52 protein-coding genes and 2 pseudogenes (2 of these 54 cut by a window edge) are annotated in these 56,553 nt (G+C 69.0%); 12 read left to right on the top strand and 42 right to left on the bottom strand.

Annotated elements, in window-relative coordinates:
• On the top strand, positions 1-490 hold the 3' portion of the coding sequence (locus ACH492_RS34090; protein WP_398992372.1) for a Uma2 family endonuclease. 119 nt of this gene lie to the left of the window's left edge; only the last 490 of its 609 coding nucleotides appear in the window; its start codon lies beyond the left edge, outside the window; its stop codon occupies positions 488-490.
• 338 nt (positions 491-828) lie between these two features.
• Here the strand turns inward: ACH492_RS34090 and nuoN are convergent, their stop codons facing one another.
• The 14 genes from nuoN to ACH492_RS34020 all read right to left on the bottom strand — a co-directional run bounded on the left by nuoN (position 829) and on the right by ACH492_RS34020 (position 17,012).
• Entirely contained in the window at positions 829-2,478 is a 1,650-nt protein-coding gene (gene nuoN, locus ACH492_RS34085) for an NADH-quinone oxidoreductase subunit NuoN (protein WP_398992370.1), read from the bottom strand.
• Positions 2,475-4,046, bottom strand: a complete 1,572-nt coding sequence (locus ACH492_RS34080; RefSeq protein ID WP_356224125.1) for an NADH-quinone oxidoreductase subunit M — start codon at positions 4,044-4,046, stop codon at positions 2,475-2,477. Before ACH492_RS34080 ends, nuoN begins: the two co-directional genes overlap by 4 nt.
• 5 nt (positions 4,047-4,051) lie before the next feature.
• On the bottom strand, positions 4,052-5,992 hold the full coding sequence (gene nuoL, locus ACH492_RS34075; protein ID WP_398992368.1) for an NADH-quinone oxidoreductase subunit L: 1,941 nt from the start codon (positions 5,990-5,992) through the stop codon (positions 4,052-4,054).
• A gap of 14 nt (positions 5,993-6,006) precedes the next feature.
• The gene (gene nuoK, locus ACH492_RS34070) at positions 6,007-6,306 is read right to left on the bottom strand and encodes an NADH-quinone oxidoreductase subunit NuoK (protein ID WP_307661754.1); all 300 of its coding nucleotides are present in this window, start codon (positions 6,304-6,306) and stop codon (positions 6,007-6,009) included.
• Positions 6,303-7,178, bottom strand: coding sequence for an NADH-quinone oxidoreductase subunit J (locus tag ACH492_RS34065; RefSeq protein WP_398992366.1), 876 nt, complete (start codon positions 7,176-7,178; stop codon positions 6,303-6,305). The genes nuoK and ACH492_RS34065 overlap by 4 nt, the downstream gene beginning before the upstream one ends.
• Complete coding sequence (nuoI, locus tag ACH492_RS34060) at positions 7,175-7,762, bottom strand: NADH-quinone oxidoreductase subunit NuoI (RefSeq protein ID WP_398992364.1); 588 nt, start codon at positions 7,760-7,762, stop codon at positions 7,175-7,177. The genes ACH492_RS34065 and nuoI overlap by 4 nt, the downstream gene beginning before the upstream one ends.
• A complete protein-coding gene (gene nuoH, locus ACH492_RS34055; protein WP_398992425.1) occupies positions 7,755-9,128 on the bottom strand; it encodes an NADH-quinone oxidoreductase subunit NuoH in 1,374 nt (457 codons plus the stop codon). The genes nuoI and nuoH overlap by 8 nt, the downstream gene beginning before the upstream one ends.
• Before the next feature lie 62 nt (positions 9,129-9,190).
• Entirely contained in the window at positions 9,191-11,701 is a 2,511-nt protein-coding gene (locus ACH492_RS34050; RefSeq protein ID WP_398992362.1) for an NADH-quinone oxidoreductase subunit G, read from the bottom strand.
• 97 nt (positions 11,702-11,798) lie between these two features.
• Positions 11,799-13,175 (bottom strand): NADH-quinone oxidoreductase subunit NuoF, encoded by a 1,377-nt coding sequence (gene nuoF, locus ACH492_RS34045; RefSeq protein ID WP_398992360.1) that lies wholly within the window; start codon positions 13,173-13,175, stop codon positions 11,799-11,801.
• Positions 13,175-13,990: an NADH-quinone oxidoreductase subunit NuoE gene (gene nuoE / locus ACH492_RS34040; protein WP_398992358.1), complete on the bottom strand. Its 816-nt coding sequence runs from the start codon at positions 13,988-13,990 to the stop codon at positions 13,175-13,177. Before nuoE ends, nuoF begins: the two co-directional genes overlap by 1 nt.
• A gap of 35 nt (positions 13,991-14,025) precedes the next feature.
• Positions 14,026-15,348 (bottom strand): NADH-quinone oxidoreductase subunit D, encoded by a 1,323-nt coding sequence (locus ACH492_RS34035; protein WP_398992356.1) that lies wholly within the window; start codon positions 15,346-15,348, stop codon positions 14,026-14,028.
• Entirely contained in the window at positions 15,348-16,082 is a 735-nt protein-coding gene (locus ACH492_RS34030) for an NADH-quinone oxidoreductase subunit C (RefSeq protein ID WP_307661761.1), read from the bottom strand. Before ACH492_RS34030 ends, ACH492_RS34035 begins: the two co-directional genes overlap by 1 nt.
• Positions 16,079-16,633, bottom strand: coding sequence for an NADH-quinone oxidoreductase subunit B family protein (locus tag ACH492_RS34025; protein ID WP_266533888.1), 555 nt, complete (start codon positions 16,631-16,633; stop codon positions 16,079-16,081). Before ACH492_RS34025 ends, ACH492_RS34030 begins: the two co-directional genes overlap by 4 nt.
• A gap of 19 nt (positions 16,634-16,652) precedes the next feature.
• Complete coding sequence (locus tag ACH492_RS34020; protein ID WP_307661762.1) at positions 16,653-17,012, bottom strand: NADH-quinone oxidoreductase subunit A; 360 nt, start codon at positions 17,010-17,012, stop codon at positions 16,653-16,655.
• 693 nt (positions 17,013-17,705) lie between these two features.
• Here ACH492_RS34020 and ACH492_RS34015 point away from each other — a divergent pair.
• On the top strand, positions 17,706-18,494 hold the full coding sequence (locus tag ACH492_RS34015; RefSeq protein WP_398992352.1) for a C40 family peptidase: 789 nt from the start codon (positions 17,706-17,708) through the stop codon (positions 18,492-18,494).
• Between the two features lie 135 nt (positions 18,495-18,629).
• On the opposite strand, the gene ACH492_RS34010 is transcribed toward ACH492_RS34015, so the two are convergent.
• The gene (locus ACH492_RS34010) at positions 18,630-19,916 is read right to left on the bottom strand and encodes a geranylgeranyl reductase family protein (RefSeq protein ID WP_307661764.1); all 1,287 of its coding nucleotides are present in this window, start codon (positions 19,914-19,916) and stop codon (positions 18,630-18,632) included.
• Between the two features lie 99 nt (positions 19,917-20,015).
• On the opposite strand from ACH492_RS34010, the gene ACH492_RS34005 reads away from it, so the two are divergent.
• Entirely contained in the window at positions 20,016-20,534 is a 519-nt protein-coding gene (locus ACH492_RS34005) for a GNAT family N-acetyltransferase (protein WP_398992349.1), read from the top strand.
• On the opposite strand, the gene ACH492_RS34000 is transcribed toward ACH492_RS34005, so the two are convergent.
• The 8 genes and pseudogenes from ACH492_RS34000 to ACH492_RS33965 all read right to left on the bottom strand — a co-directional run bounded on the left by ACH492_RS34000 (position 20,521) and on the right by ACH492_RS33965 (position 29,061).
• Positions 20,521-22,716 (bottom strand): hypothetical protein, encoded by a 2,196-nt coding sequence (locus ACH492_RS34000; RefSeq protein ID WP_398992423.1) that lies wholly within the window; start codon positions 22,714-22,716, stop codon positions 20,521-20,523. The two genes, ACH492_RS34005 and ACH492_RS34000, sit on opposite strands and share 14 nt — an antisense overlap.
• 120 nt (positions 22,717-22,836) lie before the next feature.
• Positions 22,837-22,905 (bottom strand): annotated as a pseudogene (locus ACH492_RS33995) (zinc-ribbon domain-containing protein); the annotation flags it as partial.
• 175 nt (positions 22,906-23,080) lie between these two features.
• Positions 23,081-23,992, bottom strand: a complete 912-nt coding sequence (locus ACH492_RS33990) for a glutaminase (protein ID WP_398992347.1) — start codon at positions 23,990-23,992, stop codon at positions 23,081-23,083.
• A gap of 11 nt (positions 23,993-24,003) precedes the next feature.
• Positions 24,004-24,699 carry a demethylmenaquinone methyltransferase gene (locus ACH492_RS33985; protein ID WP_398992345.1) on the bottom strand — a complete coding sequence of 232 codons (696 nt, stop codon included), beginning with the start codon at positions 24,697-24,699 and terminating at the stop codon, positions 24,004-24,006.
• A 48-nt stretch (positions 24,700-24,747) separates the two neighbouring features.
• Positions 24,748-25,359, bottom strand: a complete 612-nt coding sequence (locus ACH492_RS33980; RefSeq protein WP_398992343.1) for a hypothetical protein — start codon at positions 25,357-25,359, stop codon at positions 24,748-24,750.
• A gap of 49 nt (positions 25,360-25,408) precedes the next feature.
• Positions 25,409-26,083 (bottom strand): hypothetical protein, encoded by a 675-nt coding sequence (locus tag ACH492_RS33975; RefSeq protein ID WP_398992341.1) that lies wholly within the window; start codon positions 26,081-26,083, stop codon positions 25,409-25,411.
• 18 nt (positions 26,084-26,101) lie between these two features.
• Positions 26,102-27,301, bottom strand: a complete 1,200-nt coding sequence (gene mqnC / locus ACH492_RS33970) for a cyclic dehypoxanthinyl futalosine synthase (protein ID WP_398992340.1) — start codon at positions 27,299-27,301, stop codon at positions 26,102-26,104.
• Positions 27,302-27,423: 122 nt separating this feature from the next.
• The gene (locus ACH492_RS33965; RefSeq protein WP_398992338.1) at positions 27,424-29,061 is read right to left on the bottom strand and encodes a serine/threonine-protein kinase; all 1,638 of its coding nucleotides are present in this window, start codon (positions 29,059-29,061) and stop codon (positions 27,424-27,426) included.
• A 205-nt stretch (positions 29,062-29,266) separates the two neighbouring features.
• Here ACH492_RS33965 and ACH492_RS33960 point away from each other — a divergent pair, with 205 nt between their 5' ends.
• Positions 29,267-30,316 carry an alpha/beta hydrolase gene (locus ACH492_RS33960; RefSeq protein ID WP_398992336.1) on the top strand — a complete coding sequence of 350 codons (1,050 nt, stop codon included), beginning with the start codon at positions 29,267-29,269 and terminating at the stop codon, positions 30,314-30,316.
• A 15-nt stretch (positions 30,317-30,331) separates the two neighbouring features.
• Here ACH492_RS33960 and ACH492_RS33955 read toward each other — a convergent pair whose 3' ends face one another.
• On the bottom strand, positions 30,332-31,216 hold the full coding sequence (locus ACH492_RS33955; protein WP_307661773.1) for a menaquinone biosynthetic enzyme MqnA/MqnD family protein: 885 nt from the start codon (positions 31,214-31,216) through the stop codon (positions 30,332-30,334).
• 342 nt (positions 31,217-31,558) lie between these two features.
• Here ACH492_RS33955 and ACH492_RS33950 point away from each other — a divergent pair, with 342 nt between their 5' ends.
• A complete protein-coding gene (locus tag ACH492_RS33950) occupies positions 31,559-31,762 on the top strand; it encodes a cold-shock protein (protein ID WP_017948713.1) in 204 nt (67 codons plus the stop codon).
• 179 nt (positions 31,763-31,941) lie between these two features.
• Positions 31,942-32,346 (top strand): DUF1992 domain-containing protein, encoded by a 405-nt coding sequence (locus ACH492_RS33945; RefSeq protein ID WP_398992333.1) that lies wholly within the window; start codon positions 31,942-31,944, stop codon positions 32,344-32,346.
• A 12-nt stretch (positions 32,347-32,358) separates the two neighbouring features.
• On the opposite strand, the gene ACH492_RS33940 is transcribed toward ACH492_RS33945, so the two are convergent.
• Both ACH492_RS33940 and ACH492_RS33935 read right to left on the bottom strand, forming a co-directional pair.
• A complete protein-coding gene (locus ACH492_RS33940) occupies positions 32,359-33,666 on the bottom strand; it encodes a M1 family metallopeptidase (protein WP_398992331.1) in 1,308 nt (435 codons plus the stop codon).
• Positions 33,667-33,721: 55 nt separating this feature from the next.
• Positions 33,722-37,735 (bottom strand): Pls/PosA family non-ribosomal peptide synthetase, encoded by a 4,014-nt coding sequence (locus ACH492_RS33935; RefSeq protein WP_398992329.1) that lies wholly within the window; start codon positions 37,733-37,735, stop codon positions 33,722-33,724.
• A 527-nt stretch (positions 37,736-38,262) separates the two neighbouring features.
• On the opposite strand from ACH492_RS33935, the gene ACH492_RS33930 reads away from it, so the two are divergent.
• A complete protein-coding gene (locus tag ACH492_RS33930) occupies positions 38,263-39,120 on the top strand; it encodes a MaoC family dehydratase (RefSeq protein ID WP_398992327.1) in 858 nt (285 codons plus the stop codon).
• On the opposite strand, the gene ACH492_RS33925 is transcribed toward ACH492_RS33930, so the two are convergent.
• Both ACH492_RS33925 and ACH492_RS33920 read right to left on the bottom strand, forming a co-directional pair.
• Positions 39,056-39,703 carry a TetR/AcrR family transcriptional regulator gene (locus ACH492_RS33925; RefSeq protein ID WP_398992325.1) on the bottom strand — a complete coding sequence of 216 codons (648 nt, stop codon included), beginning with the start codon at positions 39,701-39,703 and terminating at the stop codon, positions 39,056-39,058. The two genes, ACH492_RS33930 and ACH492_RS33925, sit on opposite strands and share 65 nt — an antisense overlap.
• 181 nt (positions 39,704-39,884) lie before the next feature.
• Complete coding sequence (locus ACH492_RS33920) at positions 39,885-40,643, bottom strand: hypothetical protein (RefSeq protein ID WP_398992324.1); 759 nt, start codon at positions 40,641-40,643, stop codon at positions 39,885-39,887.
• A gap of 263 nt (positions 40,644-40,906) precedes the next feature.
• On the opposite strand from ACH492_RS33920, the gene ACH492_RS33915 reads away from it, so the two are divergent.
• Complete coding sequence (locus ACH492_RS33915) at positions 40,907-42,037, top strand: glycosyltransferase (protein WP_398992322.1); 1,131 nt, start codon at positions 40,907-40,909, stop codon at positions 42,035-42,037.
• An 86-nt stretch (positions 42,038-42,123) separates the two neighbouring features.
• On the opposite strand, the gene ACH492_RS33910 is transcribed toward ACH492_RS33915, so the two are convergent.
• The 5 genes from ACH492_RS33910 to ACH492_RS33890 form a co-directional block, all read right to left on the bottom strand.
• Positions 42,124-43,647, bottom strand: a complete 1,524-nt coding sequence (locus ACH492_RS33910) for a glycosyltransferase family 39 protein (RefSeq protein ID WP_398992320.1) — start codon at positions 43,645-43,647, stop codon at positions 42,124-42,126.
• A gap of 233 nt (positions 43,648-43,880) precedes the next feature.
• The gene (locus tag ACH492_RS33905; protein ID WP_398992318.1) at positions 43,881-44,177 is read right to left on the bottom strand and encodes a DUF4229 domain-containing protein; all 297 of its coding nucleotides are present in this window, start codon (positions 44,175-44,177) and stop codon (positions 43,881-43,883) included.
• A gap of 78 nt (positions 44,178-44,255) precedes the next feature.
• Positions 44,256-44,780: a GNAT family N-acetyltransferase gene (locus ACH492_RS33900; protein ID WP_398992316.1), complete on the bottom strand. Its 525-nt coding sequence runs from the start codon at positions 44,778-44,780 to the stop codon at positions 44,256-44,258.
• A gap of 8 nt (positions 44,781-44,788) precedes the next feature.
• Positions 44,789-45,952 carry an aminofutalosine synthase MqnE gene (gene mqnE, locus ACH492_RS33895; protein ID WP_398992314.1) on the bottom strand — a complete coding sequence of 388 codons (1,164 nt, stop codon included), beginning with the start codon at positions 45,950-45,952 and terminating at the stop codon, positions 44,789-44,791.
• A gap of 49 nt (positions 45,953-46,001) precedes the next feature.
• Positions 46,002-46,457, bottom strand: a complete 456-nt coding sequence (locus ACH492_RS33890) for an Lrp/AsnC family transcriptional regulator (protein WP_356224055.1) — start codon at positions 46,455-46,457, stop codon at positions 46,002-46,004.
• Between the two features lie 114 nt (positions 46,458-46,571).
• Here ACH492_RS33890 and ACH492_RS33885 point away from each other — a divergent pair, with 114 nt between their 5' ends.
• Positions 46,572-46,718, top strand: coding sequence for a hypothetical protein (locus ACH492_RS33885; RefSeq protein ID WP_356224052.1), 147 nt, complete (start codon positions 46,572-46,574; stop codon positions 46,716-46,718).
• A 5-nt stretch (positions 46,719-46,723) separates the two neighbouring features.
• Here the strand turns inward: ACH492_RS33885 and ACH492_RS33880 are convergent, their stop codons facing one another.
• From ACH492_RS33880 to ACH492_RS33870, 3 genes are all read right to left on the bottom strand, one after another.
• Positions 46,724-47,383: a UbiX family flavin prenyltransferase gene (locus ACH492_RS33880; protein WP_398992421.1), complete on the bottom strand. Its 660-nt coding sequence runs from the start codon at positions 47,381-47,383 to the stop codon at positions 46,724-46,726.
• Positions 47,384-47,477: 94 nt separating this feature from the next.
• Positions 47,478-48,380, bottom strand: a complete 903-nt coding sequence (mqnP, locus tag ACH492_RS33875; RefSeq protein WP_398992312.1) for a menaquinone biosynthesis prenyltransferase MqnP — start codon at positions 48,378-48,380, stop codon at positions 47,478-47,480.
• Positions 48,381-48,459: 79 nt separating this feature from the next.
• Positions 48,460-49,911, bottom strand: coding sequence for a menaquinone biosynthesis decarboxylase (locus ACH492_RS33870; RefSeq protein ID WP_398992310.1), 1,452 nt, complete (start codon positions 49,909-49,911; stop codon positions 48,460-48,462).
• A 90-nt stretch (positions 49,912-50,001) separates the two neighbouring features.
• Between ACH492_RS33870 and ACH492_RS33865 the strand changes: the two genes are divergently transcribed.
• Positions 50,002-50,325, top strand: a complete 324-nt coding sequence (locus ACH492_RS33865; RefSeq protein WP_398992308.1) for a PLD nuclease N-terminal domain-containing protein — start codon at positions 50,002-50,004, stop codon at positions 50,323-50,325.
• Between the two features lie 33 nt (positions 50,326-50,358).
• On the opposite strand, the pseudogene ACH492_RS33860 reads toward ACH492_RS33865, so the two are convergent.
• A pseudogene (locus ACH492_RS33860) lies at positions 50,359-50,622 on the bottom strand (EamA family transporter); the annotation flags it as partial.
• Between the two features lie 107 nt (positions 50,623-50,729).
• On the opposite strand from ACH492_RS33860, the gene ACH492_RS33855 reads away from it, so the two are divergent.
• Positions 50,730-51,170 carry a nucleoside deaminase gene (locus tag ACH492_RS33855; protein ID WP_398992306.1) on the top strand — a complete coding sequence of 147 codons (441 nt, stop codon included), beginning with the start codon at positions 50,730-50,732 and terminating at the stop codon, positions 51,168-51,170.
• The gene (locus ACH492_RS33850; protein ID WP_398992304.1) at positions 51,163-52,104 is read left to right on the top strand and encodes an isopenicillin N synthase family dioxygenase; all 942 of its coding nucleotides are present in this window, start codon (positions 51,163-51,165) and stop codon (positions 52,102-52,104) included. The genes ACH492_RS33855 and ACH492_RS33850 overlap by 8 nt, the downstream gene beginning before the upstream one ends.
• Here ACH492_RS33850 and ACH492_RS33845 read toward each other — a convergent pair.
• The 5 genes in view from ACH492_RS33845 to ACH492_RS33825 are tightly spaced (at most 37 nt apart) and all read right to left on the bottom strand, a layout consistent with a single transcriptional unit that may run on beyond the window.
• The gene (locus tag ACH492_RS33845) at positions 52,091-52,627 is read right to left on the bottom strand and encodes an SRPBCC domain-containing protein (protein WP_398992302.1); all 537 of its coding nucleotides are present in this window, start codon (positions 52,625-52,627) and stop codon (positions 52,091-52,093) included. The genes ACH492_RS33850 and ACH492_RS33845 overlap by 14 nt on opposite strands.
• A 37-nt stretch (positions 52,628-52,664) precedes the next feature.
• Positions 52,665-53,753 carry a c-type cytochrome biogenesis protein CcsB gene (ccsB, locus tag ACH492_RS33840; protein WP_398992300.1) on the bottom strand — a complete coding sequence of 363 codons (1,089 nt, stop codon included), beginning with the start codon at positions 53,751-53,753 and terminating at the stop codon, positions 52,665-52,667.
• Positions 53,750-55,465 carry a cytochrome c biogenesis protein ResB gene (locus ACH492_RS33835; protein WP_398992298.1) on the bottom strand — a complete coding sequence of 572 codons (1,716 nt, stop codon included), beginning with the start codon at positions 55,463-55,465 and terminating at the stop codon, positions 53,750-53,752. The genes ccsB and ACH492_RS33835 overlap by 4 nt, the downstream gene beginning before the upstream one ends.
• A 4-nt stretch (positions 55,466-55,469) precedes the next feature.
• Positions 55,470-56,213 carry a cytochrome c biogenesis CcdA family protein gene (locus tag ACH492_RS33830; RefSeq protein ID WP_398992419.1) on the bottom strand — a complete coding sequence of 248 codons (744 nt, stop codon included), beginning with the start codon at positions 56,211-56,213 and terminating at the stop codon, positions 55,470-55,472.
• Positions 56,214-56,231: 18 nt separating this feature from the next.
• Positions 56,232-56,553, bottom strand: partial view of a TlpA family protein disulfide reductase gene (locus tag ACH492_RS33825; RefSeq protein WP_398992296.1) — the 3' portion only. Its footprint extends 284 nt past the window's final position; 322 of the gene's 606 nt are visible here — the last part of the coding sequence; its start codon lies beyond the right edge, outside the window; it ends in the stop codon at positions 56,232-56,234.

Below are 56,553 nucleotides of genomic sequence, written 5' to 3'. Positions count from 1 at the left end.
GAGCCTTGTCTTCGTGAGTCCGCAAACCGTCTTCCACATGCGCGCGGTCAGCTTCTTCGAGTGGCAGCTGCAGTCGGTCGTTCCGCAGGACCTCGAGGTCTGCCGGGAATTCACCATCGACATCGACCGGCAGAACAGGCCGGAGCCCGATGTGTTCGTCGTGCGCGGAGAGGCCATCGAGGAATCGGACCAGACCCGGTTCCCGGCCGAGTCCGTCATGCTGGCCATCGAGGTCGTCTCCACCGACTCCGTGACCCGGGATCGCGAGACGAAGCCGGTGAAGTACGCACGGGCCAAGATCCCGCACTACTGGCGGGTGGAGGACAATGAGGGCCAGGCCGTCGTCTACGTCTTCGAACTGGAGCCGACCACGGGCGCGTACACCAGCACCGGCATCTTCCACGACCGGATGAAGGTCTCCGTCCCCTTCGCCGTCGACCTCGACCTCACCCAGATCAAGTCCCGCCGAAACAGGACCGCCGAAGAGTAGCCGGTCGGTCGCGTACGAAGGCCAGGCACCTCACCGAGGCCCCGGGCCCGAGACGACGGGGCAACATCGAGGGCGGCGACTCCGTACCGACCCTGCCGCTGCTGACGCGCCTGGCCAAGGCCCTGGACGCTCGCTGACGATCGACCTGGACGGCGACACCTCGACGTTTGCCTTCACCGCGCACGAACGCCACCAGCTTGATGATGCATCGCCGGGGGGCGTTCCTCGGCGGCTTGACGCGGCTCCGCCACACGCGGCGCACTCCTCGCGGCATAAAAAAGCGCTCGCCGCGGCGTCGTCGAAGACACCACGGCGAGCGCTCAGAAGCCGGGGCCGGGCTACCGCACGAACACGCTCGCCTGGCTTGCCAGGTCCAGGAAGTACTGCGGGGCCACGCCCAGCACCAGCGTCACCGCCAAACCCACCGCGATCGTCGTCATCGTCAGCGGCGAAGGCACCGCCACCGTGGGGCCCTCCGCCTTCGGCTCGCTGAAGAACATCAGCACGATGACCCGGATGTAGAAGAACGCGGCGATCGCCGACGAGATCACACCGACCACGACCAGCGCGCCCGCGCCGCCCTCCGCCGCCGCCTTGAAGACCGCGAACTTCCCTGAGAAGCCCGACGTCAGCGGAATGCCTGCAAAGGCCAGCAGGAACACCGCGAAGACCGCCGCCACCAGCGGCGAACGCCGCCCGAGCCCCGCCCACTTGGACAGATGCGTCGCCTCGCCGCCCGCGTCCCGCACCAGCGTGACCACCGCGAACGCGCCGATCGTCACAAAGGAGTACGCCGCAAGGTAGAAGAGGACGGACGAGATGCCGTCGGGCGTCGTCGCGATGACACCGGCCAGGATGAATCCGGCGTGCGCGATCGAGGAGTACGCAAGGAGCCGCTTGATGTCGGTCTGCGTGATCGCGACGATCGCACCGCCCAGCATGGTGACGATCGCGATCGCCCACATGACCGGCCGCCAGTCCCAGCGCAGCCCCGGCAGCACGACGTACAGAAGGCGCAGCAGCGCGCCGAACGCGGCCACCTTCGTCGCCGCCGCCATGAAGCCGGTGACCGGAGTCGGCGCGCCCTGGTAGACGTCCGGCGTCCACATGTGGAACGGCACCGCGCCGACCTTGAACAGCAGCCCCATCAGGATCATCGCGCCGCCGATCAGCAGCAGCGCGTCGTTCCCCATGGTGTCGGCGAGAGCCGGGTCGATGGTACGCACGCTGCCGTCGACGACGTCCGCAATCCTCGCGTACGACACCGAGCCCGCGTACCCGTACAGCAGGGCGATCCCGAACAGCAGGAACGCCGACGAGAAGGCTCCCAGCAGGAAGTACTTCACCGCCGCCTCCTGCGACATCAGCCGCTTGCGGCGGGCGACGGCGCACAGGAGGTAGAGCGGGAGCGAGAAGACTTCCAGCGCGATGAAGAGCGTCAGGAGATCGTTGGCGGCCGGGAAGACCAGCATGCCGGTGATCGCGAAGAGCACCAGCGGGAAGACCTCGGTGGTGGTGAACCCGGCCTTGACCGCGGCCTTTTCGCTGTCGCTGCCGGGTACGGACGCGGCCTGCGCGGCAAACGAGTCGACTCGGTTGCCGTGCACCTCCGGGTCGAGGCGGCGCTCGGCGAAGGTGAAGACCGCGACCAGCGAGGCCAGCAGGATGGTGCCCTGCAGGAAGAGCGCCGGGCCGTCGACCGCGATCGCGCCCATCGCCGCGATCTTCGCCTTGGTGGTGCCGTATCCCCCGGCCGCGAGAGCGACGACCGCCGCAAAGGCGGCCACGAGGGCGACAACGGTCAGGAACACCTGGACGTGGTAACGGACCTTGCGTGGAACGAATGCCTCCACGAGCACACCCACGATGGCGGCGCCGACGACGATCAGCGCCGGTGCCAGCTGGGCGTACTCGACAGTCGGAGCCGGGATCTTGTCGATCGGCTCGGCTGCCGTTGTCCACAGGCTGTGGACAGCTGTAGCGCTCACTTGGCCGCCTCCACCTCGGGCTGGGGGTCCTTCTTCTGTACGTCGGACATCGTGTGCTCCACCGCCGGGTTGACGATGTCTGTCAGCGGCTTCGGGAAGACGCCGAGGAAGAGCAGCAGCGCGATCAGCGGAGCGACCACGGCCAGCTCACGGACCTTGAGGTCTGGCATCTCCCGCACCTCGGTCTTCACCGGGCCCGTCATCGTCCGCTGGTAGAGGACGAGGGTGTAGAGCGCGGCGAGCACAATGCCGAAGGTGGCGATGATTCCGGCCACCGGATAGCGCGAGTATGTGCCGACCAGGACCAGGAATTCGCTCACGAAGGGCGCGAGGCCCGGTAGCGAGAGCGTGGCCAGACCGCCGATCAGGAAGGTGCCGGCGAGTACCGGGGCGACCTTCTGCACCCCGCCGTAGTCCGCGATGAGCCGCGAGCCGCGCCGGGAGATCAGGAACCCGGCCACCAGCATCAGCGCGGCCGTCGAGATCCCGTGGTTGACCATGTAGAGCGTCGCGCCCGACTGTCCCTGGGACGTCATCGCGAAGATGCCCAGGATGATGAAGCCGAAGTGCGAGATCGAGGCGTACGCGACAAGGCGCTTGATGTCGCGCTGGCCGACCGCGAGCAGCGCGCCGTAGACGATGCTGATCAGCGCAAGCACCAGGATCACGGGCGTGGCCCACTTGGAGGCGTCCGGGAAGAGCTGGAGGCAGAAGCGCAGCATCGCGAACGTGCCGACCTTGTCGACGACCGCGGTGATCAGCACGGCGACCGGCGCGGTCGCCTCACCCATGGCGTTGGGCAGCCAGGTGTGCAGCGGCCACAGCGGCGCCTTCACCGCGAAGGCGAAGAAGAAGCCGAGGAACAGCAGCCGCTCGGTGTTGGTCGCCATGTCGAGCGTCCCGGACGCCCGGGCCTCGGCGATCTCGTTGAGCGAGAAGCTGCCCGCGACGACATAGAGCCCGATGACCGCGGCCAGCATGATCAGGCCGCCGACCAGGTTGTAGAGCAGGAACTTCACGGCCGCGTACGAGCGTTGGGCCGCGGCGTTCTCGTCGCTGCCCGCGTGGGCACGGTCCCCGAAGCCGCCGATGAGGAAGTACATCGGGATGAGCATGGCTTCGAACAGGATGTAGAAGAGGAAGACGTCGGTGGCCTCGAAGGAGAGGATCACCATCGCCTCGACGGCCAGGATCAGGGCGAAGAAGCCCTGCGTCGGCCGCCACCGCGACGACTTCGTCTCCAGAGGGTCGGCGTCGTGCCAGCCCGCCAGGATCACGAACGGGATCAGCAGCGCGGTCAGCGCCAGCAGCGCCACCCCGATGCCGTCCACGCCCAGTTCGTACCGGACGCCGAAGTCCTTGATCCAGGCGTGCGACTCGGTCAGCTGATAGCGGTCGCCGCCGGGCTCGAACCGCACGAGCACGATCGCGGCCAGCACCAGTGTGCCGAGCGAAACCAGCAGCGCCAGCCACTTGGCGGCGGTGCGCCGCGCGGCCGGGACGGCGGCGGTGGCGATCGCGCCGACCGCCGGGAGTGCCGCCGTCACCGTAAGGAGAGGGAACGACATAACAGTTACACCGCCCTCATCAGCAGGGTCGCGGCGATCAGCACTGCCGTACCTCCGAACATCGAGACCGCGTAGGTGCGGGCGTAGCCGTTCTGCAGCTTGCGCAGCCGGCCGGAGAGCCCGCCGAACGAGGCGGCCGTGCCGTTGACCACGCCGTCTACCAGGGTGTGGTCGACGTAGACCAGGGAGCGGGTGAGGTGCTCGCCGCCGCGGACCAGAACCACATGGTTGAAGTCGTCCTGGAGGAGATCGCGGCGGGCGGCCCGGGTGAGCAGACTCCCTCGCGGGGCGACCACGGGAACCGGGCGCCGCCCGTACTGGGCGTAGGCGATGCCCAGGCCGATGACGAGAGCGACGACCGTTGCCGAAGTCACCGCTGTCGCGCTGATGGGCGGATGCCCGTGCTCGAAGTTCGTGACGGGCTTCAGCCAGTTCACGAACGCGTCGTTGAGACTGAACAGGCCTCCGGCGAAGACGGACCCGAAGGCGAGCACCACCATGGGGATGGTCATCGACTTCGGCGACTCGTGCGGATGCGGCATCTCGCCGACGTGCACCTCGATGCCGGGCTCGACGCTCGGTGCCGTGTCCGGGTCGGGGGCGGGCTGCCAGCGCTTCTCACCGAAGAACGTCAGCAGCATCACGCGCGTCATGTAGTACGCGGTGATCGCGGCGCCCAGCAGTGCCGTACCGCCGAGGATCCAGCCCTCCGTACCGCCCTTGGCGAAGGCCGCCTCGATGATCTTGTCCTTGGAGAAGAAGCCGGACAGACCGGGGAAGCCGATGATCGCCAGATAGCCGAGCCCGAAGGTGACGAAGGTGATCGGCATGTACTTCCGCAGGCCGCCGTACTTGCGCATGTCGACCTCGTCGTTCATGCCGTGCATCACCGAGCCCGCGCCGAGGAACAGCCCGGCCTTGAAAAAGCCGTGCGTCACCAGGTGCATGATCGCGAAGGCGTATCCGATCGGGCCGAGGCCGGCCGCGAGGATCATGTAGCCGATCTGCGACATCGTCGAACCGGCCAGCGCCTTCTTGATGTCGTCCTTCGCGCAACCGACGATGGCACCGAAGATCAGCGTCACCGCGCCGACGACCGCGACCGCCAACTGCGCGTCCGGGGCCGCGTTGAAGATCGCCCCGGACCGGGTGATGAGGTAGACGCCTGCGGTCACCATGGTCGCCGCGTGGATCAGGGCCGAGACCGGAGTCGGGCCCTCCATCGCGTCCCCGAGCCAGGACTGCAGCGGCACCTGTGCGGACTTGCCGCACGCCGCGAGCAGCAGCATCAGCCCGATGGCCGTCAGCATGCCCTCGCTCGTCTCACCGGTCGCCTCCAGCACAGGCCCGAAGGCGAACGTCCCGAAGGTGGTGAACATCAGCATGATCGCGATCGACAGACCCATGTCGCCGACGCGGTTGACCAGGAAGGCTTTCTTCGCCGCCGTCGCCGCGCTGGGCTTGTGCTGCCAGAAGCCGATCAGGAGGTACGAGGCGAGGCCGACGCCCTCCCAGCCGACGTACAGCAGGAGGTAGTTGTCTGCGAGGACCAGCAGCAGCATCGCCGCGAGGAAGAGGTTCAGATAGCCGAAGAAGCGGCGGCGGCGCTCGTCGTGCTCCATGTACCCGATCGAGTACACATGGATCAGCGAGCCGACGCCCGTGATCAGCAGGACGAACGTCATCGACAGCTGATCCAGCTGGAAGGCCACGTCAGCCTGGAAGCCCTCGACGGGAATCCAGCTGAACAGCGTCTGGGAGAGGGCGCGTTCATCCGCGCCCTTGCCCAGCATGTCCACGAACAGCACCGCGCCGACCACGAAGGACGCGGCCGCGAACAGCGTGCCGATCCAGTGGCCGCTGCGGTCGAGCCGCCGCCCGCCGCACAGCAGGACCGCCGCTCCGAGCAAAGGCGCCGCGACAAGCAGCGCAATCAGGTTCTCCACGATTCAGCGACCCCTTACAGCTTCATCAGGCTGGCGTCGTCGACCGAGGCCGAGTGGCGGGAACGGAACAGCGACACGATGATCGCTAGCCCGACCACGACTTCAGCGGCGGCGACGACCATCGTGAAGAAGGCGATGATCTGGCCGTCGAGATTGCCGTGCATACGGGAGAAGGCGACGAACGCGAGGTTGCAGGCGTTGAGCATCAGCTCGATGCACATGAAGAGCACGATCGCGTTCCGCCTGATCAGCACCCCGGCCGCGCCGATGGTGAACAACAGCGCCGCGAGATACAGATAGTTGACGGGGTTCACTTCGCGACCTCCTCGTCGTGCGAGTCGTGCGAGTCGTGCGAGTTGTTTCGGTCGCGCGACTCGCGCGACTCGGTCTCACGGCCGAGCCGCTCCTCCGCGCGCTGCTCCAGCGCCCGCAGGTCGTTCAGCGCCTCGCTCGACACATCGCGGATCTGGCCGCGCGCCCGCAGCGTCTTGTTGACGGTGAGCTCGGACGGCGTGCCGTCCGGCAGCAGACCGGCGATGTCCACGGCGTTGTGCCGGGCGTAGACACCGGGCGCGGGCAGCGGCGGAAGGTGCTTGCCTTCCCGTACGCGCTGCTCGGCCAGCTCGCGCTGGGTCTTGGCCCGCTCGGTGCGCTCCCGGTGGGTGAGCACCATCGCGCCGACGGCCGCCGTGATCAGCAGCGCGCTGGTGATCTCGAAGGCGAAGACGTACTTGCTGAAGAGGAGTTGGGCCAGGCCCTCGACATTGCCGCCGTGCGCGGAGTTGGCCGCGCCCAGGCCGTTGAACGTCTTGAGCGAGGCATTGCCGATGCCGGCGATCAGCAGCATGCCGAAGCCCAGACCGCAGGCCGCGGCCAGCCAGCGCTGCCCCTTCAGCGTCTCCCTGAGCGAGTCGGCGGCGGTGACGCCGACCAGCATGACGACGAAGAGGAACAGCATCATGATCGCACCGGTGTAGACGATGATCTGGACGACACCGAGGAAGTACGCGCCGTTGGCGAGGTAGAAGACGGCCAGGACGATCATGGTCCCTGCGAGACAGAGCGCACTGTGCACGGCCCGCCGCATCAGGATCGTGCCGAGCGCCCCGGCGACGGCGATGGTGCCGAGCACCCAGAACTGGACGGCCTCGCCCATGGAAGTGGTGGAGGCGGCGAGGGTGTTCATACGTCCACCTCCTCGTCCTTCTCCCCCTTGGAGACGGCGACCTGCTGGACCGTGCCGGGAGCGGCCTCGCTGACCAGCCCGCGGTAGTAGTCCTGCTCGTCCATGCCCGGGAAGATCGAGTGCGGGGAGTCGACCATGCCCTCCTCGAGACCGGCGAGCAGTTGCTCCTTCGTATAGATGAGGCTCTCGCGGGAGCTGTCGGCCAGTTCGAACTCGTTCGTCATGGTCAGCGCCCGCGTCGGACAGGCCTCGATGCACAGCCCGCACAGAATGCAGCGGGCGTAGTTGATCTGGTAGACCCGGCCGTACCGCTCCCCCGGGGAGTAGCGCTCCTCCTCGGTGTTGTCCGCGCCCTCCACATAGATCGCGTCCGCCGGGCAGGCCCACGCGCACAGCTCGCACCCGATGCACTTCTCGAGCCCGTCCGGATGACGGTTGAGCTGGTGCCTGCCGTGGAAGCGCGGCGCCGTGACCTTCTGCTGTTCCGGGTACTGCTCGGTCAGCCGCTTCCTGAACATGGCCTTGAAGGTCACGCCGAAGCCGGCGACCGGGTTCTGGAACTTGTTCTCGGATTCCTCAGACACCGTCAGCCTCCTTTCCGTCACTAGGACCGTCACTCGCCCCGGGGGTTCGGGGGTCGCCGCCCCCGGAAATGTCGCTGCCGGGGCCACCACTGACAATCAACTCGCGCTCGTGGCGCGGCCGCCTGCGCGGCACCGGCGGCAGGGTCTGCCCCGGCAGCGGCGGTACGGGGAATCCGCCCGCCATCGGGTCGAAGGCGGGCTCCGTCTCCGCGGCCTCCGCCTCCGCCTCCTTCTCCTTCTTGCCGCGGAAGATGTCGGCGACGAAGGAGAGCAGCAGCACCGCGATGACCGCGCCACCGACGTACAGCACGATCTGCTGGAAGTCGTAGTTCTCGTTCCGCAGCGCCCGTACGGTCGCCACCAGCATCAGCCAGACCACCGATACCGGGATCAGCACCTTCCAGCCGAGCTTCATCAGCTGGTCGTAGCGGACGCGGGGCAGCGTGCCGCGCAGCCAGATGAAGAAGAACAGCAGCAGCTGGACCTTGATGACGAACCAGAGCATCGGCCACCAGCCGTGGTTCGCGCCCTCCCAGAAGGTCGAGATGGGGTACGGGGCCCGCCAGCCGCCCAGGAAGAGGGTGGCCGAGACGGCGGAGACGGTGACCATGTTGACGTACTCGGCCAGCATGAACATCGCGAACTTGATCGAGCTGTACTCGGTGTTGAAGCCGCCGACCAGGTCGCCCTCGGACTCCGGCATGTCGAACGGAGCACGGTTCGTCTCGCCGACCATCGTGACGACGTAGATGATGAAGGAGACCGGCAGCAGGATGATGAACCAGCGGTCCGCCTGCGCCTCGACGATCGCCGAGGTCGACATCGACCCGGAGTAGAGGAAGACGGAGGCGAAGGCCGCGCCCATCGCGATCTCGTACGAGATCATCTGCGCGCACGACCTCAAGCCGCCCAGCAGCGGATACGTCGATCCCGACGACCAGCCGGCCAGCACGATGCCGTAGATCCCGACCGAGGCGACCGCGAGGATGTAGAGCATCGCGATCGGAAGGTCGGTGAGCTGCATCGAGGTGCGGTGACCGAAGATCGAGACCTCGTTGCCGGCCGGCCCGAAGGGGATCACGGCGATCGCCATGAAGGCCGGGATCGCGGCGATGACCGGCGCGAGGACATAGACGACCTTGTCCGCACGCTTGACGATCAAGTCTTCCTTCAGCATCAGCTTGATGCCGTCGGCGAGCGACTGGAGCATGCCCCAGGGGCCGTGCCGGTTGGGGCCGATGCGCAGCTGCATCCAGGCGACGACCTTGCGCTCCCACACGATGGAGAAGAGCACGGTGATCATCAGGAAGGCGAAGCAGAACACGGCCTTGATGACGACGAGCCACCAGGGGTCGCGTCCGAACATCGAAAGATCCTCAGCCGCGAGCACGCTCCGCTGGGCCTCCGCGATATTTGCGAGGGTCGGGTTCACGCTCGCACCTCCGGTACGTCAGGGGTGGCGGTCTCTGCCGCCGCCGGGCCGATGCGGACCAGCTGCCCGGGGATCGCACCGGTGTCCGAAGTGACGCCGCCGCCGGCCGAGTTCAGCGGGAGCCACACCACCCGGTCGGGCATCTCGCTCACCTGGAGCGGGAACCTGACCGAGCCGGCGGGGCCGGTGACGGCGAGGACGTCGCCGTCCTTCACACCCGTCTCGGCCGCCGTCGCCGCGGAGAGCCGGGCGACCGCCGCGTGGCGGGTGCCCGCCAGCGCCTCGTCGCCCTGCTGAAGCAGGCCCTGGTCGAGCAGCAGCCGGTGGCCGGCGAGGACCGCCTCGCCCTCGCCCGGGCGGGGCAGGGACTGTGCGGACTCATTGGGCTCGGTGGCCCGCGGTCCGTCCCACGTGCCCAGCCGGTCCAGCTCGTTGCGTACGGACTTGAGGTCCGGCAGCCCGAAGCTGACGTCGAGCGCGTCCGCCAGCATGTGCAGCACCCGCGCATCGGCCGGCGCCAGGCGGCGCGTCATGTGCTCGGGCTTCAGCGCGGCCTCGAACAGCCTCGCCCTGCCCTCCCAGTTGAGGAACGTGCCCGGCTTCTCGGCGACGGCCGCGACCGGGAAGACCACGTCCGCCCGCTCGGTGACCTCGCTGGGCCGCAGCTCCAGGGAGACCAGGAAGCCGACCGCGTCGAGTGCCTCACGTGCGCGCTGCGGATCGGGCAGGTCCGCGACCTCGACGCCCGCCACCAGCAGCGCGCCCAGTTCGCCGGTGGCCGCGGCCTCGACGATCTGGCCGGTGTCGCGGCCGTAACGGAGCGGGAGTTCGCGTACGCGCCAGGCCACCGCGGTCTCCTCGCGGGCCCGCGGGTCGGTGGCCGGGCGGCCGCCGGGCAGCAGCGAGGGGATCGCGCCCGCCTCGAGCGCGCCGCGCTCGCCCGCCCTGCGCGGGATCCACACCAGCTGCGCGCCGGTCGCGGTCGCGGCCCGTACCGCGGCGGTCGGTCCGCCGGGCACGGCAGCGAGCCGCTCGCCGACGACGATCACCGCGCCGTCGGAGCGCAGCGCCTCGGCCGCCTTCGCGCCGTCGCCGTCCAGGCCCGCGCCGCCGCTCAACGCGTCCAGCCACTCGGTCTCGGTGCCGGGGGCGGCGGGGAGCAGTGTGCCGCCCGCCTTCGTCAAGCCGCGGGTGGCGTGCGTGGCCAGCGCGAAGGTGCGCTGCCCGTGCTTGCGGTTGGCCTTGCGCAGCCGCAGGAAGACACCGGGGGCCTCCTCCTCGGACTCGATCCCGACCAGCAGGACCGCCGGGGCCTTCTCCAGGGAGGTGTAGGTGACCCCGCTGCCGTCCAGGTCCCGGCCGCGCCCCGCGACGCGGGCGGCCAGGAAGTCGGCCTCCTCGCTGCTGTGCACGCGTGCGCGGAAGTCGACGTCGTTGGTGTCCAGGGCGACTCGGGCGAACTTGGCGTACGCGTACGAGTCCTCGACGGTCAGCCGGCCGCCCACCAGGACACCGGCCCGGCCGCGGGCCGCGCTCAGTCCGCGGGCCGCCGCCTCCAGCGCCTCCGGCCAGCTCGCCGGCTCCAGTTCACCCTGCTCGTTGCGTACAAGAGGAGTCGTGAGCCGGTCCGGCTTCTGCGCGTAGCGGAAGCCGAAGCGCCCCTTGTCGCACATCCACTCCTCGTTGACCTCGGGGTCCTCGGCCGCGAGCCGCCGCATGACCTTGCCGCGCCGGTGGTCCGTACGCGTCGCGCAGCCGCCCGCGCAGTGCTCGCACACCGAAGGCGACGACACCAGGTCGAAGGGGCGGGAGCGGAAGCGGTACGCGGCCGACGTCAGCGCGCCCACCGGGCAGATCTGGATGGTGTTCCCGGAGAAGTACGACTCGAACGGGTCGCCCTCTCCGGTGCCGACCTGCTGGAGCGCACCGCGCTCGAGCAGCTCGATCATCGGGTCGCCCGCGACCTGGTTGGAGAACCGGGTGCACCGGGCGCACAGCACGCACCGCTCGCGGTCGAGCAGCACCTGTGTGGAGATCGGGACGGGCTTCTCGAACGTCCGCTTCTTGCCCTCGAAGCGGGTGTCCGGGTCGCCGACCTGCATCGCCTGGTTCTGCAGGGGGCACTCGCCGCCCTTGTCGCAGACCGGGCAGTCCAGCGGGTGGTTGATGAGGAGCAGCTCCATCACACCGCGCTGGGCCTTCTCGGCGACCGGCGAGGTGAGCTGCGACTTGACGACCATGCCGTCGGTGCAGGTGATGGTGCAGGACGCCATCGGCTTGCGCTGGCCCTCGACCTCGACGATGCACTGGCGGCAGGCGCCGGCCGGGTCGAGGAGGGGGTGGTCGCAGAACCGCGGGATCTCGATGCCGAGCATTTCGGCGGCCCGGATGACCAGAGTGCCCTTGGGCACGCTGATCTCGATGCCGTCGATCGTCAGCGACACGAGATCTTCCGGCGGAACGGCCGCGTTGCCGCCTCCGGCGGGGTTGGACGTCGTGACGGTCATGCCCGTACCTCCGCACGAGGTGAGTCGGACTGCGGTGCTTCGCCCGCAGGACGGTGGGCGGCGAAGCCGCGGCCGGGGCTCGGCGCATACGCCTCAGTCATGCGGTCACCTCCAGGTGCTTGTCGGCCCAGGCGGTCGACCTCGCGGGGTCGAAGGGGCAGCCCTTGCCGGTGATGTGCTGCTCGTACTCCTCGCGGAAGTACTTGAGCGAGGAGAAGATCGGGGACGCGGCTCCGTCGCCCAGTGCGCAGAAGGACTTGCCGTTGATGTTGTCGGCGATGTCGTTCAGCTTGTCGAGGTCGGACATGACGCCCTTGCCGGCCTCGATGTCGCGCAGCAACTGCACCAGCCAGTACGTGCCTTCGCGGCACGGCGTGCACTTGCCGCAGGACTCATGGGCGTAGAACTCGGTCCACCGCGTCACGGCCCGCACCACGCAGGTCGTCTCGTCGAAGCACTGCAGCGCCTTGGTGCCGAGCATCGAACCGGCGGCGCCCACGCCCTCGTAGTCCAGCGGCACATCGAGGTGCTCGTCGGTGAACATCGGGGTCGAGGAGCCGCCCGGAGTCCAGAACTTGAGGCTGTGGCCCTTGCGCATGCCGCCGCTCATGTCGAGCAGCTGGCGCAGTGTGATGCCGAGCGGGGCCTCGTACTGGCCGGGGTTGGTGACATGGCCGCTGAGCGAGTACAGCGTGAAGCCCGGGGACTTCTCGCTGCCCATCGACTTGAACCAGTCCTTGCCTCGATGAAGGATCGCGGGAACGGACGCGATGGACTCGACGTTGTTCACCACAGTGGGACACGCGTACAGACCGGCGACCGCGGGGAAGGGGGGACGCAGCCGGGGCTGACCGCGACGTCCTTCCAGGGAGTCCAGCAGCGCGGTCTCCTCACCGCAGATGTACGCGCCCGCGCCCGCGTGCACGGTGACTTCGAGGTCGAGTCCGGACCCCAGGATGTCCTTGCCGAGGAAGCCCGCCTCGTATGCCTCGCGTACGGCTTCGTGCAGCCGCCGCAGTACGGGGACGACTTCACCGCGCAGATAGATGAACGCGTGATTCGACCGGATCGCGTAGCAGGCGATCACGATTCCCTCGATGAGGGAGTGCGGGTTGGCGAACAGGAGCGGGATGTCCTTGCAGGTCCCGGGCTCCGATTCGTCGGCGTTGACAACGAGGTAGTGCGGCTTGCCGTCGCCCTGCGGAATGAACTGCCACTTCATCCCGGTGGGGAAGCCCGCGCCGCCGCGGCCGCGCAGTCCGGAGTCCTTGACGTACGCGATGAGGTCGTCCGGCGACATGGCCAGCGCCTTGCGCAGCCCCTCGTACCCCTCGTGCCGCCGGTAGGTGTCCAGCGTCCAGGACTCCGCCTCGTCCCAGAAGGCGGAGAGGACGGGCACGAGAAGCTTCTCGGGACTCGTCTCTCCCCCGGCCTCCGGTCCGGCGGTGCCCCCAAACTCGGTGGACAAGGTCATCACTCCCCCTCCTCGGCTGCGGGTCCGGCCGGGTGGTCAGGGTCGGAGGCCGAGGTCTGCTGCGGTGCGTCGTGCGAGCTGAGGTGCTCGGAACCGGGCTGGGGCGGTGCGTCGTGCGCTGCCTCGCCGCGCGGGGAGACCACTCGCGCCGCCGGACTCTCGCCCTTGGCCAGGCGCAGGCCGATCAGCGAGGCGGGTCCCGCGCCGCCGCTCGCCCCGACCGCGCCCGGGCGCTCGTCGGGGAAGCCCGCGAGGATCCGCGCGGTCTCCTTGTACGTACACAGTGGAGCGCCGCGGGTCGGCTCGACGGGCCGTCCCGCGCGCAGATCGTCGACGAGGCGCTTGGCGGTCTCGGGTGTCTGGTTGTCGAAGAACTCCCAGTTGACCATCACCACGGGGGCGAAGTCGCAGGCCGCGTTGCACTCGATGTGCTCGAGGGTGACCTTGCCGTCCTCGGTCGTCTCGCTGTTGCCGACGCCGAGGTGCTGCTTGAGCTCGTCGAAGATGGCGTCGCCGCCCATCACCGCGCAGAGCGTGTTGGTGCAGACACCGACCTGGTAGTCGCCGGAGGGCACCCGCCGGTACATCGTGTAGAAGGTGGAGACCGCGGTGACCTCCGCGGTGGTCAGGTCCAGCATCTCGGCGCAGAAGCGGACGCCGGTGCGGGTGACGTACCCCTCCTCGGACTGCACGAGGTGCAGCAGCGGCAGCAGGGCGGACCGGCTGTCGGGGTAGCGGGCGATGAGTTCCCTCGCGTCCGCTTCGAGCCGGGCGCGCACATCGGCCGGGTAGTCGGGGGCGGGGAGCTGGGGCATGCCCAGGCTCACCTCTTGATTAGCTGGTGTGGCTGTCACCGGTCGACGCCTCCCATCACGGGGTCGATGGACGCGACGGCGACGATGACGTCGGCGACCTGGCCGCCCTCGCACATCGCCGCCATGGCCTGCAGATTGGTGAAGGACGGGTCGCGGAAGTGGACCCGGTAGGGGCGGGTGCCGCCGTCGGAGACGACATGGACGCCGAGCTCGCCCTTGGGCGACTCGACGGCCGCGTACGCCTGTCCGGGCGGCACCCGGAACCCCTCGGTCACCAGCTTGAAGTGGTGGATCAGGGCCTCCATCGAGGTGCCCATGATCTTCTTGATGTGATCGAGGGAGTTGCCGAGACCGTCGGGGCCGAGCGCGAGCTGCGCGGGCCAGGCGATCTTCTTGTCGGCGACCATGACCGGTCCCGGCTCGAGCCGGTCCAGGCACTGCTCGACGATGCGCAGCGACTGCCGCATCTCCTCCAGGCGGACGAGGAAGCGGCCGTACGCGTCGCAGCTGTCGGCGGTCGGGACGTCGAACTCGTACGTCTCGTAACCGCAGTAGGGGTCGGTCTTGCGCAGATCGTGGGCGAGGCCCGCGGCGCGCAGGATCGGCCCGGTGGCGCCCAGTGCCATGCAGCCGGTCAGATCGAGGTAGCCGACGTCCTGCATGCGGGCCTTGAAGATGGGGTTGCCGGTGGCGAGCTTGTCGTACTCCGGCAGGTTCTTGGTCATCTTCTTGACGAACTCGCGCATGGCGTCGACCGCGCCGGGCGGCAGGTCCTGGGCGAGTCCTCCGGGCCGGATGAACGCGTGGTTCATCCGCAGGCCGGTGATCAGTTCGTACAGGTCCAGGATCATTTCGCGGTCCCGGAACCCGTAGATCATGATCGTGGTGGCGCCGAGCTCCATACCGCCGGTGGCGATGGCCACCAGGTGGGACGAGAGGCGGTTGAGCTCCATCAGCAGGACGCGGATGATGGTGGCCCGGTCCGGGATCTGGTCGGTGATGCCGAGCAGCTTCTCCACGCCCAGGCAGTACGCCGTCTCGTTGTAGAACGAGGTGAGGTAGTCCATGCGCGTGACGAAGGTCGTGCCCTGCGTCCAGGTCCGGAATTCGAGGTTCTTCTCGATGCCGGTGTGGAGGTAGCCGATGCCGCAGCGGGCCTCGGTGACCGTCTCTCCGTCGATCTCCAGGATCAGCCGGAGCACACCGTGTGTGGAGGGATGCTGCGGGCCCATGTTGACGACGATCCGCTCGTCGTCGGCCTTGGCCGCGGACTGGACGACCTCGTCCCAGTCGCCGCCGGTGACTGTATAGACAGTTCCCTCGGTGGTCTCGCGGGCAGAAGCGTGAGAAGTAGACATCAGCTGTACGACCTCCGCTGGTCCGGAGCCGGGATCTGAGCGCCCTTGTACTCGACGGCGATGCCGCCGAGCGGATAGTCCTTGCGCTGCGGGAAGCCCTGCCAGTCGTCCGGCATCATGATCCGCGTCAGGGCGGGGTGGCCGTCGAAGACGAGCCCGAAGAAGTCGTACGTCTCGCGCTCGTGCCAGTCGTTGGTCGGGTAGACCGCGACCAGCGACGGGACGTGCGGATCGCTGTCCGGTGCGGAGACCTCGAGGCGGATCAGCCGGCCGTGGGTGATCGAGCGCAGGTGGTAGACGGCGTGCAGCTCGCGGCCCTTGTCCTCGGGGAAGTGGACACCGCTGACGCCCGTACAGAGCTCGAAGCGGAGCGCCGGGTCGTCGCGCAGGGTGCGCGCCACTTTCAGGAGGTGCTCGCGGGCGATGTGGAAGGTGACCTCGCCGCGGTCGACGACCGTCTTCTCGATGGCGTTCTCGGGGACGAGTCCCTGTTCTTCCAGCGCGCCTTCCAGCTCGTCGGCCACCTCGTCGAAGTACCCGCCGTAGGGGCGGCTCGCGGGCCCCGGGAGGCGTACGGAGCGGATGAGCCCGCCGTAGCCGGAGGTGTCGCCGCCGTTGTTCGCACCGAACATGCCGCGCTGGACGCGGATCTCCTCGCCGTGCTCACCACGCTGGCCGGGCAGGTTCTGCGCGCCGACTTCCTTGTCGGGGTTCGGCTCACTGGTCTCGCTCACCGGAGCAGCCCCTTCATCTCAATGGTGGGGAGCGCCTTGAGGGCCGCTTCCTCCGCCTCGCGGGCCGCCTCCTCCGCGTTCACGCCGAGCTTGGAGGTCTGGATCTTCTGGTGAAGCTTGAGGATCGCGTCCATCAGCATCTCCGGACGCGGCGGGCAGCCTGGCAAATAGATGTCAACAGGAACAATGTGGTCAACGCCCTGCACAATCGCGTAATTGTTGAACATTCCGCCCGATGATGCGCAAACACCCATGGAAATAACCCACTTGGGGTTGGGCATCTGGTCGTAGACCTGCCGCAGGACGGGCGCCATCTTCTGACTGACCCGCCCCGCCACGATCATCAGGTCGGCCTGGCGCGGCGAGCCGCGGAAGACCTCCATGCCGAAGCGGGCCAGGTCGTAACGGCCGGCGCCGGTCGTCATCATCTCGATGGCGCAGCAGGCAAGGCCGAAGGTCGCCGGGAAGACGGATGACTTGCGCACCCAGCCCGAGGCCTGTTCGACGGTGGTCAGCAGGAAACCGCTCGGCAGCTTCTCTTCGATTCCCATTGGTGTGCTCCTCAGCCCCTCAGTCCCATTCCAGGCCGCCCCGCCGCCATACATACGCGTAGGCGACGAAGACGGTGAGCACGAAGAGCAGCATCTCCACGAGCCCGAAAAGCCCCAGGGCGTCGAAGGTGACCGCCCAGGGGTAGAGGAAGACGATCTCGATGTCGAAGACGATGAAGAGCATCGCCGTCAGGTAGTACTTGATGGGAAAGCGGCCGCCTCCGGCCGGCGTCGGAGTCGGCTCGATGCCGCACTCGTACGCCTCCATTTTTGCCCGGTTGTACCGTTTGGGGCCGATAAGCGTGGCCATGACCACGGAGAAGATCGCAAACCCTGCCCCGAGGGCGCCGAGCACAAGGATGGGCGCGTAAGCATTCACCCTCCTCGCTCCTTCCAGTCGTCCTTGACCGTTGGACCGCGCCGGGCATCCGCCTCGCCGCCTCAGCGAAGATCGTGCACATGTGAGGCAGTTCACAAGCCCGACTGCTCCGCATCCTATGCCTGCCGGTCTGTGATCTGCGACACGGGGTGCGACAACGCCTTTGTGATCTCCACCACCCGTCGAACGATCATGAAGTCGGATGAGCGGTGATCTACATACGCGAAGCGCCCGAGTGGTCACCAGACGTGACATCCGACGGTGTTACCGCTGGTCGGAGGCTGTGCGCTCTACCAAGCAGTGGCCCGTTCGGGCAAATTGGCGATGGACCTCAACGGGTGATAGTGGACGCCGCCCCACCCGGGTGGGGGCACGGGCGGACCGAAGTGGACAACGTGCCCGCATTCACGAACCTCCGGCCACCCGGACGTTGACCTTTCTGTGACCTGCGCCACGCGCTTGTGACTTCAACAAAAGCGGGCTTGGCCAACGGTGTGAAGGGGTGGTAGGCGCCAGGCAATTCGGACCTTTTACGGAAAGCCCTTGATCAAAGCCGTGATCACGCATGCCCGTATTGCCCGTTACGGCGTCAATAAGGGTCCAGGTGGAGCGGATTCAGAGATTCCGGTCGTAACTGTGGCGCAACACACGTTTCTTGAAGGGAACCGCGCGCCCCTGATAGCGGTTGTACTCATGTCCCACACCGCTCACATACCCAGCCACCGGAAGCCCCGCCGCAGCGCATCGAAACTCGCGCTCCGGGCCGGAGTTGCCGGTGGCGTCCTCAGCACCATGGCAGTGGCCGGAGCTGCCGGGCCGGCGAACGCCGAGCCGGTGACCGAGACCATCGAAATGCCGACGCTCACCTCCGGCGCCCTCTCCGCCGCCGTCTCGCAGTCCGCCGAGGCCACTCAGCAGGTCGCCCTCGACCTCGAGTTGCAGGCCCAGGAGGACGCCGCCGCCGCCAAGGCCGCGAAGTCCGCCAAGCTGGCCCACGCCGAGGCCGAGCGCAAGGCCGAGGCCAAGAAGAAGGCCGAGGCGAAGAAGCGCGCCGAGGCCGAGGCCAAGGAGCGCGCCTCCCGCTCCTCCGAGCGCACCACGCTCTCCGCCCCCACCTCGAACGCCACGGGCTCCGCAGCGACCGTTGTCGCCTTCCTCAAGGCACAGCTCGGCGACGCCTACGTCATGGGCGCCTCCGGCCCCAACTCCTGGGACTGCTCCAGCCTCGTCCAGGCCGCTTTCCGGACGGTCGGCGTCGACCTCCCGCGCGTCTCGCAGGACCAGTCGGTGGCCGGCACCCAGGTGGGCACCTCCAACCTCCAGGTCGGCGACATCCTCTACTGGGGCGGCGCCGGTTCCGCGTACCACACCGGTGTCTACATCGGCGACGGCAAGTACCTCGACGCCGCCAACCCCGGCAAGGGCGTCGTCATCCAGGACCTGTCGGGCTACCCGGCGAGCGGTGCGGTCCGGGTTCTCTGACGGCACGCACACCACGAAGGGCCGCGGCTCCCCCGCTCGGGGGTGGAGCCGCGGCCCTTCGTCCGTTCACCGGCCTGCCCATTTCGGTTACATATCGGCGCGGATTGCTCACTCGGGGTGGGCAGTGGGCCCGTATCAGGCCTTCGGGGCCACCTTCGAGAGGCCGTTGATGATCCGGTCCATCGCGTCGCCGCCCGTCGGGTCGGTCAGGTTCGCCAGCATCTTCAGCGTGAACTTCATCAGCAGCGGGTGGGTCAGACCGCGCTGCGTCGCGATCTTCATGACCTTCGGGTTGCCGATGAGCTTCACGAACGCCCGGCCGAGGGTGTAGTAGCCGCCGTATGTGTCCTTGAGGACCTTCGGGTAGCGGTGCAGCGCCAGCTCCCGCTGCGCCGGGGTCTGCCGGGCGTGCGCCTGCACGATCACATCGGCGGCGATCTGCCCGGACTCCATGGCGTACGCGATGCCCTCACCGTTGAACGGGTTGACCAGCCCTCCCGCGTCGCCGACCAGCAGCAGGCCCTTGGTGTAGTGCGGCTGGCGGTTGAAGGCCATCGGGAGCGCGGCGCCGCGGATCGGCATCGTCATGTTCTCCTCGGTGTACCCCCAGTCCTCCGGCATCGAGGCGCACCAGGCCTTGAGCACCTCGCGCCAGTCCAGCTCCTTGAAGGAGGCGGAGGTGTTGAGTACGCCGAGGCCGACGTTGGAGGTGCCGTCGCCCATGCCGAAGATCCAGCCGTAGCCGGGCAGCAGCCGGTCCTCGCCCGGGCCGCGGCGGTCCCACAGCTCCAGCCAGGACTCCAGGTAGTCGTCGTCGTGGCGGGGCGAGGTGAAGTACGTCCGTACGGCCACGCCCATCGGCCGGTCCTCACGCCGGTGCAGCCCCATGGCGAGGGAGATCCGCGAGGAGTTGCCGTCGGCGGCGACGACGAGCGGCGCGTGGAAGGTGACCGGGGTCTTCTCCTCACCCACCTTGGCGTTCACGCCGGTGATACGGCCGGTGCGGTCGTCGATGATCGGAGCCCCGACATTGCACCGCTCGTACAACCGCGCGCCCGCCTTCTGCGCCTGCCGGGCCAGCTGCTCGTCGAAGTCGTCGCGCTTGCGGACGAGTCCGTAGTCCGGGTACGAGGCGAGATCCGGCCAGTCGAGCTGCAGGCGCACCCCGCCGCCGATGATCCGCAGGCCCTTGTTCCGCAGCCAGCCGGCTTCCTCGGAGATGTCGATACCCATCGCGACCAGCTGCTTGGTCGCGCGGGGCGTAAGGCCGTCGCCGCACACCTTCTCGCGCGGGAAGGCGGTCTTCTCGAGGAGCAGGACGTCGAGTCCGGCCTTGGCGAGGTAGTACGCGGTTGTGGAGCCGGCCGGGCCTGCCCCGACGACGATCACATCGGCGGTGTGTTCGGAGAGGGGCTCGGTCACGGCGGGTTCTCCCGAAGACTCGATATTGCGTACCGAATGGCACAGGACGTGTGCAGTCTATGGGGGCGTACTGATCCACAAACTGAAGGGTTCCCCCCTATGAGCAGGCCGCTCCCCGCCGTACAGCTGCGCGTGCCCACCGACGAGGACGCCCTGGCCTGGCACAGGATCTTCAACGATCCGGACGTCATGGAGTTCCACGGCGGGACGTCGGCCGAGCTTTCGGTCTACGAGGAGCTGACCGCCCGCCAGCGCAGACACGACGCCGAGCGCGGCTTCTGCTTCTGGACCATGCTCGACGAGGACGGCGAGGTCATCGGCTTCACCGGCGCACAGCCCTGGCCGCACGAGGGCTTCGGCCCGGTCGGCGAGATCGAGATCGGCTGGCGGCTGGCGCGGTCCGCGTGGGGCAAGGGGTACGCGACGGCCGCCGCCCGCACCACGCTGGAGCGGGTGCGGGCGGTGGGCGTCGAGCGGGTCGTGGCGATGGTGAACGCCCGCAACGAGCGCTCGATCGCGGTGATCCGGCGGCTGGGGATGGAGCTGGCCGAGACGTTCACGACGCCGGTGTCCCAGCAGAAGGGGTACTGCTTCCGGCTGCAACTCAGTTCGCCTTGAACGTGTTGATCGCGGTGGAGAACACCACGTCCCTGTTCGCGTCCCAGAGGTCGGCGCGGCCCGCGGCGAGGATGGCGTACTCCGTGCCGTCCGCGGCCACGAACGCCTGGTCGATGACGTGCCGCCGCAGGCCGCCCTGGTCCGGTTCGGGGATGTGGGTGAACTCCCAGAGCGCGCCCGGCCGTCCCTGGTAGGTGTTCTGCGCCAGCCGGCTGCGCTGGTAGTCGGTCTCGGGGGTCTCCAGGTGCTTCTTCTCCAGGCCGAGGAAGTTCTCGTACGAGGACATGGGGGTGTTCTTGACGATCCCGATCTGGATGTACGAACCACCCGTCGGGGCCTCGTAGAAGATCTGGCTGCCCGCCTGCCGGCGCTTCCAGCCGTCCATCACCCCGACGGTGAACCCGGCGGGGTCCCGCTTCACTACAAAGCCGGCGGGGAGCGCGGCGCCGCCCGGGGATTGGGACTGGGCGGGGTTGGTGGACGGGGTGGCGGCGGGGGACACGGGAGCTGAGTCGGAAGGCGAGGCGGATGGTGAGGCGGACGCCGGCGGGTCCTGCTTGGGGGTGGGCGACTGCGAGGCGGCGGGTGGCTTGTTCTGCGCCTGGTCCGACTCGTCGTCGTTCTTCTTCAGGAGCAGCGCCCCGGCTGTCGCGCCGCCGCCGATGACGAACGCGGCGGTGAGGGTGGCCGTCCAGACAAGGACCTTGCGCTTGCGCTCGGCCGCGGCTGCCGTGGCGGCTGGATCGTGGGCAACCCCCGGCGCGGCGGCGAGGTGCACGGTGTGGGGGTCAGCCACATAGGGAGCGGCAGGAGGTGTGGCGGGAGCCGTGGCAGGAGGCGTGGCGGGGGCCGCCGGAGTCACCGGGGTCGCCAGCGGGCCATGCGCCGGAACCGCCGGAACTGGCGGAACCGGCAGAACCGGCAGAACTGCCGCTTGCTGCCCCACCATCCGCAGCACATACGGGCCCAGGAACGTCGCCGCCCCCACCCACAGCAGCCCGAACAGCAGCGCGTCCGGAACGCTCGGCGCGAACTCCGAGGTGCCCTGACCGCCAAAGTCCGCGAGGCCGCCCGCAAAGTCGGCCGAGACTCCGCTGACGCCCGTGAACAGCAGGACGAGCCCCAGCGAGAAGCCGCCGGCCAGCAGCTGCTCGCGACGGTCCGCCGAGCGGCGAGCCGCCCACACGCCGAGCGTGAGCGCGCAGACCGCACCGAGGGCGAGCGCCCCGGCGACCGCCCCGCCGCCCCACACATCGTTGATCTCCGGGAGTCCGAAACTGCCGTGCTCCGTGCTGGAGCCGATCGCGCTGAACTGGCCCTGGACGTCGTACTCCACCGGCACGCCCCAGCTCAGCCCGAGCACCGCGAAGCCGATGTTGGGCAGGATCGCCAGCGCGACCAGCATGGCCGTGCCGTCCACGTCGTCGGCGTTGGCATACGCGACAAAGCCGACCAGCGAGCAGAGCGCCAGCACGGCGCCGAGCGCGCGCACCGCCGTCCCCAGCGCACGTACCGTCGAGCGTGCCGCGGGCCGCTGCGCCAGCCACGCCGCGAGGTCGTCGCGCTGCAGCACCCCGCAGGTCACCGCGAGCGAGATCGCCAGGGCGCCGAGCGCCGCGAGCAGCGGGGACGAGGAGACCGCCACGCCCGCGATCTCGGGCTGCGCGAACAGGCCGAGCACGAGGACCACACCGGTGACCAGCAGCGAGAGCCGTACGGCGGCTTCCAGCCCGGCCCCTCGCGTACGCAGCATCCGTGCACCCACGTACAGCGCGCCGATCCACAACAGCGTCACCGTCAGCGGCACCACGGAGAGCGAGGCCGCGCCCATCGCGTCGATGCCCGAGTCGCCATAGTCCGAGGGGCCCGCGCCCGAGGTGTCGGGGTACCCTCCGCCGCCGCCGAAGATCCCGCCCGAGGAGCCGGAGCCTGAGCCCGAATCCGAGCCTGAGCCCGAGCCCGAGCCGAACGGTGACGAGCCGCCCGCCGCCTTCACCTCGAAGCCGCCGCCGAACCCTTGCAGCAGCATCGCGAGCGCGATCCGCAGCCGGTCGCTCCAGCCGACGACGACCTCGTCGTCCTGGCCGTACGACGGAATGGCGAGCACCACCGCCAGCGCCAGCAGCAGTCCGGCCGGCCAGGCCGCGGCCTTCGCGGCTGCCAGCCAGTCGCCGCGGAACACCCGTCCGAAGAACGCCCCGACGGGGGAAGGCTGGGCGGGCTGGGCGGGCTGCCCAACCGCAAAAGCAGGTGGAGCCGGAGGCATCGCGGGCGGGGCCGAAGCCTCCGGCAACCTCTCCCGTCCGCACTTCATGCAGAAGCGAGCCTCATCCGGAGATGGATTGCCGCAGTGCGGGCAGAACGACGCCATGGGGAGACTCCGAGGTGACAAGTGGGGACGGGCGGGGAGATGAGAACGTCGTAAACAACTGACTCATCTTCCCCGCCCGCCGGTTCCCGTCAACATCCGGCTGGGTTGGGCCAATTCACGCCACATTCAAGGCAGTTCGCGGCCGCTGACGGCTGTTCACGGCAGCAGTCTCGGGCTAGAACACCGAAAGCCCGGTCAGCGTCGTGAAGCGGTCCAACGCCGCCACCCCCGCCACCGAGTTGCCGCGCGCGTCCAGGCCCGGGCTCCAGACGCACAAGGTGCAGCGCCCCGGCACCACAGCGACGATCCCGCCGCCCACGCCGCTCTTGCCCGGCAGTCCGACCCGGTAGGCGAAGTCGCCGGCCGCGTCGTATGTACCGCAGGTGAGCATCACGGCGTTCATCTGCTTGGCCTCGCTGCGGGTCAGCAGGCGGGAGTCGTCGGCGCGCAGCCCGTGGCGGGCCAGGAAGCGGGCCGCCAGGGTCAGATCGGCGCAGCTCATCTCGATCGAGCACTGCCAGAAGTAGTGGTCGAGGAGAGTCGGTACGGGGTTGACGATATTGCCGTACGAGGCCATGAAGTGGGCCAGGGCGGCATTGCGGTCGCCGTACGCGGCCTCCGACTCGGCGACATCCGGGTCGAAGGCCAGGTGCGGGTTGCCGCTCTCCTGCCGCAGGAATTCCAGCAGTTCGCTGCTCGCGTCGCCGGTCAGGGTCTGCAGGATGTCGGTGACGACGAGCGCGCCCGCGTTGATGAAGGGATTGCGCGGAATCCCGTTCTCGTACTCCAGTTGCACCAGCGAGTTGAAGGGGTTGCCGGACGGCTCACGGCCGACGCGCTCCCAGAGGCCGGCGTCGCCGTGGGTCATGGCCAGCGCGAGGGAGAAGACCTTGGTGATCGACTGGGTGGAGAAGGGGCGCTGCCAGTCCCCCACTCCGTACACCTTGCCGTCCACGTCCGCGATGGCCATGCCGAAACGGCGCGGGTCGACGGCGGCGAGTGCCGGGATGTACTCGGCGGGCCTGCCGCTGCCGATCTGCGGTGCGATGTCTGCCGCGATCCGTTCCAGGACCGCCTGGTAGTCCATGACGGCGCGGGTTACTGCGGCTTGGTGCCGCGGTGCAGCGCCACGATCCCGCCGGACAGATTCCGCCACGCGACCTTGGACCAGCCTGCCTGCTGGAGCCGCTGCGCCAGCCCCGCCTGGTCGGGCCAGGCACGGATCGACTCGGCGAGATAGACGTACGCGTCCGGGTTCGACGAAACCGCCCGCGCCACCGGCGGCAGCGCCCGCATCAGATACTCGGTGTAGACCGTACGGAACGGCGCCCAGGTCGGCTGCGAGAACTCGCAGATCACGACCCGCCCGCCCGGCTTCGTCACCCGGTACAGCTCGCGCAGCGCCGCGTCCGTGTCCTGCACATTGCGCAGCCCGAACGAGATCGTCACGGCGTCGAAGACACCGTCGCGGAACGGCAGCTTCGTCGCGTTGCCCGCGGTGAGCGGCAGCCACGGGTTGCGCTTCTTGCCCTCGCGCAGCATGCCGAGGGAGAAGTCACAGGGGATTACGTATGCGCCGGTCGCGGTGAACGGAAGCGAGGACGTGCCCGTGCCCGCGGCCAGGTCCAGGACCTTCTGCGCCGGGCGGGCGTCCACCGCCTTCGCGACCTCCTTGCGCCACCGCCGGTCCTGACCGAGCGAGAGCACATCGTTGGTGAGGTCGTAGTTCGCCGCCACGTCGTCGAACATCGAGGCGACTTCGTGCGGCTGCTTGTCCAGAGTTGCTCGGGTCACGCACCCCATTCAAGCAGCACGTTGAAACATCACGCCGCCCGGCAGGGCTCACCGGAACCGGGGCCGGCTCCCGCCGTCTCTCTGCGACCTCCTGATGGCGTACGCGAAGAGCCCGAGGCCGGCCACGATGATCACGCCGAACAGGCCGAGCGCGGTCCACCAGGACATGCTCCCCTTCCGGTCCTGGGCCCCGTCCTCATCTCCGTCGCCCCAGCCGTTCTCCTTCTCGTACCGCTCCTCGGCCGTGCCGGAGGCGAGGACATCCACGAAGCGGGGCAGCGAGACGCGGAGCGGGTCGCCATACTCGCCGAGCAGCGTGGCCGTCTCCGCGTCCCGCTCGACTCCGTACTCCTGGGCGACCAGGTCGTCACCGTCCTCGTCCGCGACCACGTACACGCCGTCGCGCCGCAGCCGGTCGTACACGAAGGCGAGCAGGATCTCCGGGTCGCCTTCGTACGGGTCGGTGTGGTCGTGGCTGTTCGGCGTGACCACGACATAGATCGGCACCTTGGACGCACCGAGCCGCTCGCGGATCTTGCGCAGGGCGTCGGCGGCGATGTCGGCGCGGGTGGGCGGCGGGTCAGCCGCGACTGCCGCCGTGGCCGCCGCGTGGGCCGTGCCGGCCGCGGCGAGCACCACGACGGTGGCTGCTGACACCATCCGCACCATGTAAACCACAGGCCTCTCCCGTCACTTGGGCGGGGTTACCCTACGCGCGTCGGTACACCAGACGTCCACCGAGTACGGTCGCGACGCAGGTCCCCGCGCCGTGCAGCCGCAGCATCCGCGCCGGGACGTCGTCGGCCAGGACATCGTCGATCGGTACTTCGTCGACCGGTACGTCGAAGACCGCGAAGTCGGCGGGCCCGCCGACCGTGAGGCTCCGGTCGAGCAGGACGTTCAGCGGGTAGCCCTTGAACGGGTCGAGCGTGAGCGCCTCGCGCTCTGCACCACCCATCGGTTCGCGTACATACAGCCCCGACCGTGCCACCGCTGTCCGCACCGCGGGCCGGGTGAACGGGCCGCAGACCGCGGTCACCCCGTGCCGCAGCAACCGCTGCAACCCGCGCCGCGCGCTCGCGCCCCAGCGAGCCTCGTCCATCTCCAGCGCCGCCAGCGCCTCGCCGGTCAGCGGCTCGGTGCCGAGCCGGCCGGCCTCGCGCGGATCGGGGTGGTAGGCCGCCTCGAGCAGCGCGGCGGCCTGCGGGTGCCGCAGCCCGGGGGTCAGCAGCCCGGGCCAGCGCCGCACCCGCGCCTGCGGGCGGGCGGCAGCCATCTCCTCGTACGTGCCCATCGCGATGATCAAACCGGCGTCCACGGCAACCGCGTGGACCCCCCGGCGGCCGCCCGCAAAGACGTCGTCCGCCACATGGATGGTCTGCAACTCGGCCTCGTACCGCTCTTAGTTGGAGGCGAGCAGCTTCAGCTCGGGGTGGGCCGTACCACCCTCGATCGCCGTGGACGAGATGTGCGAGGCGACGCGCTCGTCGACCGGGTCGTCCGCCGGATCGTCGTGCACGACGATGTGTTCGTACGTCGTCGTCCGCTGCGCGGGCACCCGGCCCGACTTACGGATCAGGTCGATGATCTCCAGCCGGTTCGACCGGTGCTTCGCGCCCGCCGAGGAGACGACGTTCTCCTCGAGCATGATCGAACCCAGGTCGTCCGCGCCGTAGTGCAGCGACAGCTGGCCGACCTCCTTGCCCGTGGTCAGCCACGAGCCCTGGATGTGGGCGACGTTGTCGAGGAAGAGGCGCGCGATCGCGATCATGCGCAAGTACTCGAAGAGCGTCGCCTGCGTACGGCCCTTGAGGTGGTTGTTCTCGGGCTGGTAGGTGTACGGGATGAAGGCCCGGAAGCCGCCCGTCCGGTCCTGCACGTCGCGGATCATCCGCAGGTGCTCGATCCGTTCGGCGTTGGTCTCGCCGGTGCCCATCAGCATGGTCGACGTCGACTCGACGCCCAGCCGGTGCGCGGCCTCCATGATCTCCAGCCACCGCTCGCCGGACTCCTTGAGCGGCGCGATCGCCTTGCGCGGCCGCTCGGGCAGCAGCTCGGCGCCGGCGCCCGCGAAGGAGTCGAGGCCGGCGGCGTGGATCCGGGAGATCGCCTCCTCGACCGACACCTTGGAGATACGGGCCATGTGCTCGACCTCGGAGGCACCGAGGGAGTGGATCACGAGCTCCGGGTACGCCGTCTTGATCGCCGAGAAGTGCTTCTCGTAGTACTCGACGCCGTAGTCCGGGTGGTGCCCGCCCTGGAACATGATCTGGGTGCCGCCCAGCTCGACCGTCTCGGCGCAGCGCCGCAGGATGTCGTCGAGGTCGCGCGTCCAGCCCTTGCCGGTGTCCTTCGGCGGAGCGTAGAAGGCACAGAACTTGCAGGCGGTGACACACACGTTGGTGTAGTTGATGTTGCGCTCGATGATGTACGTCGCGATGTGCTCCGTACCCGCGTAACGCCGCCGCCGTACGGCGTCCGCCACCGCGCCCAGCGCGTGCAACGGCGCGGAACGGTACAGCTCGAGCGCCTCCTCCGGGGTGATCCGCCCACCCTCGGCAGCACGGTCCAGCGCGGACTGAAGGTCGGCCTTCTCGGTCACCGGGTGTCACCTTTCGGCGGTGGTTCAGAGCATCTGCGGGCCGATCCAGCCTACGCCAGGGGTTGTGGCAACCTGCGGGCACGGTCGGCACGGCGCCGGTGCGTTGCCCGCCACGGTGACGATCACCTCGACTTTTCCAGCAGGGCACGCGGGTTGCCCGCCCGTGGGTCCTGGGAGGTGTACTCCAGGCGGCCCTCGGTGAGCCGCAGCTTCACCGTGTGCCTGCCCGCCGTGCAGGTGTTGCCTTCCTTGCCGCTGGACTTGCCCTCGGCGACCAGCTCCGTCCTGCTCGCGCTGCGCAGTACGAGGTTGTCCTCGCAGGCGAAGCTCCCCAGGGCGTCGAACTGGTTGACCGTGCCGACCTTCGCGCCCGTCTTTCCGGAGCCGATGACGATCGTGAAGGTCCCCGCATTGATCTTGCTTCCGGCGAACTCGACCTGGAAGGGGCCCTTCCAGGTGCCGATGAAGCTGTCCGACACGGACGGGCTCTTGGTCTTCGCCGGCTCAGCCGCCGAACTGTCGCTGTTGTCGTTCCCGCCCGAGAACAGATCGGACAGCACCGCCCCGCCCACCGTCACCGCCGCCAGCGCACCCGCCACCGCCAGGGCCACCGTGCAGCTCACCTTCCGGCCCCGGCGCTCGCCCGGCTCACCGGACCCGGTCGGTACGGAGTCGGCCGTCATCGAGACGGAGAGCCGCCCGCTGGAGCTGTGTTGGCCCGGCAGCGACGAGTCCCTGGGCGTCTCCACCGGCGGCCCGAACGCCCCGACCGCGGCGCTGCTGAACGCCACCGGCCCCGACGCAACGGGGTCCGACGCAACCGGCCCCGAACCCACCGGCCCCGAACCCACCGGCTCCGCCTGCGACGGCTCCAGATCCAGCAGTCTGACCGCCGACCGGCTGACCTGCTCGACCAGCGGGCCCGGCAGCCATCCCGCCCCGACCAGCGCGGCCGCCCCACCCGGGGCCAGCCGGTTCGCGATGTCGGCGGGCGCGGGCCGCGCGGCCGGGTCCTTGGCGAGGCAGTCTGCGACCAGCTCGCGCAAGTCGCCCTCCAGGGAACCCAGTTCGGGCTCCCCGTGCACCACCTTGTAGAGCAGCGCGGCCGAGGAGTCGCCCGGGAAGGGCGCCGCGCCCACCGCCGCGTACGCCAGCACCGCGCCCAGCGAGAAGACATCGGCCGCGCCCGTGACGCCCTTGCCGAGAATCTGCTCCGGCGACATATAGCCGGGCGAGCCGACCGAGACCCCGGTGGAGGTGAGCGAGGCGGTGCCGTCGGTGGCCCGGGCGATCCCGAAGTCGATCAGCCGCGGCCCGTCCAGGGTCATCAGCACATTGGACGGCTTCACATCCCGGTGCACCAGTTCAAGAGCGTGCACGGCCGCCAGCGCCTCCGCGAGGCCGGCGCCCAGCACCCGTACCGAGTGCGTGGGCAGCGGACCGTGGTCGGCGACCGCCTGGGACAGGGCAGGACCGGCCACGTACCCGGTCGCCACCCAGGGCACCGGCGCCTCCGGGTCGGCGTCCAGCACCGGCGCCGTCCACTGCCCGCCGACCCGCCGCGCCGCCTCCACCTCGCGCCGGAACCGCGCCCGGAACTCCTCGTCGAGCGCGAAATGCGGATGGACCACCTTCACCGCGACCGTACGGCCGCCGGCGCTGCGCCCGAGATAGACGCGGCCCATCCCGCCCGCCCCCAGCCTGCCGAGCAGCCGGTACGCCCCGATGCTCTGCGGCTCGCCCGGATCCAGCGGCTGCATCTGCACTCCCCCGATTGCCTGTTGCCCTGCGCTGCCTCGCGTCGCGTCGCGCCTACTGCGCTTCAGCCTAGGCCCGGCGTGTTCGGCATCACGAGGATTCCCGCCGCCACGGAGCGAACCGAACCGGGCGTTCCGTCATCTCTCTGGTCGTAAATCACACGGCTTGTCCGAAAACCGCCTGTGCCAGAACCCTCGGAGTTCCCCAATGAAACGCCTGCCCAAGGCCCTCATAGCCGCCGTCGCCCTCGGCTCTGTCGCGCTCGTCGCCGGCTGCTCGGACGAGGGTGACCCGGTCTCCTTCGACGGGCCCACCGCGAAGGCCCCCGCCGCCGAGCAGTCGGGCGGCGGCTCCGGCGGCAGCGCCGACAAGGCGGCCGCGGAAGCCGCGGCGAAGACACTGATGCCGACCGGCCCGAAGGCCGAGTTCACCACCCAGAACACTCTCGACGACGGCACCAAGATCGGCGTCACCACGCTGGACGGCAAGAAGTCCGGCTTCCAGGGCAAGGTGTGGGTCTGGGCCCCGAAGGAGTACTTCGACCCCAAGTACGCGAACAGCGGTTTCCCCGTGCTGATCGCCCTCCCCGGCGGCAACGGCTACCCCAAGAACTACTGGATGGGCACCGACCTCAAACTGCAGAGCAGCATCAGCAAGTGGTCGCAGGAGGGCAAGAGCCTGCCGTTCATCGTGGTCATGCCGGTGCTGAACCCGGACGCCAAGTACTACTACGACGGCAGCGACATACCGGGCCGGCCGAAGATGGGCACCTGGATGACCGAGGACGTCCCCGACTTCGTAAAAGCCAACTTCCGTACGTTCAAGTCCCGGGACGGCTGGGCCTTCATGGGCTCATCCTCCGGTGCGTTCGTCGGCCTGAAGTCCGTGCTGCAGCACTCGGACAAGTTCAAGGCCGTGATCGCCTCCGGTCCCGACACCGTCCCGGACTCACCACTGTGGGCGGGCCACGAGGCGCAGCGGCAGGCCAACAACCCGGAGAAGCTCGCCAAGGCCCTGTCCGCCAAGCCCGACACCAAGGACAACGACGTCTATCTGGCCTTCCAGATCGGCACCAAGGAGTCCGGCGTGAACAAGCTCAAGGACTTCATCCGCGACTACGGCAAGGGCCCGGTCAAGACCCGCCTCCAGGTCATCCAGGACGGCGAGCACAACGCCAAGACCTATGTGAAGGGCATGGAGGACGGAACCATCCAGTGGATCAGCGAGCACATGCAGGCTCCCATCCCCGAGTCCTGACCCCGACCCGCCTCGTCACAACTGCCGGCCGCCGAGCAGCTCCACCGTCACATCAGCCGGGAAGCCGGTCGTCGGCCCGGTCCGGCGCGCGAATTCCCGTACGCCCGCGAGCTGCTCGGCCCCGAAACGGAAGTCCAGAGTCGTGAAGTAGCGCTCAAGGAGTTCCGCGTCGAAGGTCTCCCAGCGCGCCGCCTGCTCGGCCACCTTGGTGACCTCCTCCAGGGAGACATCCCGCGAGGCGAGGAAGGCCTCGTGCACCTTCTGTACGACGACGGGCTCGCGCGCCAGATAGTCCTTGCGCGCCGCCCACACCGCGAAGACGAACGGCAGCCCGGTCCACTCCTTCCACATCAGCCCCAGGTCGTGGACCTGGAGGCCGAGCTTCGGCGCGTCGTGCAGCGAGGCCCGCAGCGCGGCGTCGCCGATCAGTACGGCCGCGTCCGCCTCCTGCATCATCAGGCCGAGGTCGGGCGGGCACGTGTAGTAGTCGGGCGTCACCTTGTACTGCTCGGCCAGCAGCAGCTGGGCCAGCCGTACCGACGTACGCGACGTGGAGCCGAGCGCCACCCGCGCCCCGTCGAGCTGCTCCAGCGGCACCTGGGACACGATCACGCAGGACATGACCGGCCCGTCACAGCCGACCGCGAGGTCGGGGAAGGCGACGAGCTGATCGGCATTGCGCAGGAATTCGACGAGGGTGATCGGCGCGATGTCGAGGGCGCCGCGCACCAGCTGCTCGCTGAGCTTCTCCGGGGTGTCCTTCGTCAGCTCGAGATCGAGGAGAGTTCCGGTACGCGCCAGACCCCAGTACAGGGGCAGACAGTTCAGGAACTGGATGTGACCGACGCGGGGCCGGCTGCGACGGTGGTCGGTTGCTGTGCCTTCTCCAAGACTGTCCACATCGCGAGGCTAGACCTGTGACCTACGGGCGGGGGCGCCGGGGCCGTACTCACGCCCGTACAAGCACCCGTACACGCGCCCGTACACACACCCGTCCCGAGCTGCGATTCGTCCGCGATTCGCGGGCCAATCGTCAGCGGATCAAGGCCCCGTCAAACGTCCGGGTGAGGTGATCTTTCCCTCTACCGCTGCGCACACGCTGCGTGCTAGGCTCAACGCAAGTTGCAGTTTGGTTTCCCTTGCAGTACAGAGCCTGCGGAGCATGTAACCCGCAGGCTTTTGTAGTTTTCAGACTTCTTGCAGGTTCTGGAGCAGGGCAACCCTTTGGCCCAAGGAGGGCTTATGGCTACCGGAACCGTCAAGTGGTTCAACGCTGAAAAGGGCTTCGGCTTCATCGCCCAGGACGGCGGCGGCCCGGATGTCTTCGTCCACTACTCCGCGATCAACGCGACCGGCTTCCGCTCCCTCGAGGAGAACCAGGTCGTGAACTTCGACGTCACCCAGGGCCCGAAGGGCCCGCAGGCGGAGAACGTCACCCCGGCCTAGTCAGCCACGGGTCGGCGATCGCGAACGACTTAGCAGTACCAAGGAGCCCCGTTCTTTATGGATCGGGGCTCCTGCCTTTCCGGCTTTTTGGCCTTTCTCCCCCACCATCACCACGTGCGACACATGCCACGATTGGGGACAGAGGTGTGAAAGCAGCGGGTCGAGCGGGAGGACGAGTCGTGACCGAACGCAAGCCGCCGGGCGTCAGCTTCGAGTCGTGGGTCGACAAGCAGATCCGCGAGGCGTCCGAGCGTGGGGACTTCAAGGACCTGCCGGGGTTCGGGAAGCCGCTGCCCGACGTTGATCGCACATACGACGACCTGTGGTGGGTCAAGCAGAAGATGCACCGCGAGCACCTCTCCTGCCTGCCGCCCACGCTCGCCCTCCGCAAGGAGGCAGAGGACGCCCTGGAGGCCGCCCGGCGGGCGCCGTCCGCGGCCGAAGTACGGCGAATCCTGGCCGAGGTCAACGAGAAGATCGCCGCGGCGGTCCGCCGCCCTCCGCCCGGTCCCCCGCTGGGGCTCCAGCCCTTCGACGTGGACGCTGTCGTACGCGACTGGCGCTCCGGCCGGCCCGCAGGCTGAGAGTCCCCGACGTCAGTGGCGCGGTTGCGGCAGAGTCGGCAGTTTCGCGTCGTACAGCCACATCGTGAACAGGCCGTCGAGCGGGTGCGAGGAGTGCCGCTGCGCGAGCGCGATGAACTCCTCCGTGGTCACCACCCCGTGCCGGTGGCTCGCGGTCCACTCCCGCAGCAGCCTCACGAACGCCGCGTGCCCGAGCACCGTACGCAGCGCGTGCAGCGTGAGCCCGCCCCGCTCGTAGAGCCGGTCGTCGAACAGCCGCCGCAGCCCCGGGTCGCCGATGCGGATGTCCTGGCGCATCAGTGCCAGCTTTGCCCGGGACTTGGCGGCCAGCGTGGCAGCCGAGGGGCCGCCGGACACCTCGGACCAGAGCCACTCTGCGTACTTCGCGAAGCCCTCGTTGAGCCATATGTGCCGCCAGTCCGCGACGGTCAGGCTGTTGCCGAACCACTGGTGGGCCAGCTCGTGCGCGACCAGGCGTTCGCTGCCGCGCCGCCCGTCCACATGATTGGCACCGAAGATCGAAAGACTCTGTGCCTCTACAGGCACGTCCAGTTCCTCGTCCACCACCACGACCGCGTAGTCGTCGAAGGGGTAGGGGCCGAAGAGGTCCGTGAAGGCGGTCATCATCTGCGGCTGCCGGGCGAAGTCGTGCTCGAAACGGCTGAGCAGCCGCCGGGGCACGGCGGCCGGCTGCGGCACCTGCCCGGCGTGCTTCACCTCGATGAGCTCGTACGGGCCGATCTGGACGGTCGCGAGATAGCTGGCCATGGGCGCCGGGTGCTCGTACACCCAGGTGGTGGTGGAGGCGCTGATCGTACGAGAGGTGAGGGTGCCGTTGGCGACCACCGTGTACGGGGACGGCGTGGTCACCGCGATCCGGTAGGCGGCCTTGTCGCTGGGGCGGTCGTTGCAGGGGAACCAGGAGCGGGCACCGCTCGGCTGGGAGGCCACCAGCGCGCCCTCCTCCAGCTGTTCCCAGCCGAGGTCGCCCCAGTCGCGGGTGCGGACGGGCCGCGGGACGCCGGTGTAACGCACCTCGACGGTGAAGGCGGCCCCGGCGCGCAACGGCCGGGCAGGCCGTACTCGCAGCTTGTCGGCGCGGTGCGTGTACCGGGCCGGGCGGGCGTCGTCCACGAGTACGCGGTTGATACGGAACGGGCCGAGGTCCAGGGCGACCTCGGCCAGCTCGCGTTCGGCGACGGCGCTGATCCTGGCCCGGCCGGAGAGCCGGCCGGCGTACGGACGGTAGTCCAGCTCCAGGTCGTACTCCGTCGTCCGGTAGCCGCTGTCACCGTGCTGCGGCAGGTACGAATCCGTCACCCTTGTACGACCTCTGTGTCTTTCTCATCGTGCGATTTCGGTGCCGCGGTCTTTCTCATCGTGCATCCGTGCCCCGGTCATCGCCTTGCCAGGCCGCGATCGGGTTCCCCAGCCAGCGGGTCCCCGCCGGCACCCTCTCCCCTCGCATCACCAGCGACGCCGGGCCGACCGTCGCCCGCTCGCCGATGACCGCGCCGGGCAGCGCGATGCCGTGCGGGCCCAGCGTCGCGCCCGCTTCGAGGACGACATTGTCCATACGCATGATCCGGTCATGGAAGAGGTGCGTCTGCACAACACACCCGCGATTGACGTTCGCCCCGCCGCCGACCGTCACAAGGTCGGCCTCCGGCAGCCAGTACGTCTCGCACCACGCCCCGCGGCCGATGCGGGCGCCGAGCCCGCGCAGCCACAGGTTCATCAGCGGGGTCCCGCTGGTGGCGCCGACCAGCCACGGCACGGCGAGCACCTCCACAAAGGTGTCGGCGAGCTCGTTGCGCCACACGAAGGACGACCACAGCGGGTGCTCAACGGCCCGGAAACGGCCGACCAGCAGCCACTTCGCCGCGATCGCGACGACGCAGGCCACCAATCCCGCGGCGAGCAGCACCCCGCCGCCGCACAGCACCGCGAGGCCGACGCCGATGCGGGCGGCAAGCAGCTCGAAGGCCGCGAGGGCCAGTACGGCGAGTGCCGCTCCGCACATGACCGGCACGATCCGGCAGACCTCGACGGCCGCCCGGGCCCACATCAGCCGCTTCGGCGGGTGGAAGGTACGGCTCTGGTCGCCCTCTTCGGCCGACCGGGGCAGCTTCATCGGGGGCATCCCGAGCCAGGAGCTGCCCGCCTTCGCCCGCTTCGGGGTGGCGGACAGTACGCCGACCAGGCCGCGTTTGGGTACGGAACGGCCCGCGGCCGTCATCCCGGAGTTGCCGAGGAAGGCCCGCTTGCCTATCCGCGCCTCGGCGATCCGCAGCCAGCCGCCGCCGAGTTCGTACGAGGCGACCATCGTGTCGTCGGCGAGGAACGCCCCGTCGCCGACCGTCGTCATCGCGGGCAGCGCCAGCACGGTCGACGCCTCGACCCGGCGGCCCACTTTCATGCCCAGGGCCCGTAGCCACACGGGCGTGAACAGGCTCGCGTACAGCGGGAAGAGATGGACCCGCGCCATGTCCATCAGCCGCTCGGTCGCCCACGCCTGCCAGGCGACCCGGCCGTGGACGGGGTGGTAGCCCTCTCGCAGGCCGATGCTGAGCAGCCGTACGCCGACCAGGACGATCAGCGCGTACGTGACCACGGCGACGACCGTCGCGAGCGGCACGGCGGTCAGGGCGGCCGTCAGCGCTTCACCGATGCCCGTGCGGCCGCGCAGGAACAGGCCGATCACCAGCAGGCCCGGCAGCGCCGCGAGCGCGGGCAGCAGCCCGAGCGCCAGCGAGGTGAGCGAGTAGACCGTGGTCCAACGCCGCCTGCGCGGCGGGCGGCCGTCGGGGAGACGGCGGTTGGCCTTCCCCTTGCGGGAGGCGGGCACGCCCGCCCAGCGCTCGCCGGCCGGGACCGTTGCGGTCACACCGGAGCCCGGCGCGATCTCGGCACGCTTGCCGACACGAGCGCCGGGGAAGAGCGTGCTGCGTGCGCCGACAGTGGCTCCGGCGCCGATCCGTACGGTGCCGATGTGCAGCCGGTCGCCGTCGAGCCAGTGCCCGGACAGATCCACCTCGGGCTCGACCGCGCAGCCCTTGCCGAGGCGCAGCATCCCGCTCACCGGCGGCAGCGCGTGCAGATCGACGTCGTCGCCGATACGGACGCCGAGCGCCCGTGCGTAGTACGTGAGCCATACGCCGGCGAGGCTGGTGGCGCCGCTGAGTTCGGCGAGGCGTTCGGCCGTCCACAGCCGCAGATGGACGCCGCCGCCGCGCGGATACGTACCGGGGCGCAGGCCGCGCAGCAGCAACCGCGCACCACCCGCCGCGATCACGATCCGCCCGGGCGGGCTGACGATGAGCAGCCAGCCGAGGCCCACCCACCACCACGCCACGGTGGGCGCCCACGGCAGGCCGAGCACGTTCCCCAGGAGATTGCTGACCGCGACCGCCACCACGCCCCAGCGCAGCCCGACAACGCCGAGCAGCGGCAGCATGAGAAGCGTCTGCGCGAATCCGGTACGGCGCGGCACCGGCCGCACCTCCCCGGCCTCGGGTCCGCCGGTGGAGGACGCGTCCAGCGTCCGGGCGAGCGCGCCGAGCGTCGGGTTCTGGTAGATGTCGCCGACCGACCCGGCCGCGTACCGCTCCCGGATGCGTGACACGAGCTGCGCGGCGGCCAGACTGCCGCCGCCGTTCACGAAGAAGTCCGCGTCGGGGCCGGTGACCGGGGTGCCGAGGAGTTCGGCCCACTGCTCGGCCAGCCAGGCTTCGGTGACGGTGAGTTCGGCATCCTCAGCCGGTGTGTCCACGTTCGGCAAGGGCCAGGGCAGCGCGGCCCGGTCCACCTTGCCGGAGGTACGGGTGGGGAGGGTGTCGACGACGGCGAGCAGCGGCACGAGGGCTGCGGGCAGCTCCTTGCGCAGCCGTCTCACGCTGTCGGCCTGGTCGAAGCCGTCGCTCTCGACGCCGTCAGTCCCGGCACCAGCACTCCCGACGCCTTCGCTCCCGACGCCGTCCCTTCCGGCGCCTTCGCTCTCGACGCCGTCCCTTCCGGCGGCGTCGCTCTCTACGACATAGCCGACCAGCAGCTGATGTCCGGCTGCGGTGGTACGAACCGCGGCTGCCGCTCCCGCCACGCCCGGCAGGGCTTGCAGCGCCGCGTCGATCTCGCCGAGTTCGATACGGCGGCCGCCGAGCTTGATCTGCTCGTCGGCGCGGCCGACGAAGAGCAGGCCGTCCGCCTCCGCCCTCACCAGGTCGCCGCTGCGGTAGGCGCGGCTCCAGCCGAGGGCGGGCAGGGGTGCGTACTTCTCTGCGTCCTTCTCCGCGTCCAGGTAACGGGCCAGGCCGACGCCGCCGATGACGAGCTCACCGGTCTCGCCCATGGACACGAGGTCGCCCTGGGCGTCCACGACGGCGAGCTCCCAGCCGTCGAGCGGCAACCCGATCCGTACCGGCCCTTCGCCGGTCAGGAGCGCGCCGCAGGCGACGACGGTGGCCTCGGTCGGGCCGTAGGTGTTCCAGACCTCACGCCCCGTGACGGCCATGCGCTCGGCCAGCTCGGGCGGGCAGGCCTCGCCGCCGAAGATCAGCAGCCGTACGTCGTCGAGTGCCTCGGCCGGCCACAGCGCGGCGAGGGTGGGGACCGTCGAGACGACGGTGATGCGCTGCTCGACCAGCCAGGGGCCGAGGTCGAGGCCGGTACGTACGAGGGAGCGGGGCGCGGGGACCAGGCAGGCGCCGTGCCGCCAGGCGAGCCACATCTCCTCGCAGGAGGCGTCGAAGGCGACGGACAGCCCGGCGAGAACGCGGTCGCCGGGGGCGAGGGGCTTCTCCGCCAGGAAAAGGCGGGCCTCGGCGTCGACGAATGCGGCGGCGCTGCGGTGGGTGACCGCGACGCCCTTGGGCTTGCCGGTGGAACCGGAGGTGAAGATGATCCACGCGTCGTCGTCCGGCCTTGGGCGCTTGCCCGTGTCACCGGCGGGGGCACCGCACGGCACGATCGTCCGCCCGGCGCCGATGACCGCGCTCACCGCGGCCTCGGTGAAAACCAGCTCGGCGCGCTCGTCGGGGTCCTCGGCGTCGACCGGGACGTAGGCGGCGCCCGCCGCGAGTACGGCGAGAATCGACACGTACAGGTCGGCGGTCCCGGACGGCACGCGTACGCCGACGCGGTCGCCGACACCGATCCCGGCGGCGGCCAGACGCAGCCGCATCGTCTCGACCTCGGCGAGCAGTTCGCGGTACGTGAGGGGCACGGTGCCGTCGTCGACGGCTGATGCATTCGGGTGACGGCGGGTGGTCTCGGCGAGGATGTCGAGGAGGGTGCGCTCGGGGGCTGCGGCTCCCGCGGTGAAGAGCGCGGGCGCGGGCGCCTGGTCGAGCAGCGGGTCGAGCAGCGTCAGGGACTCGGCGGCCACGGTCATACAGCGTCCCGCAGGTTGCCCGGCAGAGGTTGGTTCCTGTGGATGACGGCCCGATTCGTACGCATCTCTCACTCTCCGTAGGTCGTGTCGAGTGCGCTGCGAATCCCCATTCCGCGCACGGCAATCGGCGAGTTTATCCAGCGTTAACCCGACTCGCCTGTTGTGCGCGGCACAGGCCATTCGTTCCCGTCGGCCCGCCCGGACCGCGATCGAACGCCATCACCCCTGCTCGGAAGGGTGGATGGACCCACTCTCCGTACAACGTCCCGGCCCGGCGCCGACCGCCCGAATGTGGCGAAGGGCACTCGCCGGTCACCCTGCGTTCATGCGGGGCGGCCGTCCGACGCGTCCTACTCGACCGGCAACCGCAAGTGGCGTTCGGGCGGCGTGTTCAGGCGTACTCACACCCAGGTATGGCTGAGTAACCTGACTTCGCAGTAAATCTGCGACCCAGCAGGGGAGTCAGGACAATGACCGACCGACCAGGTGGTACGCGTCGACGGGCAGAGCCTGCTGGGAGCAGGAGAATGCCCCTCGCGCTCACCCTGGCGCGCGGCGCGCTGACGTCGCCGCTGAAGCGGAACATCCATGCGGGGGCCCGGCTCCCCGGGGCCCGGCTGGTGGAGCCGGGCGTACGGATCGACCCGGTCCGCCTCGCCGCGTACTCACATCTCTGCGGCTTCCAGCAGGCGGACCCGCTGCCCCTCCCGTATCCGCACATCCTCGGATTCCCGCTCACGATGCGGCTGATGACGGACCGGAGCTTCCCGCTCCCTCTCCTCGGCCTGGTCCACACCCGTATCGAGATCACCCAGCACCACGCCCTGCGCCCCGAGGACCCTCTTGAACTCACCGTGTACGCAGATGAGTTGACGCCCCACCGTCGCGGCACGGAAGTCACGATGGTGACGGAAGCACGCATGGACAGGAATCCGGTGTGGGAATCCCGCAGCGTCTATCTGGCCCGTCACAGAACCATGCGATCCGGTCCTCCCGACGGCCCTCGCGAGAGCACCCCCTCTCTCCCCCTCCCCGCGGTCGCCGAGTGGCAGCTCCCCGCCGGCCTCGGGCGCCGCTACGGCGCTGCCTCGGGCGACCGCAACCCCATCCATCTGCACCCGCTGACCGCGAAGCTGTTCGGCTTTCCGCGCGCGATCGCCCACGGCATGTGGACGCTCGCCCGCTGCCTGGCCGAGGCGGACACGGGTCAAGCAGCCTGCGTACGAGCGGAGTTCAAGGCCCCTGTACCGCTCCCCACGACCGTGACCTACGCAACCGACGGCACCGCCTTCCAACTCCGCAGCGGCGACCGCGTCCACCTCACCGGGGAGACCAGCGCTCACCCTTCATCAGGTCGCCCAGCCCCATCCAAGCGAAGTTCATGAGCGTCCCCGCCGCTTCCTTCGCCGAGACGCCCCCGGTCTCGTTCGCCCACCCCGCGAGCGACTCGGCCGCACCGACCAACGCCTGTGCGAGCCCCGCCAGATCCCGGTCGGCCAGCTCGGGGCCCTGGTGGGCCTCGCGAGCCGCGGCCCCGATCAGACCGGTCACGAACGCCACGATCTCGTCCCGCATCGCCGCCACCTCCGCGGCGAACGGCTCCCCGTGCGTCCGCGCCTGCCGGTGCAGCACCGACCAGCCATCGGGGTTCTCGGCGGTGTGTGTGAAGAACGCCCCGAGGCCCGCCCACAGTTGCCGGTCAGCCGGCAGCCCCGGCTCGGCCCCGGCCTGCACGGCCGCGATCAGCGCCTCGGACTCGCGCCGGATGCACGCTGTGAAGAGCTCTTCCTTGGAGCTCAGGTACAGATAGACCAGCGGCTTGGAGACCCCGGCCAGCTCCGCGATCTCGTCCATGGAGGCCGCCCGGTAGCCGCGCTGCCCGAAGGTCTGCACGGCGGCGTCCATCATCTGCCGCTCGCGCACGGCGCGCGGCATGCGTTTGCTCCTGACGCCCTTCACAGCACCCATGTCAGACATCCTCCCGCCCCACACATCCTTACTTCGCGGTAAGCCTACGACCCCCAACAGGAGCCCAGAAACGCGGAACGGTCCCCCTTCCAGCGTGGAAGGAGGACCGCGCCACGAGCCAGACCAGGTCAGGCCTGCAACCTGACCGGAACCGCTGGCCGAGTCGAGCGCCTGGAGCGGGCTACGGCTGAAGCGTTACCTCTGTCCAAGCGTCGTCGCACGTAAGGGTCGGGGCCACCGCCGGAGGACCAGGGTCGAAGGGGACCAGGGTGCACTGGGTCTCATACACGACCCCGGCCGTGGTCGTCACCTGGATCGAGACGCCCTCCGTCGCAATCACATCCAGCCCGTTGGCGGACGCCGAGATGGAGCAGGCGTCCACCGGGAAGCTGTCATCGTCGCTGATTTCCGTCCAGGCGTAGGTGCCGCCGGGGACCGTCCGGACGCCCGCGTGGGCCTCGACAGTGCCCGGGCCCGCGCCGTCCGGATCGAAGAGCGTGGCGCTGACCTGGTGGAGGGCAACCGCATCGAGCACAAGGGGGTTGTAGGTGTCGATGTCGTTGCACGACCCAGGGCCGGTGGCACCGGTGGCACCGGTGGCACCCGTGGCACCGGTCGCACCCGTGGCACCCGTAGCGCCCGTGGCGCCCGTCGCACCCGTCGCACCCGTGCCGTCCCTGTCATCGCAGTCGTCGTCGCCGCCGCCGGACAGTACAGCCTTCCCGTCCTCCACCGTGATCTCGCAGTAGTCGTCGTCCCCACCCGACGGGCCTGCCACACTCACGGCGCCAGGCGCCATGGGACTGTGCGATACGGCAACCGCGGGGCTCGCGAACCCCGCAAGCATGAGGACCATCGACGCGACGGTGCCGCCGGTCAGCCAGGCACTGCGTCTGGGAAGCGGACCAAGGGAGGACCTGGTCCTGTTCTCAGGATTCATTCACTGCTCCTTTTGGAACCGGATCTTGGAACCGGATCGGATGATGCGCCGGAAGCGAGTTCGAGCTTCCCTGGGATTCATCGGTTCACAGACGCAATGCCTTGAGAACCTTGCAGTGTTATCAACAGGATGGCGTATCAGGGGGACTCCAATGGGCGCATGCGCAACAGCGAACCCTGTACCGAGGTCGGCGTGCCGTCATCAGGGCGCGCAGGCCCAGTGCATAAGGTCGGCCGGTCCGAACCGCCGGGAGTGGTGATGCCATGAAGCCGTCCATCTGCCTCTGCATGATCGTCAAGAACGAAGCAAAAGTCATCGAGCGATGCCTCACCTCCGTCCGTGACCTGGTGAGCACCTGGGTCATCTCGGACACCGGCTCGACCGACGGAACCCAGCAGCTGATCCGTACGGCACTGGATGGCATCCCTGGCGAGCTTCACGAGGAGCCCTGGGTCAACTTCGGCCACAACCGGTCCCTGAACATCGAGCACGCCCGCGGCAAGGCCGACTATCTGCTCCTCCTCGACGCCGACCTCGTGATCCGGCGGGACGGCCCCCTGCCCCGCCTGACCGCCGATTCCTACATGCTCCGGCACGAGGGCGCGACCGAGTACCGCATCAAGCGCCTGGTCCGCGGCGACATCGCCTGGCGCTACGAGGGCGTCACCCACGAATACATCACCACCGACCAGCAGCACAGCCAGAAGAATCTCGACGCGCTCGTCATCGAGGACTTCGCGGACGGGGGCTCACGGCACGACAAGTTCGAGCGCGACGCGCGCCTGCTGGGCGCCGAGCTCGAGCGCGACCCCGCCAATTCACGCACGGTCTTCTATCTGGCGCAGACCATGCGCGACATGGGCAACGACGACGAGGCGATCACTCTGTACGAGCGCCGCGCGGAGATGGGAGGCTGGCCCGAAGAGGTGTACTACGCGCTGTTGCAGGTCGGGATCCTCAGAGCCAGATCCGACGACTGGCCGGGAGCCATGGACGCCTTCTCACGCGCCTGGGAGTCGCGTCCGCAACGGCTCGAAGCGTGTTACGAACTGGCCGCGCGGCTGCGCAAACTGGGCCGCTACCATCTCGCGCACTCGATCGTCCGCGCCGGGCTCGGCCGGAGGCAGCCGGCGGACCTGCTGTTCGTCCAGCCATGGGTGTATCGCTGGGGTCTGCTGTTCGAGTTCTCGATCACGGCCTACTGGGTGGGCGACTTCACCGGCTCGCTCCAGGCGTGCGACCGTCTTCTGGCGATGCCCGACGTGCCCGACGCCTATCGCGAGCAGACACGAGCCAACCGCACATTCGCGGCACAGCGGCTTGCGGCGATTCCCGAGCCGTCCACCGGATCCAGGGCGGCCAGGCGAGCGCGTACGGGTTCGAAGAAACGCTGACAACCGCGGCGCGGCCGCTACTGGACGGCGCCGCCGGTCTCGCCCGACCCTGACGGAAAGACCCACAGCTGACGCTCCGTCCTACGCTACGGATTGCGCTGCAGCAGTGTCACCGTCAGGCCGGTCAGGTGCTCGGTCCCCGTCGCCGTATAGCGCGCGCGCAAGGCCTGCGACTGGTCCCCGGGCAGCCCCCAACGAAGCGGATCCGGGACATTGCCGGCCACCACCAGCCAGATACGCCGCTCGTCTCTCACGCATGCGGCCGGGTCCGGGCACTCCGCCGACCACAGGCCGTTGCGCTCGGCAGCCGACGCGGAGCGGAAGACATCGCGCAACTGCAGGTCGCGGGGGAGGTAGAAGCGGACACCTACGTCGAGCCTGCGCCCGGCGTCGTCCCCGCGGTCGTAGACCACCGCGTCCCCGGGCCGGTGAGCTTTCTGGATGGTGCGCGCGGCGCCTGCGTAGTCCAGCCCTTCCCAGAAGTGTGCGTATGGCTTCCGCACCCCCTGCTGCTCGGGCAGCGTGAGCAGAGCGAGCACCACCAGCGCCGCCGCAACCGCCGCTCGGGATCGCACAGCGGTGAGACCGGCCCCGGCCAGCACCGCCCACGCCGGCAGGATGAACAGCAGATACCTGTAGAAGAAGTACGAGACCTCCCCGTGCGAGACCGCCCAAACCACCAACGGGGGCAGCACTGCCAGCGCGATGACGAACAGAACGGCGTCACGGCGCCCTCGCCACGCCAGCACGGCGAGTGTCATCACCGCTCCGGCGGCCAGGGCGGAGGCATACAGCTGCGGCCAGAAATTGATAAGCGTCCACATGTCCGGCTTGGGAATCCAGGTGATCTGCCGGGTGGCCTGCTCCATGCCCAGCAGTACCACCGGGGCCGCACAGGCCACGCCGGTCATGGCGGCAAGGCAGAAGCGCCAGGCGACCGAACGCTCGGACCGGATCCGCATGAGCACCGCGACCAGATGCCCGGCCAAGGCGGTCAGCGCCACCACGTGCAGGAGGCCGATGGCGCCCACGCACAGGGCATAGCCCGTCCACCGCCACCTGCTCTCGGGGCGGTCCAGGGCCCGAAGCAGCAGCAAGGTGGCCAAGGCCACAGCCAGGACAACCAGGGCATAGGGGCGGGCCTCGTGGGCGTACCGGGTCACCACCGGAATGAGAGCGAACACCAGGCCGCCGAACAGTCCGGCCCGGCGGCCGAACAACCGCTGCCCGATCAGCGCCACGCAAGCGGCGGTGCCGGCCATGGCCAGCGCCGAGGGCATACGCAGGGCCGGGGCGGAATCCCCGAAGACCGCCATCCACCCGTGCAGGAAAAGGTAGTACGTGCCAAGCGCCGCATCCACCTGCCGCACAACAGCCAGCAGCTGTTCGGTGCTGCGGGAGGCCACGTCCCAGCTGATCAGCTCGTCCTCCCACATCTGGGGGAGGCCGATCTGATACACCGTCAGCGCCAGTGTGGCCAGCGCCGGCCACGGCCATACGCTGCGCAGCGTCCCGCGGACATCCCGCTGCGCTTCCGACACTTGAACCGCGTCGGCGCCCTCATCAGGAGGTGTCCGATCCTGGGCCTGGGAAGGGGAGAAAAGTGCCATGTCGAACCCTTACTCGCGGCGGTAGCCCGACGACCGTAGGGGTCTTGATGGACCAACAGGAGGCACGGCATACCCAATACGACCGTTTTCCCCTGTTTGCCCGTTTAATTATTGTTCCGGAGCGGGAGCGCGGCGACTGCGGCGGCTACGTCGTGCGCGCCGAAGCGCCCCGGATCGGACGAGATCCGGGGCGCGAGTTGAGTATGGCGAGGCTTATGCGGTGCTCACGGCGCCTACTGGACGGCGCCGTCCTCCTGCGTACGGTTCGCATCGAGGCGGGCCTTGGCCTTGTCGACCTTGCCGACGAGCTGCTCGGACATCGCGTCACGCTGCTTGCGCAGCAGTACGAAGCTGAGCGGCGCGGACAGGACGAGAGCGAGCAGGACGACCCAGACGAAGTTCGAGTCGCCAAGCCCCTTGGGCAGTAGGCCGAACTGGACCAGGCCGCCCACGACGACGAGGCAGCCGATAAAGATGGCGAAGCGCATGGCGGTATACCGGATCGCGGCGCTCGTCCTGGCAGCGGACACGGCGGGCCTTCTCTCTTCGTACGACAGGTCGTGCCCAACCAGTGAAGCACGGCCGGCAGTGCCTGCTCCAAGCGGGCATCAGAGCAGCGGGAGCAGCATCGTGATGTCGTCGCGGTCGTCACCGTCGGCCACCCGGATCGCGCCAGGCACCCGCCCGACCTCCTTGTAGCCGCAGGCCCCGTAGAAGCGGTCGACGCCGGTGCCGCCGCGGCAGGTGAGCCGTATCGCCTCGATGCCCTCGAAGCCGCGGGCCGCGTCGGCGGCCGCGGCCATCAGATCGCGGCCATAGCCCATGCCCTGGTGGCGCGGGTGCACCATGACCGTGTACAGCCAGACCCAATGCAGCATCAGCCGGTGCGTGTTGTGCGTGAAAAAGGCGGTGGCGGCGACCGCCCCCTCCTCGTCGTACCCCACGAGCAGCCGGGTGCGGCCCTCGGCCATCGAGGCCAGATGCCTCACAAGCTCGGGCCGTACGGCCTCGCGGTCGACCGGGGGCACGAAGCCGACCGCGCCGTCGGCGTTGGACACGTCGACCCAGAGCGCGAGGATCCCGTCCCGCAGGGCGCGGTCGACCGGCGGGTCGAGGTGGAACGTGAGACTCATCGGCGGCCTCAGACCCGCATGGGCTGCGGCGACTCACGGCGGTCGGCGTCCGGGCCCGGGTACTCGCGGATGATCTCGTAGCGGGTGTTCCGCTCGACCGGGCGGAAGCCCGCGTCGCGGATCAGGTCGAGGAGATCGTCGCGGGTCAGCTTGTTCGGCGTGCCGTAGTTGTCCGCGTCGTGCGTGATCTTGTACTCGACGACCGAGCCGTCCATGTCGTCCGCGCCGTGCTGCAGGGCCAGTTGGGCGGTCTGCACACCGTGCATCACCCAGAAGACCTTGACGTGCTGGACGTTGTCGAAGAGGAGACGCGAGACCGCGAAGGTCTTCAGCGCTTCCGCGCCGGTCGCCATGGTCGTCCGGGCCTGCAGGCGGTTGCGGACCTTGCCGTCCTGCATGTCGACGAAGTCGTGCTGGTAGCGCAGCGGGATGAAGACCTGGAAGCCGCCGGTCTCGTCCTGCAGCTCACGCAGCCGCAGCACATGGTCGACGCGGTGGCGGGGCTCCTCGATGTGCCCGTACAGCATCGTGCACGGGGTCTTGAGACCCTTCTCGTGCGCGAGCCGGTGGATGCGCGACCAGTCCTCCCAGTGGGTGCGGTGGTCGACGATGTGCTGCCGGACCTCCCAGTCGAAGATCTCGGCGCCGCCGCCGGTCAGCGACTCCAGACCGGCCTCGATCAGCTCGTCGAGGATCTCGGACGCGGACAGGCCGGAGATGGTCTCGAAGTGGTGGATCTCGGTGGCGGTGAAGGCCTTCAGGGAGACGTTCGGCAGAGCCTTCTTCAGCTCGCTGAGAGAGCGCGGGTAGTAGCGCCACGGCAGGTTGGGGTGGAGCCCGTTGACGATGTGCAGCTCGGTGAGGTTCTCGCCCTCCATCGCCTTGGCGAGGCGGACGGCCTCCTCGATGCGCATGGTGTACGCGTCCTTCTCGCCCGGCTTGCGCTGGAACGAGCAGTACGCGCACGACGCGGTGCACACATTCGTCATATTGAGGTGGCGGTTGACGTTGAAGTGGACGACGTCACCGTTCTTGCGCGTACGCACCTCGTGCGCGAGGCCGCCGAGCCACGCGAGGTCGTCCGACTCATAGAGGGCGATGCCGTCCTCACGGGTCAGCCGCTCCCCGGCCCGGACCTTCTCCTCCAGCTCGCGCTTGAGTCCCGCGTCCATAGACGGCCGCCTCCCATGTGTCTCGTAACAGGCTCCGCCCACCGTATCCCTAGCGCTCCTCGGGCAGATCCCCGACCCGGTTCTCCCACTTGGTGGAGAGCACGATGGTCGTACGCGTACGGGACACACCCCTGGTCCCTGACAGCCTGCGGATCGTCTTCTCCAGACCGTCCACGTCGCTCGCCCGCACCTTGAGCATGTACGAGTCGTCGCCCGCGATGAACCAGCAGTCCTCGATCTCGGCGAGGTCCTTCAGCCGCCGCGCCACGTCCTCGTGGTCTGCGGCATCGGAGAGCGAGATGCCGATCAGGGCGGTGACGCCGAGGCCGAGCGAGGCTGCGTCGACGGTGGCGCGGTAGCCGGTGATGACGCCTGCCGCCTCGAGGCGGTTGATGCGATCGGTGACGGAGGGCCCGGAGAGCCCGACGAGCCGGCCGAGCTCGGCGTACGAGGCCCTGCCGTTCTCTCTGAGGGCCTGGATGAGCTGCCTGTCCACCGTGTCCATATGCCTGGACCCTTCCATTGTTTAGCAATCTCGCAAGTCTACGTATAGAATCTAAGGCATGCAGGGCAAACACCCTGCGAATCTTTCAAACGATCAAAGACGATCTTTCAGGAGATGACACTCACCGTGTACACGATCGAGATGGCCTACGCCCACATGCGAGAGCTGCAGGAGCTGGCCAACCGCTCGCGTGCCCACCAGCCGGCTGCCGCGCACCGCGTCGACAAGACCCGTACCGCACGCCGCGCCAAGAAGCGCTGACCCGGCTAATCCGTACGAGAGCCACCGAGCTCTCCCTCCCAACGGCGGTACAGCTGATGCGGCACGCCTGCCGCATCCAGCACCCGCCCCGCGACGAAGTCCACCAGATCCTGGATGTGCGTCGCTCCCGCATAGAACGCCGGAGAGGCGGGCAGCACCACGGCGCCCGCCTCGTCCAGCGTCACCAGATGCTTGAGGGTCTGCCCGTTCAAGGGCGTCTCCCGGATCGCGACCACAAGCCTCCGCCGTTCCTTGAGCGTGACGCTCGCGGCGCGCTGCAGCAGATCCTTCGACAGTCCGAGCGCGACCCCGGCCACACACGCCGTGGACGCCGGGACAATCAGCATCCCCTTGACCGGATACGAACCTGACGAAGGCCCAGCGGCCAGGTCCCCGGCGGCCCAGTGCCGGACACCGTCGATGTCCACCCGGAAGGTACCCGGCTTTCCGTCGGCCCCTCGCGCCAGCCACTCCCGCAGATCCTCGCGCCAGTGCGCGTCGCGGAAGGCGATCCCCGTCTCGTCGAGCAGCGTCAGCCGCGAGGCACGGCTGACCACCAGGTCCACGCTCTCGCCCGCGGCAAGCAGCCCACGCAGCACGGCGGCGGCGTACGGCGTCCCGGACGCGCCGGAGACCCCGACGATCCAGGGGTGGCGGCTCTTCACTTCTCCTGGCTCCACACCGGTGAGCCTATCCGGCGGCCTGTGGAGCGATACGTCAGGCGTTCGGGTCGGCCGGCGATGGTACGACGCGCCGTGGCTAAACGGTCAGACCACGAACCAGGAGATCCAGCAGCGCACACCCGAACAGGGCAATCCCGATGAACCCGTTGACGGTGAAGAACGCGCGGTTGAGGCGGGACAGATCGTTCGGCTTCACGATCGTGTGCTCGTAGAGGAACGCCGCCGCGACGATCACCAGGCCCGTCCAGAAGAACACGCCCGCGTCCGTCGCCAGCGCGTACCAGGCCAGCAGAACCGCCGTCACAAGATGCGAGGCCCGCGCACCGTACAGCGCCGCCGGGACGCCGAAGCGGGCCGGCACCGACAGCACACCGTGGGCGCGGTCGGCATCGACGTCCTGACAGGCGAAGATCAGGTCGAAGCCGCCGATCCAGATGCCGACCGCGAGGCCGAGGATCACCGCGTCCCAGGACCACTGCCCGGTGATCGCGATCCACGCGCCGACCGGGCCCATGGCCTGTGCGAGGCCGAGGATGGCGTGCGGGAAGTTCGTGAACCGCTTGCCGTACGGATAGACCACCATCGGGATCACCGCGATGGGGGCGAGCGCGAGACACAGCGGGTTCAGCGCGGCCGCGGCGCCCAGGAAGACGACGACCGCGATCAGCGCGCCGGTCCAGGCGGACTTCACCGACACCGCGCCGGTGACGAGCTCACGCCCGGCGGTACGGGGATTACGGGCGTCGATCTCGCGGTCGATGATCCGGTTGCAGGCCATCGCGAACGTACGCAGCCCGACCATGGCGATCGTCACCAGGAGCAGCCGCCCCCAGTGGATGTTCCTGTCGAGCTGGAACATCGCGGTGAGGGAGGCGATGTACGCGAAGGGCAGCGCGAAGACCGAGTGCTCGATCATCACCAGCCGGAGGAAGGCCTTGGTCCTGCCCGGACCCGGTACCGCCGCGGCGGACGCGCTCACAGGCCGTACTCCGGTTCATCCCCGCAGAGGCGGGGAAACCCCGGCTCCGCGCTGCCGTTCTCCATGGTCGGCCTTCGCCTCACAGCCCGTACTCCTTCCAGCGACGGGTCACCCGTTCGGATGTCTCCGGGTCGGACTCGACCATGTTCGGCCAGCCGCCGTCCCGGACGTACCCCTCCTCGGGGAGCTTCTTCGTCGCGTCGATGCCCGCCTTGCCGCCCCAGAACTGCTGGTACGAGGCGTGGTCGAGGTGGTCGACCGGGCCCTCCACCACCGTGAGGTCGCGGGCGTAGTCCGTGTTGCCGAGCGCGCGCCACGAGACCTCGTGCAGATCGTGGACGTCGCAGTCCGCGTCCACCACCACGATCAGCTTCGTCAGCGACATCATGTGCGCGCCCCAGATCGCGTGCATGACCTTCTGCGCGTGCTTCGGGTACTTCTTGTCGATCGAGACGATCGCGCAGTTGTGGAAGCCGCCCGACTCGGGCAGGTGGTAGTCGACGATGTCCGGCACGATGATCTTGAGCAGGGGCAGGAAGAAACGCTCCGTCGCGCGTCCCAGCGGCCCGTCCTCCGTCGGCGGGCGGCCCACCACGATCGACTGGAGCAGCGGGCGCTTGCGCATCGTCAGACAGTCGATGGTCAGCGCCGGGAAGGGCTCCTGCGGGGTGTAGAAGCCGGTGTGGTCGCCGAACGGGCCCTCCGGCAGCATCTTCCCCGGCTCCAGCCAGCCCTCGATCACGACCTCTGCCTGCGCGGGCACCTGCAGCGGGACCGTCTTGCAGTCGACCATCTCGATCCGCTTGCCCTGTACGAACCCCGCGAAGAGGTACTCGTCGATGTCGCCGGGCAGCGGTGCGGTCGACGCGTACGTCACCGCGGGCGGGCAGCCGAAGGCAATCGCGACCGGCAGCCGCTCGCCGCGCTTGGCGGCCACCTGGTAGTGGTTGCGGCTGTCCTTGTGGATCTGCCAGTGCATGCCGATGGTGCGGCGGTCGTGGCGCTGGAGGCGGTACAGACCGAGGTTGCGCACCCCCGTCTCCGGGTGCTTGGTGTGTGTCAGGCCCAAGTTGAAGAAGGACCCGCCGTCCTCGGGCCAGGTGAACAGCGCCGGCAGCTGGTCCAGGTCGACGTCGTCGCCGCGCAGGACGACCTCCTGCACCGGCGCGTCCTTCACCTTCTTCGGCGGTACGTGGACCATCGTGCCGAGCTTCCCGAACGCCTCGCGCACGCCGACGAAGCCGTGCGGCAGCTCCGGCTTGAGCAGCCCGCCGATCTTGTCGCTGATCTCCGAATAGGACTTGAGGCCGAGCGCCTTGAGGAGCCGGCGGTCCGTGCCGAAGACGTTCATCGCGAGCGGCATCGCCGACCCGCGCACGTTCTCGAACAGCAGGGCCGGGCCGCCCGCCTTGTTCACGCGGTCGACGATCTCCCCGACCTCCAGATACGGGTCGACCTCGGCCTTGATGCGCTTGAGGTCTCCCTCGCGCTCCAGCGCCCGGAGCAGGGAGCGAAGATCGTCATAAGCCATGCCCCCCAGTATCGGCCACCGACTACCCTGGACCTGTCACCGGGGCCGCACCCAGCCCCTGCCGCCGTACTTGGGGGGACCCGCTCCACGATGCTCAGGTACCTGCCGTTCCTTCTGATGCTGGCGCTGACTATCTACGCCTTCATCGACTGCCTCAACACGCCCGAGGAAGAGGTCAAGCACCTGCCCAAGGTCGTCTGGGTACTGATCATCCTCATCTTCACGATCGTCGGCCCCGTCGTCTGGCTGGTGGCGGGCAAGCAGCGCCATGCGGTGCCCGGCTCGCGGAGTTCGGCCGGCTCGCGCGGCTGGGTCGCGCCCGACGACAACCCCGACTTCCTGCGGTCCCTCAAGGACGAGAAGCACAACGAGAACAACGACAAGAAGAAGCAGGACGGGGACGACCAGCCCTGATGGAGCTGCGTCTGCTGGTCACCTTCGCCTCGAGACGAACACCCGGTTGAAGACGATGAACACGCCGCCGAGCGCGGCAAGGGCGAGCTTCTTCGGGGTGAAACCGTGGTTCGTGAAGTAGCCGCGGGCCAGGGCGTAGGCGCCCAGCGCCAGCGCGCCGAAGAGACTGCGGAAGAACACGACGTTGAAGGCCGACGCGCCGGACTCGACGACGAAGATGCCGAGGGTGCCGGAGAGCACCATGGCCGCGGTCAGTTCGAGGGTGCCCTTGTTCTCCAGGGACTTGTCGCTTGTCATGGCTTTGACGCTACGAGCGGGGCAGCGGCCGGTCCACGAGCCAGTGGGGCGTCCTGCCGATGGGCCGATCGGCCCGGCCGATGACGTACGTTCGGATGGTGAGCGCCATGGAGTACGCGAAGTGGCTGACGACAGCCGTCGAGGAGGCCAGGGCCGGGCTGGCCGAAGGCGGGATCCCGATCGGGGCCGCGCTGTACGGGGCGGACGGGGCCCTGCTGGGGCGCGGGCGCAATCGTCGGGTGCAGGACGGCGATCCGTCGATGCATGCGGAGACCGCGGCCTTCCGCGCCGCCGGGAGACAGCGCTCGTACCGGGGTACGACGATGGTGACGACCCTCTCGCCCTGCTGGTACTGCAGTGGTCTGGTCCGGCAGTTCGGGATCTCCCGGGTGGTGGTCGGCGAGGCGGAGACCTTCTGCGGAGGGCACGACTGGCTGGCCGAACACGGCGTGGAGATCGTGCTGCTGGACGACGCCGAGTGCAAGGGCCTGATGCGCGACTTCATCCGGGCCGATCCCGAACTGTGGAGTGAGGACATCGGTGACTGACGCCAGGATTCCCACCATTGACCTGCGCGCATGGCGCTCCGGGGACCCGGCGGCCCGTGCCCGGATCGCGGAGAGTGTCGACCAGGCCCTGCGGACCGCCGGCTTCCTGCTGGTCACGGGGCACGGAGTCGATCCGGGGCTGCGCGGCGGGATCCGGGAGGCGGCACGGGACTTCTTCCGGCTTCCGGACCGGCAGAAGGAGCCGTACGCCGTGAAGGTCGGCGGGCGCGGCTGGCTGGGTCCTGGCGCTGAGGCCAATGCGTACGCGGAAGGGACCGAGACTCCCCCGGACCTGAAGGAGTCGCTGTCCTTCGCCGCGGAGGACCCGACCGGCGACCCGGCGGTCGACGCCGAGTGGTTCCTGCCCAACACCTGGCCCGCCGAGGTGCCGCACCTGAGGGACCTGGTGGAGTCCTACCTCGCCGGTATGCGCACCCTCTCCGACCAGCTGCTTGAGCTCCTCGGCGTCGCCCTGGGCGAGCCCGAGGACTTCTTCACCCGGCACACCACGCACCCGACCTGGGGCTTCAACGTCAACTGGTACCCGGGCCGGGACCGGGTGGGCGAACCGCAGCCGGGCCAGTTCCGCATCGGCCCGCACACCGACTTCGGCACCGTCACCGTCCTCGACCGTCAGGCGGGCAAGGGCGGGCTCCAGGTCTTCACGGACCCCGCGGACGGAGGCGTCGGCTGGGAGGACGCGCCGTACGACCCGGAGGCCTTCACCATCAACATCGGCGATCTGATGGCCCGCTGGACGGGCGACCGCTGGCGCTCGGGCCGCCACCGGGTGCTGCCGCCGCCGGCGGACGCACCGGCCGAGGAGCTGATCTCGCTGGTGTACTTCTACGAGTGCGATCCGGGCACGGCCGTCCGGGGCATCGATTCGCACACGTATCTGCGCGCCCAGCTCGACGCGATCACGGCCGGCTGACGTACTGGTCCCGCAGCTCCTGCCAGCGCCCCGGCGTCCACTGCGCCCAGTCCTCGGCCGTCATCGGGTGCCCGTCCAGCGCGTCCGCCAGCAGCTCGAAGTGGTGGTGCCAGCCCGCCAGGTAGTCGAGACGCAGCTCGTCCGTGCCGCGGAACTCATTGGTGAAGCGGACCACCGTGCCGTCGGCGCTCCCGCGCGAGCCGAACGGCTCCAGATGGAAGCGGATCCGGCCGTGGACGCTGACCGTGTACTCGGCGACCCGCTCCAGGTCCCAGGCGGTGACCGTGCCCTGGGCGATGGTGTGGCGGCCCTGCGGATCGGTGTTGAGCCAGCGCAGGGTGACCGCCCCGCCGATGCGCGGTTCGAGGACGTCGGCGGCGGCGAGCCAGGTCGGCAGGCCCTCGGGCGTGGCGACGGCGGCCCATACCCGGATCACCGGGTGCGGCAGCCGCAGCTCGAAGTGCAGCAGGTGAATGCCGCCGTCCCGGGTCTCGCTGGTGCCATGCCGGATGACTACGGTCATGGCACCAGCGTCGCTCCGGGGCGGCCCACGCGCTAGCTCAGACGCCCGCGTACGAGTGCAGGCTGTTCACAAAGATGTTCACGCCGTAGTAGTTGAAGAGGAAGCAGGCGAAGGCGACAAGACCGATGTACGCGGCCTTGCGGCCCTTCCAGCCCGCCGTCGCGCGGGCGTGCAGGTACGCGGCGTAGGCGACCCAGGTGATGAAGGACCAGACCTCCTTGGCGTCCCAGCCCCAGTAACGGCCCCAGGCGTCACCGGCCCAGATCGCACCGGCGATGATCGTGAAGGTCCACAGCGGGAAGACCGCGGCGTTGATGCGGTACGAGAACTTGTCCAGGCTGGCCGCGGCGGGCAGCCGCTCCAGCACGGAGCGGGCGAAGGCGCCGGGCTTGCCGCCGCGGGCGAGCTTGTTCTCGTAAGAGTCACGGAACAGGTAGAGCAGCGTGCCGACGGCACCGAGGTAGAAGACCGCGCCGCAGAAGATCGCGGTGGAGACATGGATCCACAGCCAGTACGAGTGCAGGGCCGGGACCAGCTGGTCGCTCTTTGTGTACAGCCAGGTGACGGCGACGCCCAGGTCGAGCAGGACCGTGGTGACCAGCGGCAGACCGATCCAGCGGACGGGCTTCTTCGCGAGCAGGAAGCCGATGTACGCGCCGACCGCCACCGTGGAGAAGGTGGTGGAGAACTCGTACATGTTGCCCCAAGGGGCACGCTGTACCGCCACCGCGCGGGTGACGACCCCGGTCGCCTCGATGAGGAAGGCCAGTACGGTCAGCGAGACGGCGATCCGCCCGTACAGATCGCCCTTCACCGTGCCGCCCGCCGCGCCGGGCCCGTCCGGGACGTCCCGGCTGCCGACCGCGGAGCGAGTGACGATCTTCGGCTTGTCCAGTACGGCGGTGCCCCCGCCCTGGTGCTTCACCTGGACCTTTACCGCGGGAGCCGCGGCGGCCGTCCCGGCGCCGGTCAGCGCGGCGGCCGTGCGGCCGACCTTGCTGCGGCTGCCGAAGACCCATTCCGCGATGTGCGCGAAGAACGCCAGCGTGTAGACGGCCATCGAGGCATAGATCAGCGAATTGCTGAACTGAGCCAGATTTTCGTTGGTTGCGGCGGCGAGAGTCACTTCTCAGCCCCTTCGGCAGGTACGTCTGAGGGATCGGGCGCCGTCGGCGCCTCGGAGTTGAGGGTTACGGCCAGGTCGGCCAGCTCTTCGGGCAGCTTCGCGGACTCGCTGCGGCCGAGCCCCGCCATTTCGACGACGGTGACGCCGTCCGCACCCGCCACCGCCCGGACCCAGACCCGGCGGCGCTGAATGAACAGCGAGCCCACGAGGCCCGCGATGGCGGCGATCGCACCGGTCAGAGCCCATCCGTTGCCGGGCTGCCGCGAGACCTGGAAGCTGGCCCACTCCTTCACTTCCTTCTCGAAGGTGATGGAGCCCGCTCCGTCCGGCAGTGTCATCTTCTCGCCGGGCAGCAGCCGTGCCTTGAGGATCTGGCCGTGCGCGTCCTTGAACTGGGTCAGCTTGCCGGTGTCGAGCTGGTACACGTTCTGCGGCAGGCCCGCGTCTACGCCCAGGCTGCCGTGGTACCCGGTGAGCGCGAGGACCGGGAACTCGAGGCCCGGGAACTGCGAGAACATGTCGCCCTTGCCGGCGCCGCCGAACGTCGGCACGAAGAAGGCCTGGAAACCCAGCTGGTCCTTCTTGCCGTTTCTGTCGCGGTAGCCGTCCATCACCTTGATCGCGCCGGTCGAGGTGATGTTGTTGTCGATCGGCAGCAGCGGCACCGCGCCGTTGAAGACGACGTTGCCCTTGCCGTCCCGGACGGTGACGACGGGCGCGTATCCGTGCGAGAGCAGATAGATCTTGGTGCCGTCGATGACCAGGGGCTTGTTCACCTCGATGACGGACTTCTTGTCCGGGCCACCGCCCTTGGAGTAGGTGACGTCGGCCTCGAAGGTACGCGGGGTGCCGCGCTGCGGGCCGCCCTTTTGGTACGTCCCCGTGAAGGCGTCCAGCCGGAAGCTGAACGGCGCGAGTTCGTCCGTGCTGAACAGCGATCCGGACTTGAAGTCGTCGTACTGCGTGAGGGTGTTGGAGAAGCCGTCGCCCTCGACGATCAGCTTGCCGCCCTCGGACTTGAAGAGCTGGCCCGCGGCGAAGGCCACCAGCATGACGATCAGGGCGATGTGGAAGAGGAGGTTGCCGGCCTCACGCAGATAGCCCTTCTCGGCGGCGACCGCGTCGCCGACGGTGTGGGCGCGGAAGCGGCGCTTCTTCAGCATCGCGAGCGCCGCCTCGCGCACCTGCTCGGGACCGGTGTCGGTGCGCCAGGTGGTGTACGCGGGCAGCCGGGTCAGGCGGCCGGGGGCGCCCGGCGGGCGGCCGCGCAGCTGGCCGACGAACTGCCAGGAGCGCGGCACGATGCAGCCGATGAGTGAGACGAACAGCAGTATGTAGATCGCCGAGAACCAGACCGAGCTGTAGACGTCGAAGAACTGCAGCTTCTCGAAGACCGGCGTCCAGAACTCGTTATTTTCCTTGAACGTCTGCACTTTGAGCTCGTCCACGCTGTTCTGCGGGATGAGCGAGCCGGGGATCGCGCCGAGGGAGAGCAGGAACAGCAGGATCAGCGCGACCCGCATGGAGGTCAGCTGCCGCCAGAACCAGCGGGCCCAGCCGATGACCGAGAGGGATGGCCCGCCGAGGAGCTCTTCCCTGGGCGCGGTGGAGAGCTGTTCACCGGCCGCGCCGAGGTCCTGCGCTGTGCCCTGCTTCTCGGCCTCTGTCTCTTGAGCCGCTGCCTTGTGAGCCTCTGCCTCTGTCTTGCTCATCGAACTAGATCCCCACCGTGAAGCCGTTGGACCAGACCTGCATCTCCTGCACGAGGCTGTCCCATACCCCGGTCAGCAGCAGCAGACCGGTCGCGATCATCATGATGCCGCCGATCCGCATCACCCAGGCGTAGTGGCGCTTGACCCAGCCGAACGCGCCGAGCGCCTTGCGGAAGGCCACCGCAGCTAGCACGAAGGGCAGTCCGAGACCGATGCAGTACGCGACGGTCAGTATGGCCCCCCGGCCCGCGCTCGCCTGCTCGGCGGCGAGGGCGTTCACGGACGCGAGCGTCGGTCCGATGCACGGCGTCCAGCCGACGCCGAACAGAGCGCCGAGCAGCGGCGCGCCCACAAGCCCGGTCACCGGACGCTTGTGGAGGCGGAATTCACGCTGGGTGAGCCAGGGCATCAGCCCCATGAAGAACACGCCCAGCAGGATCATCAGGGCCCCGAGGACCTTGGTGAGGATCTCCTTCTGCCCCTGCAGGGTCGAGCCGAAGTAGCCGAAGAGCGCGCCGCCGGAGACGAAGACGGCGGTGAAGCCGAGTACGAAGAGGGAGGCTCCCGCGACCATCCGGCCGCGCTTGGCCTCGGCCAGGTCAGTGCCGCTGACTCCGGTGACGTACGAGAGATAGCCGGGTACGAGCGGCAGCACGCAGGGCGAGAAGAAGGAAACCAGCCCGCCCAGTACGGCGATGGGCAGTGCGAGGATCAGCGCCCCGCCGAAGACCGTCTCGTTCACCGGTATTCACCAACGTCCACAGGATCACTTCTCCGCGATCAACGGATCGATGATCTTGTGGAGTTCTTCGTCGTCGAGCGCCTTCAGCGAGCGGGCCGCGATCTTCCCCTCGCGGTCGAGCACGATCGTGGAGGGAATGGACTGCGGATTGAGGCTGCCCTTGGGGAAGCCATTGACGATCAGCTTGCCCATCGGGTCGTACAGACTGGGATAACTGATCTTGTAGTCCGTCTCGAAGGCGATCGCCGGGCCCTTGTTGGCGTCGCGGGTATTGATCCCGACGAACTCCACGCCCTTGGCCTTGGTCTCCTGGGCGACCTTGGCGAAATGCGGGGCCTCGGCGCGG

Source organism: Streptomyces sp. NPDC019443, from assembly GCF_044389785.1.
Classification (GTDB): domain Bacteria; phylum Actinomycetota; class Actinomycetes; order Streptomycetales; family Streptomycetaceae; genus Streptomyces.
Note: the sequence above shows the minus strand (reverse complement) of the source record. Positions and strands in the feature narration are given on the sequence as shown.

Bases quoted from the DNA above. Each gene is read 5' to 3' on its own strand.
- ACH492_RS33900 (WP_398992316.1), bottom strand. From the start codon at position 44,780: ATGAGTCTCACGTTCCACCTCGACCCGCCGGTCGACCGCGCCCTGCGG.
- ACH492_RS33930 (WP_398992327.1), top strand. From the start codon at position 38,263: ATGCCCCTCGCGCTCACCCTGGCGCGCGGCGCGCTGACGTCGCCGCTG.
- ACH492_RS33935 (WP_398992329.1), bottom strand. From the start codon at position 37,735: ATGACCGTGGCCGCCGAGTCCCTGACGCTGCTCGACCCGCTGCTCGAC.
- ACH492_RS33980 (WP_398992343.1), bottom strand. From the start codon at position 25,359: ATGGTGTCAGCAGCCACCGTCGTGGTGCTCGCCGCGGCCGGCACGGCC.
- ACH492_RS33950 (WP_017948713.1), top strand. From the start codon at position 31,559: ATGGCTACCGGAACCGTCAAGTGGTTCAACGCTGAAAAGGGCTTCGGC.
- ACH492_RS33855 (WP_398992306.1), top strand. From the start codon at position 50,730: ATGGAGTACGCGAAGTGGCTGACGACAGCCGTCGAGGAGGCCAGGGCC.
- ACH492_RS33990 (WP_398992347.1), bottom strand. From the start codon at position 23,992: ATGGACTACCAGGCGGTCCTGGAACGGATCGCGGCAGACATCGCACCG.
- ACH492_RS33960 (WP_398992336.1), top strand. From the start codon at position 29,267: ATGAAACGCCTGCCCAAGGCCCTCATAGCCGCCGTCGCCCTCGGCTCT.
- ACH492_RS33845 (WP_398992302.1), bottom strand. From the start codon at position 52,627: ATGACCGTAGTCATCCGGCATGGCACCAGCGAGACCCGGGACGGCGGC.
- ACH492_RS33920 (WP_398992324.1), bottom strand. From the start codon at position 40,643: ATGAATCCTGAGAACAGGACCAGGTCCTCCCTTGGTCCGCTTCCCAGA.
- ACH492_RS34050 (WP_398992362.1), bottom strand. From the start codon at position 11,701: ATGACCGTCACGACGTCCAACCCCGCCGGAGGCGGCAACGCGGCCGTT.
- ACH492_RS33915 (WP_398992322.1), top strand. From the start codon at position 40,907: ATGAAGCCGTCCATCTGCCTCTGCATGATCGTCAAGAACGAAGCAAAA.
- ACH492_RS34025 (WP_266533888.1), bottom strand. From the start codon at position 16,633: ATGGGAATCGAAGAGAAGCTGCCGAGCGGTTTCCTGCTGACCACCGTC.
- ACH492_RS33885 (WP_356224052.1), top strand. From the start codon at position 46,572: ATGACACTCACCGTGTACACGATCGAGATGGCCTACGCCCACATGCGA.
- ACH492_RS33890 (WP_356224055.1), bottom strand. From the start codon at position 46,457: ATGGACACGGTGGACAGGCAGCTCATCCAGGCCCTCAGAGAGAACGGC.
- ACH492_RS33965 (WP_398992338.1), bottom strand. From the start codon at position 29,061: ATGCAGCCGCTGGATCCGGGCGAGCCGCAGAGCATCGGGGCGTACCGG.
- ACH492_RS33865 (WP_398992308.1), top strand. From the start codon at position 50,002: ATGCTCAGGTACCTGCCGTTCCTTCTGATGCTGGCGCTGACTATCTAC.
- ACH492_RS34080 (WP_356224125.1), bottom strand. From the start codon at position 4,046: ATGTCGTTCCCTCTCCTTACGGTGACGGCGGCACTCCCGGCGGTCGGC.
- nuoF (WP_398992360.1), bottom strand. From the start codon at position 13,175: ATGACCTTGTCCACCGAGTTTGGGGGCACCGCCGGACCGGAGGCCGGG.
- ACH492_RS33910 (WP_398992320.1), bottom strand. From the start codon at position 43,647: ATGGCACTTTTCTCCCCTTCCCAGGCCCAGGATCGGACACCTCCTGAT.
- ACH492_RS34035 (WP_398992356.1), bottom strand. From the start codon at position 15,348: ATGTCTACTTCTCACGCTTCTGCCCGCGAGACCACCGAGGGAACTGTC.
- ACH492_RS34065 (WP_398992366.1), bottom strand. From the start codon at position 7,178: ATGAACACCCTCGCCGCCTCCACCACTTCCATGGGCGAGGCCGTCCAG.
- nuoE (WP_398992358.1), bottom strand. From the start codon at position 13,990: ATGCCCCAGCTCCCCGCCCCCGACTACCCGGCCGATGTGCGCGCCCGG.
- ACH492_RS34005 (WP_398992349.1), top strand. From the start codon at position 20,016: ATGAGCAGGCCGCTCCCCGCCGTACAGCTGCGCGTGCCCACCGACGAG.
- nuoH (WP_398992425.1), bottom strand. From the start codon at position 9,128: ATGTTCGGACGCGACCCCTGGTGGCTCGTCGTCATCAAGGCCGTGTTC.
- ACH492_RS33870 (WP_398992310.1), bottom strand. From the start codon at position 49,911: ATGGCTTATGACGATCTTCGCTCCCTGCTCCGGGCGCTGGAGCGCGAG.
- ACH492_RS33925 (WP_398992325.1), bottom strand. From the start codon at position 39,703: ATGGGTGCTGTGAAGGGCGTCAGGAGCAAACGCATGCCGCGCGCCGTG.
- ACH492_RS33835 (WP_398992298.1), bottom strand. From the start codon at position 55,465: ATGAGCAAGACAGAGGCAGAGGCTCACAAGGCAGCGGCTCAAGAGACA.
- mqnE (WP_398992314.1), bottom strand. From the start codon at position 45,952: ATGGACGCGGGACTCAAGCGCGAGCTGGAGGAGAAGGTCCGGGCCGGG.
- ACH492_RS34015 (WP_398992352.1), top strand. From the start codon at position 17,706: ATGTCCCACACCGCTCACATACCCAGCCACCGGAAGCCCCGCCGCAGC.